Annotated in this window: 44 protein-coding genes (2 of these 44 cut by a window edge); 28 read left to right on the top strand and 16 right to left on the bottom strand. The window is 33.1% G+C overall.

Annotated elements, in window-relative coordinates; genetic code table 11:
* From ACZ451_RS15500 to tnpA, 9 genes are all read left to right on the top strand, one after another.
* Positions 1-1,686: the 3' portion of a penicillin acylase family protein gene (locus ACZ451_RS15500; RefSeq protein WP_464214017.1), read on the top strand. It extends 702 nt beyond the left edge of the window; the window shows 1,686 of its 2,388 coding nt (coding positions 703-2,388); the start codon falls outside the window, past its left edge; it ends in the stop codon at positions 1,684-1,686.
* Between the two features lie 149 nt (positions 1,687-1,835).
* Positions 1,836-6,308 (top strand): FG-GAP-like repeat-containing protein, encoded by a 4,473-nt coding sequence (locus tag ACZ451_RS15495; protein WP_464214015.1) that lies wholly within the window; start codon positions 1,836-1,838, stop codon positions 6,306-6,308.
* Positions 6,309-6,742: 434 nt separating this feature from the next.
* On the top strand, positions 6,743-8,197 hold the full coding sequence (locus tag ACZ451_RS15490; RefSeq protein WP_464214013.1) for a nicotinate phosphoribosyltransferase: 1,455 nt from the start codon (positions 6,743-6,745) through the stop codon (positions 8,195-8,197).
* 8 nt (positions 8,198-8,205) lie between these two features.
* Positions 8,206-8,964, top strand: coding sequence for a phosphoribosyltransferase family protein (locus ACZ451_RS15485; RefSeq protein WP_464214011.1), 759 nt, complete (start codon positions 8,206-8,208; stop codon positions 8,962-8,964).
* A gap of 178 nt (positions 8,965-9,142) precedes the next feature.
* Complete coding sequence (locus ACZ451_RS15480; RefSeq protein ID WP_464214009.1) at positions 9,143-10,267, top strand: hypothetical protein; 1,125 nt, start codon at positions 9,143-9,145, stop codon at positions 10,265-10,267.
* Between the two features lie 38 nt (positions 10,268-10,305).
* A complete protein-coding gene (locus ACZ451_RS15475; RefSeq protein WP_464214007.1) occupies positions 10,306-11,337 on the top strand; it encodes an Ig-like domain-containing domain in 1,032 nt (343 codons plus the stop codon).
* A 372-nt stretch (positions 11,338-11,709) separates the two neighbouring features.
* Positions 11,710-18,381: an Ig-like domain-containing protein gene (locus ACZ451_RS15470; RefSeq protein ID WP_464214006.1), complete on the top strand. Its 6,672-nt coding sequence runs from the start codon at positions 11,710-11,712 to the stop codon at positions 18,379-18,381.
* 689 nt (positions 18,382-19,070) lie between these two features.
* Positions 19,071-19,832, top strand: coding sequence for a hypothetical protein (locus tag ACZ451_RS15465; protein WP_464214004.1), 762 nt, complete (start codon positions 19,071-19,073; stop codon positions 19,830-19,832).
* 156 nt (positions 19,833-19,988) lie between these two features.
* Complete coding sequence (tnpA, locus tag ACZ451_RS15460; RefSeq protein ID WP_464214002.1) at positions 19,989-20,423, top strand: IS200/IS605 family transposase; 435 nt, start codon at positions 19,989-19,991, stop codon at positions 20,421-20,423.
* Positions 20,424-20,479: 56 nt separating this feature from the next.
* Here the strand turns inward: tnpA and ACZ451_RS15455 are convergent, their stop codons facing one another.
* On the bottom strand, positions 20,480-21,349 hold the full coding sequence (locus tag ACZ451_RS15455) for a sugar phosphate isomerase/epimerase family protein (RefSeq protein WP_464214000.1): 870 nt from the start codon (positions 21,347-21,349) through the stop codon (positions 20,480-20,482).
* 618 nt (positions 21,350-21,967) lie between these two features.
* On the opposite strand from ACZ451_RS15455, the gene ACZ451_RS15450 reads away from it, so the two are divergent.
* A complete protein-coding gene (locus ACZ451_RS15450) occupies positions 21,968-23,431 on the top strand; it encodes a hypothetical protein (protein ID WP_464213998.1) in 1,464 nt (487 codons plus the stop codon).
* A gap of 123 nt (positions 23,432-23,554) precedes the next feature.
* Positions 23,555-26,839: a hypothetical protein gene (locus ACZ451_RS15445; RefSeq protein WP_464213996.1), complete on the top strand. Its 3,285-nt coding sequence runs from the start codon at positions 23,555-23,557 to the stop codon at positions 26,837-26,839.
* A gap of 355 nt (positions 26,840-27,194) precedes the next feature.
* Here ACZ451_RS15445 and ACZ451_RS15440 read toward each other — a convergent pair whose 3' ends face one another.
* Positions 27,195-28,061: a LysR family transcriptional regulator gene (locus tag ACZ451_RS15440; RefSeq protein WP_464213994.1), complete on the bottom strand. Its 867-nt coding sequence runs from the start codon at positions 28,059-28,061 to the stop codon at positions 27,195-27,197.
* 147 nt (positions 28,062-28,208) lie between these two features.
* Between ACZ451_RS15440 and ACZ451_RS15435 the strand changes: the two genes are divergently transcribed.
* The 3 genes from ACZ451_RS15435 to ACZ451_RS15425 all read left to right on the top strand — a co-directional run bounded on the left by ACZ451_RS15435 (position 28,209) and on the right by ACZ451_RS15425 (position 30,421).
* On the top strand, positions 28,209-28,904 hold the full coding sequence (locus ACZ451_RS15435) for an aspartate/glutamate racemase family protein (RefSeq protein WP_464213992.1): 696 nt from the start codon (positions 28,209-28,211) through the stop codon (positions 28,902-28,904).
* 77 nt (positions 28,905-28,981) lie between these two features.
* The gene (locus ACZ451_RS15430; protein WP_464213990.1) at positions 28,982-29,791 is read left to right on the top strand and encodes a LamG-like jellyroll fold domain-containing protein; all 810 of its coding nucleotides are present in this window, start codon (positions 28,982-28,984) and stop codon (positions 29,789-29,791) included.
* A gap of 303 nt (positions 29,792-30,094) precedes the next feature.
* Positions 30,095-30,421 (top strand): hypothetical protein, encoded by a 327-nt coding sequence (locus ACZ451_RS15425; protein WP_464213988.1) that lies wholly within the window; start codon positions 30,095-30,097, stop codon positions 30,419-30,421.
* A 933-nt stretch (positions 30,422-31,354) separates the two neighbouring features.
* On the opposite strand, the gene ACZ451_RS15420 is transcribed toward ACZ451_RS15425, so the two are convergent.
* Positions 31,355-31,897: a DUF4251 domain-containing protein gene (locus ACZ451_RS15420; protein ID WP_464213986.1), complete on the bottom strand. Its 543-nt coding sequence runs from the start codon at positions 31,895-31,897 to the stop codon at positions 31,355-31,357.
* A gap of 119 nt (positions 31,898-32,016) precedes the next feature.
* Here ACZ451_RS15420 and ACZ451_RS15415 point away from each other — a divergent pair, with 119 nt between their 5' ends.
* Entirely contained in the window at positions 32,017-33,234 is a 1,218-nt protein-coding gene (locus ACZ451_RS15415; protein ID WP_464213984.1) for a multidrug effflux MFS transporter, read from the top strand.
* Here the strand turns inward: ACZ451_RS15415 and ACZ451_RS15410 are convergent.
* Positions 33,221-33,547 (bottom strand): hypothetical protein, encoded by a 327-nt coding sequence (locus tag ACZ451_RS15410; protein WP_464213982.1) that lies wholly within the window; start codon positions 33,545-33,547, stop codon positions 33,221-33,223. The two genes, ACZ451_RS15415 and ACZ451_RS15410, sit on opposite strands and share 14 nt — an antisense overlap.
* A 159-nt stretch (positions 33,548-33,706) precedes the next feature.
* Here ACZ451_RS15410 and hpf point away from each other — a divergent pair, with 159 nt between their 5' ends.
* Positions 33,707-34,012 (top strand): ribosome hibernation-promoting factor, HPF/YfiA family, encoded by a 306-nt coding sequence (gene hpf, locus ACZ451_RS15405; RefSeq protein WP_464213980.1) that lies wholly within the window; start codon positions 33,707-33,709, stop codon positions 34,010-34,012.
* 119 nt (positions 34,013-34,131) lie between these two features.
* Positions 34,132-34,647: a YceI family protein gene (locus ACZ451_RS15400; RefSeq protein ID WP_464213978.1), complete on the top strand. Its 516-nt coding sequence runs from the start codon at positions 34,132-34,134 to the stop codon at positions 34,645-34,647.
* 276 nt (positions 34,648-34,923) lie between these two features.
* Here the strand turns inward: ACZ451_RS15400 and ACZ451_RS15395 are convergent, their stop codons facing one another.
* The 9 genes from ACZ451_RS15395 to ACZ451_RS15355 all read right to left on the bottom strand — a co-directional run bounded on the left by ACZ451_RS15395 (position 34,924) and on the right by ACZ451_RS15355 (position 43,037).
* Positions 34,924-35,358: a hypothetical protein gene (locus ACZ451_RS15395; RefSeq protein ID WP_464213976.1), complete on the bottom strand. Its 435-nt coding sequence runs from the start codon at positions 35,356-35,358 to the stop codon at positions 34,924-34,926.
* Between the two features lie 3 nt (positions 35,359-35,361).
* Positions 35,362-35,607, bottom strand: coding sequence for a phosphopantetheine-binding protein (locus ACZ451_RS15390; RefSeq protein ID WP_464213974.1), 246 nt, complete (start codon positions 35,605-35,607; stop codon positions 35,362-35,364).
* Between the two features lie 28 nt (positions 35,608-35,635).
* The gene (locus tag ACZ451_RS15385) at positions 35,636-36,913 is read right to left on the bottom strand and encodes a beta-ketoacyl-[acyl-carrier-protein] synthase family protein (RefSeq protein ID WP_464213972.1); all 1,278 of its coding nucleotides are present in this window, start codon (positions 36,911-36,913) and stop codon (positions 35,636-35,638) included.
* Positions 36,906-37,358 (bottom strand): 3-hydroxyacyl-ACP dehydratase FabZ family protein, encoded by a 453-nt coding sequence (locus tag ACZ451_RS15380; protein ID WP_464213970.1) that lies wholly within the window; start codon positions 37,356-37,358, stop codon positions 36,906-36,908. The genes ACZ451_RS15385 and ACZ451_RS15380 overlap by 8 nt, the downstream gene beginning before the upstream one ends.
* Positions 37,359-37,367: 9 nt before the next feature.
* Positions 37,368-38,159, bottom strand: coding sequence for an SDR family oxidoreductase (locus ACZ451_RS15375; RefSeq protein WP_464213968.1), 792 nt, complete (start codon positions 38,157-38,159; stop codon positions 37,368-37,370).
* A 26-nt stretch (positions 38,160-38,185) separates the two neighbouring features.
* Entirely contained in the window at positions 38,186-39,241 is a 1,056-nt protein-coding gene (locus tag ACZ451_RS15370) for a type III polyketide synthase (protein ID WP_464213966.1), read from the bottom strand.
* A gap of 6 nt (positions 39,242-39,247) precedes the next feature.
* Positions 39,248-39,961 (bottom strand): methyltransferase domain-containing protein, encoded by a 714-nt coding sequence (locus ACZ451_RS15365; protein ID WP_464213964.1) that lies wholly within the window; start codon positions 39,959-39,961, stop codon positions 39,248-39,250.
* Positions 39,955-41,070: an NAD(P)/FAD-dependent oxidoreductase gene (locus ACZ451_RS15360; RefSeq protein WP_464213962.1), complete on the bottom strand. Its 1,116-nt coding sequence runs from the start codon at positions 41,068-41,070 to the stop codon at positions 39,955-39,957. Before ACZ451_RS15360 ends, ACZ451_RS15365 begins: the two co-directional genes overlap by 7 nt.
* Positions 41,071-41,132: 62 nt before the next feature.
* Positions 41,133-43,037: an alpha-ketoacid dehydrogenase subunit alpha/beta gene (locus tag ACZ451_RS15355; protein WP_464216933.1), complete on the bottom strand. Its 1,905-nt coding sequence runs from the start codon at positions 43,035-43,037 to the stop codon at positions 41,133-41,135.
* Between the two features lie 192 nt (positions 43,038-43,229).
* On the opposite strand from ACZ451_RS15355, the gene ACZ451_RS15350 reads away from it, so the two are divergent.
* From ACZ451_RS15350 to ACZ451_RS15330, 5 genes are all read left to right on the top strand, one after another.
* Positions 43,230-44,180 carry an isopenicillin N synthase family dioxygenase gene (locus ACZ451_RS15350; protein WP_464213960.1) on the top strand — a complete coding sequence of 317 codons (951 nt, stop codon included), beginning with the start codon at positions 43,230-43,232 and terminating at the stop codon, positions 44,178-44,180.
* Position 44,181: 1 nt separating this feature from the next.
* Positions 44,182-44,511, top strand: coding sequence for a translation initiation factor (locus ACZ451_RS15345; RefSeq protein WP_464213958.1), 330 nt, complete (start codon positions 44,182-44,184; stop codon positions 44,509-44,511).
* Between the two features lie 76 nt (positions 44,512-44,587).
* Positions 44,588-45,520 carry a DUF1835 domain-containing protein gene (locus tag ACZ451_RS15340; protein ID WP_464213956.1) on the top strand — a complete coding sequence of 311 codons (933 nt, stop codon included), beginning with the start codon at positions 44,588-44,590 and terminating at the stop codon, positions 45,518-45,520.
* Between the two features lies 1 nt (position 45,521).
* Positions 45,522-46,391 carry a nucleoside phosphorylase gene (locus tag ACZ451_RS15335; RefSeq protein ID WP_464213954.1) on the top strand — a complete coding sequence of 290 codons (870 nt, stop codon included), beginning with the start codon at positions 45,522-45,524 and terminating at the stop codon, positions 46,389-46,391.
* Between the two features lie 25 nt (positions 46,392-46,416).
* Entirely contained in the window at positions 46,417-47,274 is an 858-nt protein-coding gene (locus ACZ451_RS15330) for a substrate-binding domain-containing protein (RefSeq protein ID WP_464213952.1), read from the top strand.
* On the opposite strand, the gene ACZ451_RS15325 is transcribed toward ACZ451_RS15330, so the two are convergent.
* Positions 47,236-47,652 (bottom strand): response regulator, encoded by a 417-nt coding sequence (locus ACZ451_RS15325; RefSeq protein ID WP_464213950.1) that lies wholly within the window; start codon positions 47,650-47,652, stop codon positions 47,236-47,238. The genes ACZ451_RS15330 and ACZ451_RS15325 overlap by 39 nt on opposite strands.
* A gap of 269 nt (positions 47,653-47,921) precedes the next feature.
* Complete coding sequence (locus ACZ451_RS15320) at positions 47,922-48,590, bottom strand: uracil-DNA glycosylase (RefSeq protein WP_464213948.1); 669 nt, start codon at positions 48,588-48,590, stop codon at positions 47,922-47,924.
* Positions 48,591-48,688: 98 nt separating this feature from the next.
* On the opposite strand from ACZ451_RS15320, the gene ACZ451_RS15315 reads away from it, so the two are divergent.
* Positions 48,689-49,402, top strand: coding sequence for a Dph6-related ATP pyrophosphatase (locus tag ACZ451_RS15315; RefSeq protein WP_464213946.1), 714 nt, complete (start codon positions 48,689-48,691; stop codon positions 49,400-49,402).
* Between the two features lie 59 nt (positions 49,403-49,461).
* Positions 49,462-51,633, top strand: coding sequence for an endonuclease MutS2 (locus ACZ451_RS15310; protein ID WP_464213944.1), 2,172 nt, complete (start codon positions 49,462-49,464; stop codon positions 51,631-51,633).
* A gap of 68 nt (positions 51,634-51,701) precedes the next feature.
* On the opposite strand, the gene ACZ451_RS15305 is transcribed toward ACZ451_RS15310, so the two are convergent.
* Positions 51,702-53,270, bottom strand: coding sequence for a thiol-activated cytolysin family protein (locus tag ACZ451_RS15305; RefSeq protein ID WP_464213942.1), 1,569 nt, complete (start codon positions 53,268-53,270; stop codon positions 51,702-51,704).
* 310 nt (positions 53,271-53,580) lie between these two features.
* On the opposite strand from ACZ451_RS15305, the gene ACZ451_RS15300 reads away from it, so the two are divergent.
* From ACZ451_RS15300 to ACZ451_RS15285, 4 genes are all read left to right on the top strand, one after another.
* Positions 53,581-55,482 (top strand): tetratricopeptide repeat protein, encoded by a 1,902-nt coding sequence (locus ACZ451_RS15300; protein WP_464213940.1) that lies wholly within the window; start codon positions 53,581-53,583, stop codon positions 55,480-55,482.
* 35 nt (positions 55,483-55,517) lie between these two features.
* Entirely contained in the window at positions 55,518-55,931 is a 414-nt protein-coding gene (locus ACZ451_RS15295) for a thiol-disulfide oxidoreductase DCC family protein (RefSeq protein ID WP_464213938.1), read from the top strand.
* Between the two features lie 5 nt (positions 55,932-55,936).
* Positions 55,937-57,184 (top strand): mechanosensitive ion channel family protein, encoded by a 1,248-nt coding sequence (locus ACZ451_RS15290; protein ID WP_464213936.1) that lies wholly within the window; start codon positions 55,937-55,939, stop codon positions 57,182-57,184.
* A 124-nt stretch (positions 57,185-57,308) separates the two neighbouring features.
* On the top strand, positions 57,309-57,671 hold the 5' end (the start) of the coding sequence (locus tag ACZ451_RS15285; RefSeq protein WP_464213934.1) for a mucoidy inhibitor MuiA family protein. It continues 1,701 nt past the right edge of the window; the window shows 363 of its 2,064 coding nt (coding positions 1-363); it begins with the start codon at positions 57,309-57,311; the stop codon falls past the right edge of the window.

Genomic DNA, 57,671 nt, shown 5'->3' with positions numbered 1-57,671 from the left:
AAAGCATTACATAAACTCCCAGTGCCGCAATTTGAAGGCAGTAATAGTTGGGTGGTTGCTCCAAATAAAACCAAAAACGGAAAAGTGCTGTTTGCCAATGATCCACATATTGGTTTTTCGCAGCCTGCAATTTGGTATGAAGCGCATATAGAAACACCAACCTATACCAATTATGGGTATTACTTAGCTGGAGTTCCTTTTCCATTATTAGGCCATAATCGTAAATTGGCTTATGGTTTAACCATGTTTGAAAATGATGATATTGATTTTTATTACGAAGAAAATCACCCCACGGATCAAACCAAATATAAATTTAAAGAAGAATGGAAAACCTACGAAACGGTTTCAAAAACGATAAAAGTTAAAGATGGAGATGCTATTACATTTACATATCAAAAAACACATCATGGTCCTGTTTTAAATGGAATTTTAAATCAAATCAATACAGAAAAGCCTATAGCCATGTCTTGGGTGTATACTAAGTTAAAAAACCAAACTATGGATGCCTTGTATGGAATGCCCCATGCTACTAACTTAACCGAATTTAAGAGTGTACTCCCTAAAATACATGCTCCTGGACTAAATATTATGTATGGAGATGCTGTAGGTAACATCGCTTGGTTTGCTACGGCGCAATTGTATACAATGCCAGATCATAGTAATACAAAAATGATATTAGAGGGTAGTTTAGGAAAAGATGAACTTTTGCAATATTTAGATTTTTCTATAAATCCACAAGCTATAAACCCGCCTTGGAATTATGTGTATTCTGCTAATAATCAAAGTGTAACCAATGATAGTGTTCTAATACCAGGTTATTATTTACCAGAAAATAGAGCAAAACGCATCGTAAATTTATTAACGGAAAAAAATGATTGGGATATTACCTCGTTTCGCGAAATGATTACAGATGATATTTCTGCTGTAAACCCTGATATTGTTTCTAATTTTATAAAAAGTATACAAGGTATAGACCTTTCAGTTGAGCAAAAAAATATCATAACCAATTTAAAATCATGGCAAGGAGATTCGGGTCTTAAAAGTGTAAATGCTGTGTTTTACCATAAATGGATCTATTATATATTAAAAAACACATTTAAAGATGAATTAGGAGAGGAACTATTTACACAATTTTTAACCACTCATTTTCAAAAAAGATTAGTAGCCCCTTTATCAGCAAATGAAACTTCCATTTGGTGGGATAATAGTAAAACTGATGCAGTAAAAGAGACTAAGGAAGACATTGTTTCTACCTCATTTTTAGCTGCCTATAAAACGCTGAAGAAAGATTTAGGGGATGATATTTCTAATTGGTCATGGGATAGGGTACACACTTTAGAACACGAACATCCTATTGGTAAAGTTGAAGCACTACGTTCTTATTTTAATGTAGGCCCTTTTCCGGTATCTGGTACAAGAGAAGTAATTAATAATATGTCTTTTTTATATTCAGAAGAGCCTACATACAAAGTAACAGCAGGACCATCTACACGAAGAATTATAGATTTTTCGGATGTCGAAAATAGCTTAAGTATCTTACCAACAGGGCAATCAGGGAATCTATTCAGCTCTCATTATAAAGATCAATCTGAAATGTTTATTAAAGGAGAGTTCAGAAAAATGTTACTAAATAAGGAAGAGATTGTGAATACTTCTGAATCTGTACTAAGATTTTATAGAAATTAAGAATTTTAATTATATACTATGCTTATTAAAGATAAATACCAATATTATATCGAAAAAAATACAAATTTGAAAAATTTATAGACAAAGAGAATTAATTTTTTGAATAGAAAAGAATATCTTCGTTTACTTGAACCAAACCACCACTTTTTATGATTTTAATTTTTAAGGGTTTATTTAGAACATTTCTTATAATTTATTTCTTCATTTATAATTACTCTTACGCTCAAATAGGTTTTTCAGAAAATATTGTTATTTCAAATTCAATGTCACCTATCGATGTTACAGATATTGTACATGCTGATATTGACGGAGATGGTTTTAAAGATATCGTTACTGCATCCCAAACAGATGATAAGATAGCTTGGTATAAACATCTAGATGGGTTAGGTAAATTTGAATACCAAGGCGCAATTTCCAATTCAGTACGCGAAGCTATTTCTGTTTATGTTATTGATATGGATGGTGATGGTGATAATGATATAATAGCGGCATCGGAAGGAGATGGTAGAATAGTTTGGTTTGAAAATGCAGATGGAAAAGGAAACTTTAATTTACCAATTACAATCGCAACCAATGTTGAAGAAGTTCAAACAATTTTAGCAAAAGACATAGATAATGATGGTGATATTGACATCCTATCAGCATCTAAAGGAGAAGGGAAAATTGCATTACATAAAAATACAGATGGTTTAGGAATCGTATGGGATGAAGTTATTATGGCTACAGATATTAATGGCACAAAGTCTCTCAGTATTGTGGATACAGATAATGATGGAGATTTAGATATTATTGCATTAGCTGGCGGTGTTTCTAGATTAATTAATGGTGAAGTTGTAGGAGGAGATTTGCTTTATTGGTTTGAAAATATAGATGGTAATGGAGGGTTTAGTGAACTGAAAGTTATCAATAGAACGCGCAGCGAAAGATATAAATCTGTAAAGTCTTCAGATTTAGATAATGATGGTTATACAGATATTATCATAACAAAAGACTTTGGTGTTTCTTGGTTTAGGAATATTAATGGTACTGGAGCTTATGAGTCAAAAGGTAATATATCATTAATTAGCAGAGTTTCAATAGCTATAAAAGATATAGATAATGATGGAGATAATGACGTTGTCGCATTCTCTAGACAAAATACAAGAAATGCAGATTTAGAATGGTATCAGAATAACGGCTTAGGGGTTTTTACTGCTCAAGGAAAGATACAACATACACATTATGAAGGTCGTTCTGTATTGATTGAAGATGTAGATGGAGACACATATATGGACATCATTACGGCATCCGCAGGTGATACACAGATTAGTTGGTATAAAAATATAGACGGTTTTGGAACATATGGTAGGCAACAAAATATCAATCACAATAGTAGAATACTCAATATGGCAAGACCACTAGATGTTGATGGTGATGGCGATATGGATATTATTTCTGCTTCTAGCAATAAAATTGCTTGGTATGACAATAGTGATGGGAACGGACTTTTTACAGCACAACAAATATTACCTAATACAATTAATGGTACTATTGTTGATTTCAGTAATACATGGGTATACGGGGCTGATATAGATGGTGATGGTGATCAAGATATTTTAGCTGCTGCCTTTCCTACATCGAATAACCCTATTATAGGCTGGTTTGAAAATATAGATGGTCAGGGAATGTTTGATAATTTTAAGTTCTTCACATCATTAGATCGATCAAGTGATATTGTTATTGCTGCTGATCTGGATGGGGACAACGACTTAGATTTTATTTCTTCTGGTTCTTTATTTAGAGATACTCTTTTTTGGTATAAAAATATAGACGGCCAAGGTAATGTGGGTGGCAGCATTCCAATAGATGGAGTATCGGGAGTTACCTCCTTACATACAGATGATCTTGATGGCGATGGTGATTTGGATATACTGTTAAGTTCATTTTTAGATGACAAAATAACTTGGTATGAAAACTTAGATGGTTTGGGCAATTTTAGTACAGAAAAAATTATCAATGGAAATGCCGATGGCGCTACCTCTGCTATGGCTGCAGATATTGACGGTGATGGTGATTTAGACATTATTTCTACTACCGCAGGCTTTAGTAGTAATAACATTATTTGGTATGAAAACACAGATGGTCAAGGCACATTTAATGAAGGAACTATCATTAGCACATTAGTCACTAGCCCTTATTGGGTTCATGCAGCTGATGTTGATGCAGATGGGGATTTAGATTTACTTTCTGCTTCAAACGGAGATAATAAAATTACTCTTTTTGAAAACGCAGATGGTACTGGCACATTTATAAGAAATACCCTTTCAGATAATGCTGATGGAGCTAGGACTGTATTTACGGCAGATTTTAATGGTGATGGAAAATTAGATCTTTTATCGGCATCTCGTCGTGATGGTAAAATATCATGGTATCAAAACAATGGAAATTTTAATGTCTCTGTAGTTGTTGATAGTATAACCTGTTACAATACTAAGGCAAGCTTTACAGCACAAGTTAGAGGGGGGGTACCCGCTTACACCTACGAACTATTAAATATTAATGGTGATGTGCTAAGGTCGCAATTTTCTCCTGAATTCAATGATATTGGCGTAGGTGAATATGCTATACGTGTCACAGATTCAGATTCTAATCAAACTACTAGTAATCCTATAACTATTAATACCCCATTTGAATTATTTTTTACGCTACAAGTACTAAATAATCCATGTCCTAACGAAAATAACGGAGTTATAGTCGCTACAGAAGTATCTGGAGGTGTTGAGCCTTATCAATATAGTTTAGATAACATAAATTACACTAGTGATTCACGGTTTGAAAACCTTATTGTAGGGAATTATACAGTTTTTGTAAAAGATGCAAATGACTGTATTAAAGAAAATATGATTACAATTGAACCCAACTTAAATTGTATAGCCTTTGAAATAATATCGTCTACAATTTCTAATGTAACCTGTAATGGTGGTACGGACGGATCTATTGAAGTTAGTGTTTCTGGTGGTACTGCTCCTTACAAATATACCCTACTAAATGAAGCAGATCAAGAGATACTAATTAATGATCAAGAAACATCTACATTTGATAATATAAGATCTGGTAGTTATGTAGTACGTATAAAAGATGCAACCACTGCTACTGTAGAAACAGAGGTATTTATCATTACAGAACCAGAACCTTTAAATGTCTCTGTTTCTACAGTAGCAGTTAACTGTTCTGGTGGAACAACAGGTAGTGTAACCATTAATGGTTCAGGTGGAACAACAAATTATGAATACTCTCTGGATGGTACAACATATCAAACTTCAAATACGTTTGTTAATCTTGCAACAGGGAATTATACAGCATACCTTAGAGACATAAATGGATGTGGTGAAATGCTTTTTGATTTTATTATTGATGGACCACCACCATTAAAAATATCCGTTTCTACTGTAGCTGTTAACTGTTCAGGTGAAACAACAGGTAGAGCAACGATTAATGCTTCTAGTGGAACAGTGAATTACGAATACTCTTTAGATAGGGTAACATATCAAATATCAAACACGTTTAACAATTTAGCATCAGGCAATTATACCGTTTATCTTAGAGACGTGAATGGATGTGATGAAGTTTTTTCTGATTTTATTATTGAAGAACCACTGTCTCTTGAAATTGTTGATGTTTCAATTGCAAATAATACATGCAACACATTAGATAATATAGAGGTAACAATTAATGCTATTGGTGGTAATGGAGAATACTTGTATTCTATAAATAATGGTGCGGATTTTTATGAGTCCAATACTTTTACAGGTCTTTCAGCAGGCACATATATGTTACTAGTAACTGATAGTTATGGTTGTTTTATCCAAGAAGAAATTTTAATAGACGTACCTGAAAACTGCTCAGATTTTTCGCTTCCTGTCACTAATTTTAGAGTTAAAACTGTGAGTGAAAGTTGTGCTTCAAGCAACAACGGTATGATTATTATTGATGCTATAGAAAATCTTAATTATATAGTTACTTTGTACAGAACTAGTGATAATACTCCTGTAAGCACACAAAATTTTATTGATACAACAAGCTTTTTAGATTTAGAAGCAGGTATATACAACGCCTGTATAACAGTTGTAGAACATGCTGAGTATGAGCAATGTTTTACATTGCAAATTATCCAACCAGATCTCCTAGACGTTAGTTCAAGTATAAATGCAACAAATAATACTGTAACTTTAAAAATGAAAGGAGCTACAGAATATACTATTAATATTAATAATGTAGAATACAAAACTACTAGTAACGAAATAACCTTACCAATTTCAAAGACAAGAAATGAAATATCTGTAAAAACAGATAAAGAGTGTCAAGGTATTTACACAAAATCACTCCTCATAAAAGATGTTTCTCTGTACCCAAACCCCATTGAAAATGAAGAAATAACAATTCAGTTACCAGACTCATATATATCTAACAACATTGTAGAAGTGTTTGTTTTTAATAGTAATGGGGTTCTGATTAAACAAACAAAATCAAACATAAAAAATGGTTTGGTAAATCTTAATTTTGAAACAATGTCTTCTGGTGTTTATATGATTCATATAGTTACAGAACAGGAACAATACTTTAAAAAAATTATTAAAAAATAATAGTATAACTGATAGCAGAATTATTATCAGTATTTCTTTATGATGCAATTCCTGTTATAAGATCAATCTTGTATATACGCAATTTTATAAAATGTTTTGAGTTTAAATATTCCAGATGAGTAAGGTGAATATTTGAAGGCTTCTAGAAGATCAGGAAATCGATATTAAATTTAACAACAAGCTATAGTTTAAATTGTAAAAAGGGAGTTTCATTTTTTTTAAAAAAAGTAGCTCATTTTGTATTTGTGTAAAAAACACACAAATAAAACTTGTTTGATGTAATATGTTATTATATATTTGCGTTATAATTACGCAAATTAATATCACATGGTTTATACTTCAAAAGATAAATTACCAAAAAAGTAAAAAACTAAAATGTATATTTTAACAATCTTGAAGAAGCACTAAATACTATTAACATAAATTAAAAAAATATGAATGGATTATTATTAACAGACGGTTATAAAACGGGACATCACCAACAATATCCAAAGGGAACGGAAGAAGTATATTCTAATTGGACCCCAAGAAGTAATAAATATGCGCCTAAAGGTTGCGATCAAGTAGTTTCTTTTGGTCAACAATACGTATTTAAATGGTTACACGATTATTTCAATGACAACTTTTTTTCTAAACCAAAAGAAGTAGTTTGTAATGAAATTAAAGAGGAATTGTCTATGTATTTAGGTACAGACTATGATATAACTCATTATGAAAAATTACACGATTTACAATACTTGCCTATTAAAGTAAAATCACTACCAGAAGGAGTAGAAGTACCTATTCGTGTTCCTATGGTAACTGTCGTGAATACGAATAAAGAATTTTATTGGATTACCAATTTCTTAGAAACTATTCTATCAACTATGTTATGGCAACCTATGACATCTGCTTCAATTGCACTTAAATACAAAAGGATATTTAAAAGTTGGGCTTTATTAACGGATAAAGAAAATGTAGCTTTTATTGATTTTCAAGGGCACGATTTTTCTATGAGAGGAATGGGTGGTTTACAAAGTGCTGTTTCTTCTGGAATGGGACATGGAGCTGTATTTTTAGGGTCTGATACATTGCCTGTAATTAGTAGCTTGCGTAAATACTATAATGCAGAAGGTTTTGTAGTTGGTTCTGTAAATGCTACTGAGCATTCGGTAATGTGTGCAGGTACAAAAGATGATGAAATAGGTACATTTAGACATTTAATGGACACTTATCCAACTGGGATATTATCTGTAGTAAGTGACACGTGGGATTTATGGAAGGTATTAACAAAATATTTGCCAGAATTAAAAGAAGCGGTATTAGCCAGAGAAGGGAAATTAGTGATAAGACCAGATAGTGGAGATCCTGTAGCTATTATTTGTGGGGAGGAAAGAAGACTAGGAGGGAAGCTTCCTAAAGATAAAGGCGTTGTTGAGTTACTATGGGATATTTTTGGAGGTACCGTTAATACACAAGGTTTTAAAGTTCTTGATACACATATTGGAGCTATTTATGGAGATAGTATTACCACAGAAAGAGCTGAAAATATTTGTCAACGTTTACATGACAAGGGTTTTGCTAGTACAAATGTTGTGTTAGGAATAGGTTCATTTACATATCAGTTTAATACTAGAGATACTTTTGGTTTTGCTATGAAGGCTACTTCTGTTGTTGTAAATGGAGAACGAAGAGAAATTTTTAAAGACCCCATTACAGATGATGGTGTTAAAAAATCTGCTAAAGGATTAGTAAAAGTAGATCTTGTTAATGGAGAGTATGTGTTAGTAGATCAAGTAACGCCAGCTCAAGAAAATGAAGGAGAATTACAGGTTATTTACGAAGACGGAAAATTTGTGAATCAAATTAGTTTACAAGAAATAAGAAATAGAATCAATGAAACTCTTTAATTTTTAGCATGAAATATCAAATAAAAAAATTTAATGATGGACAAGTAACAGCCAAAATTATTGAAGGTGGAGATTTAGAGATTAAAATTCGAGGCAACAGTTATGAGGATTTATTTAGAGCTGCAATAATAAAAGAAGCTTGGGATGCAGAGAATTCAACCAAAAAGGATGTTGTTGCTACATTAACTATATACTGTTTAATTGGTCAACGTTCAGATAGAAGATTTAATAAGGCTGAGTCTTTTGATTTAAAAGTTATTGCTAATTTTATTAATACAATGAAATTTGATAAAGTCTCTATATTGCACCCGCACAGTCCCATATCATTAGCTCTTATAGATAATTCTGAAAAAATAACGCATTTAGATTTTGTAGCAAAAGCGTTTAAATCCGTTGGAAAACCAGTATTGGTAAGCCCGGATGCTGGTGCTTATAAAACAACTCATGAGATTGCAGAAGAGTTAAATGCAGATTTAGTGCCATCTAATAAAGTTAGAGTAAATGGTGTTCCTGAAATAAGCATACAAGGTAAGGTTAAAGGAAAAGAATGTTTAATTGTTGATGATCTTGCTGATGGAGGCAGAACATTTAAATTCTTAGCTAAAGCTTTAAAATCTCAAGGCGCTACAAAAGTATTTTTATATGTGACCCATGGGCAATTTAATTATGGCTTTGAGGAATTAAAAGAAAGTATAGACCATATTTATTGTACAAACAGTTTTAAAGATATTAATGATGAATATGTTACACAATTTAAAGTAATTTAAAATGCTAACAATGAATAACAATCATGAAAAGTAGCATTACAACTTGTAAAATAGTTGAAATAGAACATGGTAGCGCTACTCTAAGATAGCTGTTAAAAAAGCGTTAATTGAGTTAGAACCCATTTTAACGAGATGAATAAAGATTATTTTTATAATCGTTAAACAAAATGAATTTAAGATGAAAAAATTAATTTTAAGGGTTCTAATTTGTACAATGTTATTAATGACACTCCTTGCGGCCAGTAAAAAAGACACAACGGAGGTTAATTCCTTAACAACCAATTTTACGATTGGTAATCCAGCTATTGCATCAATCAATGCATTAAGTTTTGGACCTAAAGGAATTCTATTTATCGGAGATTCTAAAAATGCAACTATTTTTGCAATAGATACTAAGGATGCCATTGTAAAAGAAAAGGCCGAAAGCATTAGAATTAAAGATATAGATAAGAAAATTGCAGCATCTTTAGGTACAACTCCAGATAAAATTAAAGTTACAGATATGGCGGTTAATCCAGTATCTAAAACCGTATATTTTGCTGTTACTATAGTTGATGGAACTCCAATTATATTAAAACTTGATGGCGATGACATAAAAAATGTGTCTTTAAAAGGCGTAAGCTATTCTAAAATTGATTTGACAAATGCAATTTCTGAAGAGAAAAAAGACAGACGTGGGCGTTCACAACGTCCCTTAGCAATATCAGATTTAAAATACCATAAAGGTCATGTAATGGTAACGGGGTTATCTAACAAAGAATTTAGTTCTACCTTTAGAAGTATCGCTTTTCCTTTTAATGAGATGCAAGACCATGCCTCTTTAGAAATTTATCATGCTGCGCATGGTCGTTTTGAGACCTATGCACCAATTAAAACATTTAGTATTGTAAATGTAGATCAAAAAGATTATTTAATGGCAAGTTATACCTGTACTCCTTTGGTGTTATTTCCATTAGATCAATTAAAAGATGGTACTCATGTAAAAGGGAGAACAGTTGCTGAATTAGGAGCAGGTAATGCGCCTTTAGATATGATTACTTTTGAAAGAGATGGGAAACCATACTTTTTAATGTCCAATTCAAATCGCCCAGTAATGCGTATTGATTATGATGCAATTACAAATTATAAATCAGAATTAACAACACCTGTAAAAGGTTACGCTACAGATGGTGTGCCTTATACTTCTTTACCAATGGTGAATGTATTACAATTAGATAATTTAGATGCCAATAATATTGTGTATGTACAACGTACTTCTGGTGGTCAGCTTGTTTTAGTGAGTCGTCCAACAAATAGAGTATAATGATATGTAATAGCTTTTTAAAAACGATCAAAGGTAGCTTGGTCGTTTTTTACATTTTAATAATTGTATGTTGTGCTGATCAAAAAGCTTCTTCATTAGAAATCATCTACGATGCTGAAAAAGCAATAGCGATTACATTTCCATCCGCACTGGTTACAAATGATGCTAAAGTATATTTAGAAGGTAATTTAGATACGCCTGTGCTAGGTATTTTTTCATTAGATGGAAACAAGTATAACTTTGCGCCTGTGATCCCATTTTCTGAAGGGAATACGTATCTATTATATCAAAATAACAAAGAAGTCTCTAGTTTTACCATTAAGAATAATAGTAATTCTGAAGCTCCAGAAGTTATTGCTATTTACCCTTCAACAAATAGTGTCCCCGAAAATTTATTAAAAATGTATTTCTTGTTTTCTAATCCGATGCAAGAAGTAGATGCAGCCCTAGATTATATTACAATAACAGATAATGAAACGGGAAAAGTTATTGATGTATTTTTAGAACTGAATACAGAACTATGGAATAAGGAACACACCCAATTAACGTTATGGCTAGATCCAGGACGTATTAAAACAGATTTAATTCCGAATAAGGAAAAAGGCTTGCCTATACTAAAAGGAAAGCGTTATACCGTAACAATTGATAAAAACTTTAAAGATGCTAATGGTACTGTATTACAGCAAGCGTATCAAAAAGAATTTACTGTATTAGGTCGCGATTCAGAAAAACCTGTACCACAGCGTTGGGAATTATTAGTTAACCCAGATGTCTTAACACTTCATTTTAAAGAACCAATGGATGCTATTTTAGCCATAGAAACATTTCGCATTGAAAATAGTAAAAACGAAAATGTACTTGGAGATTTTGAATTAATTAATGAAGAAAAAACACTTAAATTTAATCCAAAGCATCCATTTGCATTAGGAGAATATACACTTATTATTGATTCTCGGTTAGAAGATTTAGCAGGTAATAATCTAAACCATCTATTTGATAATGATTTAAGAAAACTTGAAAACCAAGAAAATACAGAAACAAAAAAGCTTCAATTTATAATAGCTAAGTAAAACTGTATAACTAATTATTTATCAATTTCTGAATTCTCTTTTACCTAAGGGCTAAACATCGTGTACAATTATATTAAAAACTTGACTGTTAGTCCTTTAATGCTGTTTTTTGAGCTCTTAAGTTTTGCTAAGAACTTAATCTAAATCCAAAATGTATCATACTATGGTACATCCCATTAATTCAAAGCTTTTACCAAAAATGCTTTTTTGTCACAAACTTTAGTAAAGAAATTTCCACTATAATAATGTCAGAATTATAACCATTTGTTGCAGATTTTAAGTGTTTAGTTGTGTGTAAGGTTCTTCCACATTACTATTTTCGGCTTTTTAAACCACTTTGAGAAAATCATATAAATAAAAACACCATCTGTAATGAAAAAACTAAGCACACTATTATTACTTTTTACCGTCCAGATTCTCTTAGCGCAAAGCTTTGATGATCTTGTGATAAACGGCAGATTAGATTCTGGAAACGATGTTTCCTGGTCTCAATTTGGACCGGGGAATGCCGGTTTTGCAAACTTCCTACGGTACCATCCTACAAAACCTGACGTCTGTATGACCTCTCCCGATCTTTTTGATGTCTACCAGACAGAAAATAACGGTACCAGTTGGGCTACTGTTAAAGATGTAGACGGAGATGGAAGATTTCAACGCCTTTACGATATGTATTATTCAAGTAGGCCTGGATCTAACTTCGCTGTGGCTATTGAAAATTCCAGAATCTATACCAGTCAGGATATGGGAAGAAACTGGCAAACAGTTTTTAATTGCCCGTGGTATGATGGTGCAGGCCCTGATGATTCGCGTTCCTTTATCCGTAAAATATCTGCGCTTGGTTTAGATCCTGCAAACGATAATACCATATATGTAGGAGCTGGGAACTTTGCAAGGGGGCAACAAGTATTTTCATCTTTTCAAAATGTAACGGCGGCTGACCCTAGGGGTCCCGATTCTGAGATTACCGGAGTCATTTATAAAACCACAAATGGGGGTGCATCATGGACAACCTTATCAACGGGTTTAAATCCTAGAGCACAGTTCAACAGAATTATTATTCATCCTACAAATAGCAATATCGTATTCGCTTCCTCAAATTATGGACTGTTTAGATCTGATAATGGTGGAGCAAGTTGGACTAACATTGGAGAAGGCAAATTAGACAATAATACCATTTTGGACATGGATTTTTATTATAATGCTACTACCAATCAATTTATACTTTATGTTGCTGATCAAGTACGTTATTATGCTAACGGGCAATCTACCCGAAATGATGGCGGTATTTTTAGATCTTTTGACAATGGGGAAACATGGACAAATATTAATGGAAATTTAGGACTAGATATTAATAGATTAACTGGTGGTGTTCCTACCAGTTATTACCGTTATATAGCAGAATGGTTTGGTATTTCAGAGGCCGCAGCGCGTGCTACTTATCCAGTATTGCCAACAGATGCAAGACAATATTTTAATTCAATTAATGTTGATCCAAGTCAAGAAAACACAGTTTATGTAGGTCACTACAGACCTGAGTTAGCAGAATCATTTACGCCAGGTCGCTTATGGAAAACAGCAGATGGTGGTCAAAGTTGGATTAGTGTTGCCCGAGATTTTGGTCCGGGTTGGGCTGCTGATGCAGACTATTGGAATGAGCGAGGGAATCCAGTTAATGACAACATGGCGACAGGGCATCAGCCTAGTACGCAACAATTTGGTTCTAATTTTCCAGTACGATCGCTGCGTTACTGTGCTGTGAATTCTCGTGGTGATATCATGATCATCTATGCGCACAATACGATGTTGAGTACGGATGGGGGGATCACTTGGAACCAAGTAGATGAGGATAGAACCCCTTCAGGAAATATAATGGGCAGAGGTAATAGCAACTTGCCTGGAGATGCACTTTTCCTTGATAAACGTCTAGGCGAAGGTGTAGGATATTTTGCCTCTGGAGAACATCACCTATGGAAGACCACTAATGACGGTATAAATGGACGTCAAGCTGCTGCATATCTTAGTGGTTCTCAAGAAACAGTCAGTGCACTTGCTACCCACCCATGGGATGTCAACACCGTATACACACTTTCATTCCGTCAGCAGTTTTTGAATAGAATTTTTAGATCAATTAATGGTGGAGCAAATTTTGAAAATTTTGGGAAAGCTACTGAAGCTACCGTATGGATGAGAACTAATGCTTTACTGATTGATCCAGTTAATCCTGATAACATGTATTTTGGAGTAACCGATGTAGGTGGTTCTAATGGAGGTACAGGTAGTGATGGACCTGATCGAGACAGAGAAGGTGGATTCAATATTTCTACTGATGCAGGACGAAGTTTTACAACAAGTAACAACGGAATGCCAGAACGGGTATGGGTGCAAGATCTTGCCTTTGATCCTCGTGACGAAACAAAAGCTTCCATTTTTGCGGCTTGTCCGTGGAACCAAGAACGTAACATAAACGGCGGATTGTATTTTTCTAGTGACCGTGGAGAAAACTGGAGGGAGATTTTTGTAGCGCCACAACTTGAGGGGATCAACGCTATAGAATTTGATCATACAGGACGTTTATATGCAACTGCAGGACGAAGAGAATTTCCTGGTCCGGCAGATGGAGGGCTCTTTATTAGTGATGATTATGGCCAAACTTGGACACAAATTTTTAATGGCCCTTATGTAGATAATCTATCTATTTCTCCTTTTGATCATAATGTAATAGCGATAACGCAGAGTGTTTTGACCAGAAACCCAGGCGTATTCATTAGTTTAGATAGAGGGTTAACTTGGACTAAGAATAATATGGGTATTGGAAACCCTAACCTTATTACTGATATCGCTTTTGATTTCAATGATCCAACAACCTTATGGGTCTCCGCTTTTGGTGGAGGGTTTTATCGTGGTAGTTTCCCAGGTGGAGCAGATACTCGTAAAATAACGCTAACTCCAGGTATTGCAGCCATTCTTCGTGATGAAACATTGCAAATTACTCCCGCAGTAAGCCAAGATATTGATGTAAACAATTTATTATATAAGTCATCTAACCCTTCTGTAGCTACTGTAAATGAGCAAGGTTTGGTTACAGGTATTAAACGAGGCGCCGTTAAGATTTATGGGACGACTCCAGATGGTCGTTTCTCCGATTTTGTGCAACTTACAGTAGATGTAGCCAATGCGCCACTGGAAGGTATAACAATTGGTTCTGAACGTATAGAATTAGCTGAAGGCGAAACGGATACATTAGCGGTTACTCCAGTACCTCAATTTGCAGAGTTGTCTGGAAATGTTGTTTGGACTTCTAGTGAACCTACTGTTGCTACAATAGATGAAAATGGTGTAGTTACAGGTGTTGCAAGCGGAATCGCTATCATAACAGCTACTTCAGGAGACGTTTCAGGAAGTACCACTGTATTTGTTAGTGGTCAAAATAGAACAAGATTCCTTACGTGGGAAAATAGTAGTGCATTTATACCTGAGGGTAGCACAGTTCCTGATTTCAATCCAGGGCAAGAGGTAAGCCTTAGATTTACCTACGGAACTGAAATTGTAGACGGAGCTGTTGAAGATTTTAGATTCCTTACAGTACGTGTGCTTCAAGTAGATGAAATTGGTGAACAAGTTGGCATCAGTGATTTTAATCAATTAGTCAATACAGCTGCCCCTAATACAGATGACGTAACCTTATCCTATACCATACCCGCAACATTCCAAGATGGTACTCCCATACCGTTAACAAAAGATTTGCCCGCAGGTCATAGGCTGCAATTACGTCCTTTAATGTTAGTAAATGATGGAGTTGCAAATAGCTTTACAGTGGCCACGTCTGATATTGTGTTAAGTGGCGTAAATAGAACAAGGTTCCTGACATTTGAGAATCTAGCTGATTTTATACCTGCGGGAGCAACTGTACCGCAAGTTGAAGTAGGACAAGAATTATCTCTTACTGTTAATTACGGTACTGAGATTGTAGATGGGGTGGAAGAAGATTTCCGTTTTATAAGTGTAAGGGTGCTTCAGAGAGATGCTGCTGGTGCTCAGGTTAATATTAGTGATTTTAATCAATTGGTTCCAAACAGTGCACCGAATGAAGATAATGTAACTATTGCTTATCCGCTTCCTTCTCTATTTCAGGATGGTGCTACTATTCCGCTCTCTCGAGATTTGCCTGTAGGCAATAGCTTAGAGTTACAGATACTTATGGTCGCTAATGATGGCACTACTCAAAGCTTTACAGCCTATCAAGATGAACTTATTATTGCTCCGGTACAGAATCGTACCCGCTTCCTTGATTGGGTCAATGAGGCAGATTTTATTCCACGTGGACAAACAGAACCCGCTTTTGAATTGGGGCAAACGGTAGCTTTAAATGTAAGATATGCTACTGAAGTTGTTAATGAGGCTGAAGAAGATTTTAGATTTATTACGGTACGTGTGAGACAATTGGATGCGAATGGTGCTCAGGTAAATATCACCGATTTCAATCAATTGGTTGTAAACGACGCACCTAATGCTGATAATGTTACTATTGATTTTACCGTTCCAACTGCATTTATGGATGGTATGGCAATTCCGTTAACTAGAGATCTTCCTGCTGGGCACCGCTTAAACCTTCGGATCTTAATGTTAGCTAATGATGGTACAGGACCGAGCTTTACGGCCTATGATGACGAGATAACCCTCAATCCACCATCTCGTTTACGATTCCTTACTTTTTCAAATATTGCTGACTTTACACCAGAAGGTGGAACAGTAGCAGAGTTTGAATTAGGTCAGGTTGCTACGATTGGTATCGATTATGCCACAGATATTACGAATGAAATAGAAGAGGACTTTAGGTTTATTACAGTGCGTGTAAGACAGTTAGATGCAGCAGGGAATCAGGTAAATATTAGTGCATTTAATCAGGTAATAACAGATGATGCACCAAATGCGGATAGTACAACAGTGAACTATACCATTCCAACAACATTCCAAGATGGCACTCCAATACCGCTCACAAGTGAATTACCAGTTGGGAATCGTTTAAATTTAAGAATCCTTATGATCGCTGATGCACCAGACGGAGCAAGAAGTTTCACCGGATTCGAGGAAGAAATAGTGATTTTGCCTCCAGGCAGAATGCGTTTCGTTACTTGGACAAACGAAGCGGATTTTATTCCTGAAGGAGCTATTGAGCCAGAAGTACAGCTAGAACAAGAGCTATCAATTAATATTGATTATGCCACTCAAATAACAAGAGGTGTAGAGGAAGATTTTAGATTTATTACGGTGCGTGTTAGAGAATTAGATGCTGATGGTAATGAGGTGAATATAAGTGATTTTAATCAATTGGTATTCGATACAGCGCCTAATGCAGACAATGTCACGATCAACTTTACAATACCTACAAGTTTCCAAGATGGTACACCAATAGTACTCACTAGAGACTTGCCTCAAGGACATCGTTATAGCTTACGTCTTTTAATGGTAACTGATGATCCAGACGGACTAAGAAGCTTTACAGCAGCAGAGCGTACCATAATAATCAATCCAATACCAGTAAGCGCTATTTCTGTTGCTCCTGAAGCTGTAGTATTGCAAATACAAGATACACAAACCCTTACAGCAACTATAGCACCAGCAAATGCTACAGATCAAAGTGTAGTATGGTCAAGTACTGATGAAAACGTAGTTACGGTTGATAGTTTAGGTCTAATCACCGCTGTAGGTGGTGGAGAAGCTGCCATTACCGTAACAACTACCGATGGTGCATTTACAGCGACAACTCAAGTTCAGGTTCAGGCGCCATTTGTTCTGGTTACCTTACCAGGTATATTAGAAGCTGAAAACTATGATTTAGGAGGAAGTAATGTTGGTCATATAGACAACACGCCAGGAAATAGTGGCCTTACTTTTCGTGATGATGATGTAGATATCATCACAACTACCGATCTTAATGGCGGTTTTAATGTTACCGATACGCAAGCAGGGGAATCATTAACTTACTCTGTAGAGGCAGCCGAAGCAGGAGATTATTATGTGTCTTTTAGAGTGTCTTCTACCTCAGATACTGGCGCACTATCTTTAAGTATTAATGGTGTTGATATTACTGGAGTAGTTACGATAGCGAACACCAATGGTGCATGGCAAACACTCCCTATTTTAACTCCTGTACCCATTGCTTTAGGTGCTCAAGAGCTTCAAGTTACTATTGTAGGTGGTGGTTTTGATTTAAATTATTTTGAGTTTGTGGCAGTTCCTACAGCTTGTATGGGTGTAGATGCCTATACTAGTGGTACGGTTTACCAAAGTGGTGATCGGGTATTATTTAATGGATTACGTTACAGTGCCAGACATTATACAACAAGTAGCCCAGAAAGCAATGATTGGATTTTAGAAGGCTTTTGTGGAGCGGCACAACCAGATTGCTATGATGTTCCAGTATGGAACCCCAATACTACATATAACCAAACAGGTTTTACAGTAACTTTTGAGGGAGATTTGTATATCAGTAAGTCGTTTGCTAGTCCTGGATTAGTTCCTGGTACAGCAGCCGTTTGGGAATTTATTGGCCCTTGTAGCTCGGCATCCATAGCTGCAAATCCAACAATAGATTGTTCTAGTGCCTCTGGATGGGATAGTACGCTAGTGTATGCAACCGCAGGTACTATTGTTAACTATAATGGGCATTTGTACCAAAATCAATGGTATGCAAGTCCTGGACTAGAGCCTGGCATAGCACCAGTATGGCAGTTAGAAGGACCTTGTAATATTAGCACATCATTAAGCACCAAAATTACTGTTGAAGATGAACTGATTCCGATACAGGTATATCCTAACCCTTTCACGGATAAGCTTAATGTAACCATGGGTGATAATAATCAGTTTGATACGGTTGAAGTATATGATATTCAAGGACGACTTTTAGTGCGTAAGCCTATTTCTGATAATACGTATACCATACAACTTTCCCAAGATGTTAACTCACTTCCTCAAGGACTTTATATTGTTCGCGTACGAGGTGAGAAATCTATCAAAACCTTTAAAGTATTAAAGACCAAATAATACTTTAACATAAAGAGAAACTGTGCTGCATTAAATGTAATTTACGATGCACAGTTTCTCTTCTTATTTTTAAAAGAGTTTAATAAGCTCAACATTATGTTTTTTTAGTAGTTCTCTTCACCATATCCTTTAATATTTTATATCATTTATAATTAGAGCTTACAAATACTTTTGTATTATAGTTTTCTGTCTTATGCAACTTTTGCTTGAGTAGAAAAGTATTCCTGTGCTAGCATATTTATTAGCACTATAATTATTATAATTATAGAGCGTTTTATAGTTAACTTATATTAGATATTCTTTGTAATCTAAATCCGATCGGATTCCGATCAGAAAATACTAGAAGATTTAGACCTTTAAAAATGCTGATCATATCATAATTTTATTGAATGTAAAAATAGCTGTTTATCTATTGCCTGCTATGTATCATTTTTTATACTTAATTCACTTACCTAATTATGGATGAGTTATCGTTCTACATTCACATTTACCTTATTATATAGTTTAAATGAAAAGTTTTTGATGATTTGTATATGTATTTATATAATATATGCTATACTATGCTACTTTGTATACTTAATGTATACTTTTTGTATACCCCCTTTAATAGTATTTACTTTTTTTATTAGCCTAGATTTGCTGCTAGTTGATCAACTTAAACAATATATTAACACTAAAATTATTTATTTATGAAAACATTAAATTTATTTATGACATTATTTCTGATAGGTGTTCTGATTTCTTGTGAAAAAGAGGATAACCTGATAGAAAATCAAGAAGTAACAGAATCTGAAGTTACAGAATCTGATGAAACAGAATTTGAAATAGTAGAATCTCTTGTAGAAGAAGAAAACGCAGATTTAAACCTAGACAGCAATACTAGTAAGATTAACACAAATAACCGAAGAATAGTTGGGCAAATTTTTCAAGGTAATGGGTATACAGGAAGAATTTACACCATACAACAACCAGTAAACGTTCGTAGAGATAAAGCATATCGATCATACCATACACTTGATTTCTCTACGGGGGGTATCGGTAGTATTGTATTGACTCCTGGTTGTGATTTGCATTGGGCTTATAAACCCGCAGGAAAAGTTAACGGAAATACTAGTAATTCAAGAATAAGAATCCCTGGAGCTAAATTTAGCGTGATTTGTTATCCGTGGCGACGTGGGCGTACAGGGGTTGATATGACTTATGCTGGACAATTCTCATTTAAATGGCGCTCTGGTAAAAGAGGAGCACTGCCTATTTTTAGAAACACAAATTTAGGAGACATTAAAAGCCGTGGAGCTCACAGTTTTAAATTCCAACCAGCAACAAGATCTAAAAGTAGAGGTGGTACAATTTTTCGTGATCGAGGCAGTGTAAGGTTTAGTACTGGATCTAATGCCAGAACGACCTATTTTGGAAGTAACAGCCCTCAAACGATTTATGTTGGTTACTAGATAGAAATAACACACTTAGGTAGTAAAATAAATTATATTTTTAGCGGTAAGTAGCATTAGTTACTTACCGCTTTCTTTATTGGTCTCAAAATGGGTTTAAAACCCTGCACTTGAGTGCAGCTACTTTAGTTTTATAAAAATCTATATTTTAGATCAATGGAATCAAAATATAGAAAAGGCTCACATACAGTAAGTAGATTAACATGTCATATGGTTTGGATTACCAAATATCGCTACCAAGTTCTAAAAGGGGATATAAAGTCAAGATGTAGAGATTTAATAATTCAAATATGTGAATCAGAAAATGTAATTATCCTAAAAGGTGTAGTTAGCGTTGATCATATTCATATGCACATTGAATACCCTCCAAAAGTTAGTTTGAGTTCATTAGTAAAAAGATTAAAGGGTATTACCTCTAGGAAATTACAAGAAGAATATCCAATGCTAAAAGAGCGTTATTGGGGGAATCATTTTTGGGCAGTAGGTTATGGGGTTTGGAGCACAGGTAATATAACAGAGGAAATGGTAAATCAGTATTTAGAGCATCATCGTAGAGAAGATAATGATAATTCTAATTTTATATTAGAATAGGCTTAGGAACTTCAGTCCCTAGTGTACCAAACCTCTGCACTTGAGTGCAGAGTGGTTTAGTTAAACCCAATTTTTTCTATCGCCTTGCGGCTAATGCTAATGGCTTCAAGAGGTAACATTCCATCAAAAGTCATATCCTGCTCTACCATATAATATTCCATTCCTGACAGTTCTTTATAGCTTAAAATTTCAGCAAAGTTGATGGAACCAGTCCCAACAGGAGCAAAACGTCCTTGTGCATCCATATCTTTTACATGCCACATTTTAAAACGATTCGGGTATTTTTTAAAGTACGCAATAGGATCTGCTCCCGCTTTGGTTACCCAGTATATATCCATTTGAAAGTTTACGTATTTAGCATTGCAATTTTGCAATAGATAATCGATAGGAACAATCCCTTCTTCATTTTTCTTAAATTCAAAATCGTGATTATGATATAATAATTGTAATCCGGCTTTATGAGCTTTTTTTCCCAATTCGTCTAAAATTTCTGCCAATCGCTTAACCGTACCAGTCATTCCTAATGTTTGAGTTTCTGCATCGTAAGTAAACATCCCCATAGGAGGGATGGGAACAACAAAATAGATGAAACCAGCAGCCTTAGCATCTCTAAACATCTGATCTGCATTTTCTAAAGTAACTGCAGATTGGTGGGTACTAATTCCGTTTAGGTTTAATCCTTCTAAAAAAGCTTTAAATTCAGTTGGGGTCATATTGTAGTACTTCCCGTTTTCATAACCCGCTGCTTCTATGTTTTTGTAGCCAGTTTTAGCTACTTTTTGCAATGTAGCTTTGGCATCTTTTCCCATATCATCACGCACCGTGTATAATGCTAAACCACCTAGTTGTTGTGCAAAACTAGCGCTAGTAATGAAACAAAAAGTAATTATTAAGGTTGTTTTTAAGGATGTAATAAGGTTTTTCATGGATTCAAATAATTTAAAAAGTTATTGTACTAGAGCTGTGAAGGTACTCACTTTCTAAAAAAGAGGAAAGCGATACGTAATTTTGCATATTATTTAAATATACAGCTATTGATATTTTTATTATTAGTGTTTTAAACTAAACTAAGCATTATGAAAAGAATTTATTGTCATCTATTTTTCTCTACATCATTACAATAAAACTCACATTTTCAGTGTTGTAAAGAGATTTTACATAACGGCTGATTACAATTCTTTTTTATGAATTATAATGTGCTGTGTGCCGCCTGTCTCGAACTTGATTCGGGATAACTTTTCTTGTGTAAAGCAACGCATTTGGCACTTAACTTTCTTTAAATTTTTCTTTTAAAAACTTTCTTTTGAAAAGGCAATGGAACACTTATTAATTGGCCGACAATAGGAGGGAAGGCAATATGTATGTAATAGTTTTACTATAAATTTCAATTGGTTACATAATATGTAATTGAATTCTTGTTAATTTTTTATATATTTAATACCCTCCAATGATTTATTTCCCCCAACAAAATACCCAATTATAGGTATTGATTTTTTTTATAAAAAATCGAAACTTGACTTGTAATTAAAAAAATAAGAGAACTTATGAAAACTAAATTTATTGATTTTCACTGTCATTCTATTCTTAAGCCTTACTCCAAAAGTTTTGCACACCAAAATGAGTCAGGCCAGAATACTTTAAAAAATGAAAAAAGAAGTATTTGGTTCAAAACTAAATTAAATATTATTAAAAAGGTATTTAACGCGTTAGCAACTATAACAAAATTTACACAAGCAGATTTTAAATCTGCATACAAAGGGGGCGCAAAGGTGTTGATGGTATCAATAGACCCTATGGAGCGTGAACTTATTCTTTCTAGGAATCGAAAAAAGAAAAGGAAAGGAGGTAAGTTACTTTTGGATTTGATTCAAGGAATAGGTAAACCTCGAATGAATCAGCTTTATAAACTTACAAACTATTATGAAGATCTTGAAAAAAGTTATGATTATCTAAAAATGCTTCAACAGATCGCTAAAAAAATTAATGGTAAAGATGTTACTTATAAATTGGTGGGAAGCTTTGAGGAACTCAATTTTTCATCCGATGAAGTAATCAACATCATTCCTACTATGGAAGGTGGGCATGTTTTTAGATCTGACCTTAGTAAGTCCTTAACTGCCAGTGACATCGAAAATCAGTTTTTAACAAATATTAATACACTAAAATCGGAATGGGAAGTAACTCCATTTTTTGTTTCATTAGCACATCATTTTAAAAATGGATTATGTGGACAAGCTAAAAGTTTAACTGGTGCTGCTAATTTAGCTTATAAACAATTTTTGAATCCAAAGGAAGGTATTTCCGATTTAGGTTTTAAGGTGATTGATGCATTATTAAGTCAATCTAATGGGAAACGTATACTTATAGATGTTAAGCACATGAATCTCAAATCTAGAAAAGCTTTTTACACCTATTTAGAATCTGATAAGTACAAACATGCAAAAATTCCAATAATAGCCAGTCATGGCGCTACCAATAACCGTTCAATACCTAGAAAAGAAGATGTGGAAATTAACTTTTACAAGGAAGAAATACTGACAATTGCTAAATCAGGAGGAATTTTTGGAGTTCAATTGGATGCCCGTAGGCTTCGTAAAACAAAATATGGATCTAAAAGGAGAGGACTTAATGCCAGTATTGAACGTAGAGGTCTATATAAGAGAGCATTTTTTGTATGGAGACAAATTGAAATGACGGCGTTATGGATTTATACAGAACAAAAAACGGATATTAACTTTGAAGGAATTGATCCATGGGGTTTTCAAGTTATAGGGTCAGATTTTGATGGTGTTGTGGACCCCTTAGATGGATATTGGACTCACGCAGAAATACCATTGTTACAGGAGTATTTAATTTTACAAGCAAAAACATTTCTGAAAACAACGCAAGCAAAAAAACTGCCTGACCATTCCAATCTTGATGCCGACACATTAGTTAAAAAATTTATGTTTCAAAATGCAAAAAAATTCTTGAAAGAAAATTTTTCAGCTGTAAAACGAGGTGCTTGATGAATCGTAATTTCATTTTGGGCAATCTCATATACGATTTTATCTGTGGTGCTTCTGCTCAAACCAATCATACCAGCAATATGCGCTATTTTAAAACTTATTAAAATAATTAAACTAACTGTAATGAAACACATTAGAAATCTTTGGAGTTACATTTCAAACTACGAAAAACCTTCACGAAAACATATAATCGCTTTGATTATTACCAGTTTAACCTTATTGCTTTTGTCAAATACTGGGCATGTTCCGGGTATTATTGATACCATGCAATTTCGGGTGAAATTGAGTGAGCGCTTCATTACCGGTGATTTATTTCATGATAACACTGTATTAATGATTTCGTATAAGGCCTATTTTATTCTAGACTGTATTTGGCCCATCTTTTTGTTTTTAGCCATTTGGAAGTTTGTACGTAATCATATCGGTAGAGATGTCAAAGTATGGGTGCAGGTTATTTATTGGATATTTTCTATTTTGGTTGTGGCATCCTATATTTCTGATGTTATCGAAAACTACAATTATTTTTTCCATTATAGTTATGTTTCTGAAATCTATTACACAAAAATGACATTATATGGGCTTAGTATATTATGTTTTGTAGGAGTTTTGATTGTGAAATATATCCAAGAATTTATACCAATTTTTCTTAGGTTTTTGCAATCCGCAGGCATTAGTCTTTTTATTTTATTGGTCATCGGTCTTGCGCTTCCCAAAGCACCACAGGTAAATTCTATAATCGTGAACTTATATGGCAATCCAGTTAACTTTATACTGTTGTTAATGGCAGCTCCTATGTATGCTATAGTTTTGGCACATTACCCAACTTATTTCTGCATTGATGAAACTCATCGAAAATGGTACCGTTCTACATTGGCATTCGGTCTTTTTGGCACCATTTTTTTCAAGTACAAAAAGAAGTACTCACAAAGTACAGATGGTAATATTGAAAGTAGTTTAAACTTTTTCTTTCGAGTATTGGGTATTATGTTCTATGGAGCACTTTTTTACATCGTTGGCTACACCTCTGAAATTAACTTTGATTGGCCTGTTTCCATTGCCACACTGACCATTTGTATATTGACCTTGGGTATATGGTTGCTGTATAGGTTGCGAATGACTAAAAACAAATGGCTTATAGAAAATTACACTTTCCTTAGTGCCAATCTACCCAATTTTTATGATGGTGATTTTTCCCCACCGGAAGAGGATAAAGAAAAAATAAAAATAGCTTTAAAAGCTGTAGAAAGTGATTCAACTATTTCGCGACCCGAAACCTATTATAATATTGTCAAACCTGTTCGTGAATACCTGTTCTTTTTGGTATTGACAATTGTTTTTAATGTTCTATTTGTCATTTGGATCTGTGTTTGCAGCGATTGTAGTTATACCAATTGGACAGCAATATTTAGCCTGCTTTGTTTCATTCTACAAATGATCACTTTCATTTATTTTAGATCTTTCCGATCCATTTTTAGGTTTGTTTTTTTTAATGATAGGATAGATACTGTACTCAATGCTTTTTATTTACTTCGAGTATTTGATGTCACAGATCGAGAGAAAAAAAAGGTCAATGCAAAAGCTATTGCCAAAAAAAGAAAGCAAATTCTTGAATTCTTTAAACTCAATAGTTTTACCAAAAATAATAAGCTGTTCAGTGCTTTTTCTTCCATAGGGTTTGGAGCACATAGTAATAACATCTCCTTTTTACAAATCGCAGGATTCTTCGGAATAGCCAATGCCGTATTTTTTTTACTTCTAAATATTTTCAGTATGTGGTCATTAGCAATCAATCCGATGATCATAATTCTTTCCGCCATGTTCCTGTACTATGGAATCATTGTGGTAATTACCAAAAATTTTATTTATTATAAAAACTCATTTGAGGTATTTGCCAGTAAAAATAGGAAACGGTATTACATGACTTTGGCTTTTAGCTTTTTAGTCTTGTTTGTTTTCAACCGTTTAGGAAGGATTAAAAGCAATGAATTGTTCAATCTAAACTTGATGAAGAAGGAGGTACAAACAGATACGGTTTATTTAAATGATTATGTAGATAAGCTTCAAAAGAGCCATACTACTCGGTATTACATTGGGGCATATGGTGGTGGTATGAAATCAAATGCTTGGACTATGACTGTACTACATGAGCTACTACAAAATGATGCTGACTTTTTCAAAAAAACTGTTGGTATTTCAGGAGCATCGGGCGGCACAATAGGATTAATTAACATGGCTGCAATAATGAGTGCTAACCCAAAAGAGGAATGGTCTGAAAAAATACGAGATATATCCACAGAAAATATTCTTTCACTAGATCTCACTCATATTTTGGGTAGAGATACGTTTAATCATATGTTTATACCAGGTTTTTTCAGAGATTTAAAAGGAAAAGACCGCTCCAGTAAGGCCATGCTGCGTTATGCGCAATTGGCTAACAAGGACTATAAGTGCAAACAGTTACTTAGCTATAGAAACCAATGGAATCAAATGTATTTCAAGTTTCAAGAAAAATTTCCTATCCTTATCTCCAATACCACCAATGTGTTGGGTAATCAAGGAATGGCGGTTAGTGTTAACCTAAAAGAGCAAACCAAGGAATATGTGCTTTTGTATCGTGGCGCTGATAATATTTTGGATATTGAAATGCAGGATTATGATGAGGGAACGCCCAAGGAGCAGTATACACTCGGTTACTATGATGCAGCATCTACCTCAAACCGTTTCCCAGTAATAAGTCCCGCAGCCAAAATTGAGACCTTAGGTCATTACAATGATGGGGGCATATATGAAAATTCAGGGTTATTGTCCGTTTACAAACTTTACCAAGCAGTAACACATTTAGAGAATAAACAAGAACATCTTAAAAACGACAGCATAACCAATGTTTTCATCAATATTGTCAACGATAAAAATCTATATATCAAACATTACATTGAAAAGCAGTGTGAGTTGTTAGTTGAAACCAACAAGGTAAACACGAACACCGAAATTAATGCCATTTTAAATGCAGTTGCTTCAACAGAAATGATGCCCCGTTTTATCAAAGAAGAATTAAAACGATTGGAAAAAGAACATAAGCCTTTCTTCCAATTTAAAACAGTGTACCTACCACATCGATTTACTGTTGCAGAGGTCAAAGCTGTTTTAGGATTGGAGTTAAATAATGGTAGCGGTTTGGAGAATACCCATAAATTATTATATGATTGTATGGTAAAAAATGATAGCACAATAAGAAGTTTGATTGATAAGCGCTGTGGGACTGAGGAGGCTACTATTATTGAACCTCCAATGAGCAGAGTTTTGGCCGATGATGCTTACCAGTTTATGCGCGATATGCTAAAACATGAGTTGACCAAAGAAAGTATGCAGCAAATTAGAAACCCAGAGATTCTGCATGACAAAAAATAATGAAACATAAAAAAATTAATTAAAATTCTACATTTAACAAGTGTATAGAAATTTTTAAGCAAGGATTAGAGCAAGGGAAAATTTTATGCTTTTGTGGCAAGCTCACGAGAATCGTCTAAAATTTTTCATGACATAATTTTATCGAATACCCGATTTTTAATAAGCGCAAAAAGCTTAGCTTTTATTTTGGCGTTGACTGTGCTGCGTGCCGCTTGTTCCGAACTTGATTCAGGATAACTTGAGCTTTGGATAAAAGCTTTTACCATCTAATAATATTCTTTATTTTTTTCTAAAAGCTAATACTTATGATACAAACCGACGATAGGAGGGGAGTGTAATGTGTGTGGAATGGTATTTACACTAAAAACTCTTCTTCAAAACTAGATATGAAATCATGTATATACTTTTTATTACGCTGTTGCTTTTTTACAACCAAGTAATGTTTTCGTTTTAAACCATTTTTTCCAATACGCTTAAATATCAATTCTTTTGACAATTTAAAAGGACTTAATTGCCATTTTGGAGCGCACATAATACCCATGTTAGCATTTATCATTGATAAGGTGATTTCAGTAAACGGAATTGCAGAAATTTTAATTGGGTTTATTTTACTAGGCTTTAGAAACTGTTCATATACGGCAACTCCTTCCAATGGGAAAGAATTAATCAACAAATGCACATTTTCAAAATAACTTGCATCTAGATAGTCCAATTTATTTAATTGATGTTCTTGATGCATTATAGCAAAAACTTCATCTTCAAAAACTAGTATACTTGAAAGGTCTTTAGATTCGGGTCTTGATGTCACAATTGCTATGTCTATATCGCCAGATAATACTTGTGATATGCTTTGATGTGTTGCCCCAAGCGTTACATCGATGTCCATTTCAGGGTAGAGAACACCCATTTTTTGAATAAACGATGGAATAGAATGAAAAAAAGATTGACATTCAGCACTTAATTTTATTGAGCCTTTTGAACCATCTTTGATATGTTTGATAGCACTAAAACCTTCATCAATAGAGGTGAATAGCTTATTAGCCAATTTATAAAGTTCTGAACCTTCTTGGGTCAGTTCCCATTTATTTCTTGTTCTATGAAAAACCTTAAAACCTAATCGCCCTTCTAATTCACGTAATTGATGACTTAAAGCTGACTGCGTTAAAAAAAGGCGTTCAGTAGCGTTAGCAATACTGCCTTCCTCTGTAATGGTTTTTATCAATCTGAAATATTTTAATTCCATATGTCAAAGATACAAGACTCTATAAATCTATATGGTTGAAAAAATATCAATTACGACTTCAAAGTAATTCAATCTACTTTCCGCTAAAGTGTTTATGATATCAATAATTTTGACCAAAAGACACGTATGAAAACAATAGGATTGATCGGTGGCATGAGTTGGGAATCCTCAAAACTGTACTATGAGTTTTTAAATACTAATGTAAAAGATTTGTTAGGAGGTTCACATTCGGCAAAATGTGTTATGGTATCCGTAGATTTTTCAGAAATTGAAAAGTTAACTTTTCAAGGTGATTGGAACGCCATCGGAGAGCTTATAAAACAAGCGGCTCAACATCTAGAAAGGGCAGGGGCAGACATTATCCTACTTTGTACGAACACCATACATTTAGTAAGTAATTATATCTCTGAAAACGTACATATTCCTTTTTTGCATATTGCAAAAACTACAGGTGAGGCTATATGCGACTTAGGTTTGAAAAAAGTAGGTTTGTTAGGTACAAAGTTTACTATGGAAAAAGATTTTTATACCAAAACCTTGATCAATGATTTCGGACTTGAAGTTGTGATTCCTGAAACAAATGATAGGCAAGTAGTTCATGATATTATTTATAAAGAATTAGTAAAAGGACAATTCACAAAAGCTTCAAAACAAAAAATTCTTGAGATTATCAATAAATTGCAAGTTCAGGGCGCGGAAGGTGTTATTCTTGGCTGTACAGAATTGCCTATTCTAATTTCAGAATTAGATACGTCTATTCCCATATTTGATACTGGAAAAATTCATGCTTATAAAGCTAGTAAATGGAGTGTAAAAAATTAATTATGAACTTTAATACTTATTAAAAAAGCATGAAAATAAATAGGTTTTTGTCCACCACAGTGTTATTCTTTTTTCTAATGACCAGCATCACTTTTTCGCAAAATAGCCCTTTAAAAGATCATGTCCTTTTTTACAGTTCTTTTGACGGGAAAGTAGCTGCAGATATTGCCGTTGGCGATGCAAATATTTATACAGCTGAAAATTATAAAGAAGCAGCTAAGGCTACAATAGGTTTAAACGACTCTAATGTTGTTTTAGCCAAGGGAAAAGGGCTTAGTGGAGATGCAATTCACTTTAAAGAGGCGAAAACTTCGGCTGTTTTTTATAAGGCTTATAAAAATGTAGGCTACAATAATACATCATGGAGCGGCACTATATCTTTTTGGTTACGATTAGACCCCAACAAAGAACTAGCACCCCATTATTGCGATCCTATTTGCATTACAGATTCTAAATGGAGTGATGCTGGTTTGTGGGTAGATTTCACAGATCATAATCCAAGACAGTTTAGATACGGAGCCATGGGTGATTTGGCGGTGTGGGACCCTAATAATGATAGCGATGAGACAGAATGGAACAACCGCACGGTAACGGTTAACCCGTCTCCATTTCAGACTAAAACATGGACACATGTTGCCATGGTTTTTTCCAAGGTAAATACAAAAACAAAATCTGAATTTAAATTATATATAAACGGTAAGCTTCAAGGTAAAATAAAAGATATTAATGATCCTTTTACTTGGGATGCCGAAAAAGGAAAAATCATGTTAGGTCTTGGTTATATTGGCTTTATGGATGAGCTTGTCTTTTTTGATAAGCCACTAGAACTTAATGAGGTGAACGCTGTTTTCCAACTTAAAGATGGTATAAAAACTTTATTTAAATAAGAGCATAGATAATATACTTAAAACCACTAAATTTAGATATTGTAAAACAAAGTATCAAAATAACAAAACAAGATTTAGTAGAATTAAAAGATAACTTGTTTATTGCTTTGGTTTTAATCATAGAGCAACAACCAGGAGTTATTTATTTAATTCCATCAACTCAATTACAAAATTCCAATAACATTTTTTTGTGAATAACGAAGTAAGTTTAATGCCCCGTTTATCTAATTGGGAGATTAAAATATATAGCAAATCTATTAAAGAATTTGAAGAGTATGCTTTAAATAATATGATTTATAACTTATGAATTGGTTTAAGAACTTAGAAATACACAAGAGATATTCAATTATAATTATATGTATTTGCTTAATAGGAATTTCTCTTAGTATTTTAGTAAGACCGTATAGAGGAACTTGGATCTATCAATATGGGAATCTACTAGGTATAGTATTATTTTATGGAGGAGTATTATGGTGTTTATTTAATACAGTCTTTTTAATTTCAAAATATAGAAAAGCTGTTAAGCAAAATATCATATGGTTTATAGTAAGTGCTTTGCCATTTCTTTATATTTCTACCTTGATTGCGATAGCATTTTTAAATGATTATGAATTAGAACGTAATTTCTAATTCTATAATATTATATAAAATAGAATAATGAATCTAAAATTGGCCTCAGAAAACTTTGGTATAAACACGAGATATAATGATTGCTCCAGTGGAGGAATTATTACAGCTGCGAGATGATGTGGCTGGAAAATGATAGCACTATTGATTAAGCAAAACGTTATAAATCGCCAACACGCCAGCTCGCTCACAAAATCAAAAGTCTACTAGACTTTCAATTTTATGCGGTCTAAAATATAGCGTCCCGATAGCTATCGGGAGAGCCGTACATTGTTTTTTCAACGTGCCGACTTGCTGCTTCACTAAAAAGCTCTACTAGACCTTTTCTTAATGTTTGCCCGTATGCAGTTTTGAATTTTTGTTTCTTTTGTTTCAAGACAAAAGATAATGAAACACGAAAAAAAAGATTAATTGAAATTCTACATATAACAAGTGCATAGAATTTTATTTTTCTTAAAATTTATACTCTTGCGGAAACCTAATGAGAATCCCGTAGAAAAAAATCTTGTAGGATTATTATTAAATACGAGAATTATGAAGCTATCTAAAAGTTAGCTTTTTTATGCGGCTGGAAAGCGTTGGCAAATTGTGTTTAAAAAAATTACTGCGTAGCATAATTATTTTTAAAAAGCAATAGAGCATTTGCGAGCGGCAATTTTACATAACGGCTAATTATAGCTACAAATGTCTAACTAAATGTTTCTGAATAACATAAAAGCCTAAAGCCAAATGTTTAATGACCCCCAGACAAATGTTTCTTTAAAAGACCGAATATTGTGGGATATTTTACATAATATGGAATTATAGCTTACAATAACCAGCCGCATTAGCTCGCCGCTAAAATTAATCATCCACTGGATAATTAATTTTACCACGTGTACTATAATTTATATTATGTAAAATAGAAAAATATAATCTTATGTTAACCAAAGTATATTATTGCGTGGCAGTATTTAAATAACCTGAGTATTGAATTCTATTTCTGTGTGAGCTAGCAATAGTAAAGAACCCTTTTTTATTATAATACACCATTCCGTTTACAATAAAATTTTCAGTCTTTCTATTTATGGTAAATTTTATTTGATATCCTTTTTTCTTAGGATTCTCTAGAATCTTAAAATCCTTAGCAATTCCTTCAAATTTAATACCTGTACCTGTATTATAGCCTCCACCAATTCGCCGTTCCCCATAGTATGCTAAATCTGCATAAACAGAATCTCCTTTTACTTTTAAAATATTTGTACCAGGACTAAGATTAATCCTCCCTAAATTATCTCCTGGAGCTAATAAACCACTATTTAATACCTGACTTAATGCATTCGTAAGAAAGGGTTGGGCTTCTGTAGCAATAATTTCAAATTCTTTTGTATCTAGTATATCACTGACTATAGCATTATTTTCAATTGTTTTGCTAGTAGCAGAACATCCTAATATTAGAAATAAGATAGCTCCTATTGCTCCTAAAACTAATTTTTTCATAACATCAATTTAATTTTACTTTTAAAATACTGAATAGTTGCGACCTAAGCCTACTATTTGCCTAAAATTTAGCGTAACATTAACTTCAAGTAAGCTTTGTTATAGCGTACTTTTGCTAAATGCTAAAAAAGAAATTTCTACAAATAGAATTTATACTTCTTATGGCTTCTTTAATGTCATCTGTAGCTATAGCAATTGATGCTTTACTACCTGCATTAGACATCATAGGTTTATCTATAGGCACTGTAGATCCATCAAATAATCAGTTAATCATTATTATGATTTTTCTTGGTTTAGGGATTGGTCCTTTATTTTTTGGTCCTATCTCGGATAGTATTGGCAGAAAACCAGTAGTATATATGGGCTTTTTCGGTTTTATTATCTCAAGTTTTATATGTGTGTATGCTAAAAACATTGAAACAATGATTTTTGGTAGAATCCTTCAAGGGATTGCTCTTTCCGCTCCTAGAACTATTAGTATTGCTATGATAAGAGACTCGTATAGTGGCGATTATATGGCAAGAATTATGTCCTTTGTTACGGTTGTTTTTCTTTTAGTACCCGTTATAGCCCCAGCAATAGGAAAAGCCATTTTAGACAGTTACAATTGGCAAGCTATTTTTTACATTCAAATTATATTTACAATTCTTGTTGGTATTTGGTTTTGGAAAAGACAGCCAGAAACGCTCAAGAAAGAAAATAAAATGAAACTTCAATTTTCTATTTTTACAAATGGTTTTAAAGAAATACTTAAATACCCTAAAACGATTGGATATACGCTTATTTCGGGTTTTATAGTGGGCTCTTTTTTAGTGTATTTAAGTACGGCACAACAAATTTTTCAAGAGCAATATGGGCTTAAAAATGAATTCCCTTATATTTTTGCTGCTTTAGCAATTGCAATCGGTATGGCTACTTTTTTAAATGGAACTTTTGTACTTAAATTTGGAATGGAAAAATTAATTAGAACTTCTTTATTTGGGTATTTTGGCACTTCCCTACTCTACATTATTTTATTTTATGGAAATGTAAACCCTTCAGTAATTGTGTTATTGTTATTTTTTGGAGTACAGTTCTTTATGGTAGGTTTTTTATTTGGTAACTTAAGGGCTATGGCTATGGAGCCTATAGGGCATATTGCAGGAATTGGAGCAGCCATAACCGGCTTTGTGTCTACCATAATGTCTGTTCCTATTAGTACATTTATTGGTAAATATGTGGAAAATACTGCTTTGCCACTATTTATTGGATTCTTAATCTGCGCTATTTTTTCTTTACTGATATTTGGATACCTTAAAATGACTCAAAAAACAAAGAAAACAATCAAGAGTTTTTAACGGTTGCCATATATTCTTTGTATTGTAAGTATACACTATTAAACTCCTCTACTTGGGTTTTTGCTATTTCTAAAGGATTAGTAATAATGTGTTTTCGGATTGCATTTACAGTTTCATGATTCTTATTTCTAAGTTGTTCCATTTTAAGCTTTAAAAACATGCGCTTTTCGTATAAACTGGCAGTTTTAGGCTCGCAAGTGTAGGAGGCTAATTTGGCATTAAAACGAGTTAAATTTCTATTATTTCGCTCTAATTTTACAATAAACCGGTCTTCAGTATTAGGAATTGCATGGAGATTATTAGTGTTTTTCATAATAATTAGATTTTATATTTTCTTCAAAAGTAAGAAAAATACTATAATCTATGTCGCGATAAAAAAAATACCTTGCAATTTGCATAAAGTTTTTAAACAAAAAATGGTATCTTTAGAATGACCTAATAAAACAAAATTTCTTACCCTAAAAACTAAAGCATGAATATAAATTTTGAATACGATGATGTTAAAGCAAGTCAAAGGCTTGAAGTTTTTGCTGGAAAAAAACTAGAAAAACTTTCTGATAAATTTGACTATATTATCCGAGCAGACGTATTTTTTAAAATAGAAAACACTTCAACTCCAGATACAGGAATGATATGTAGCATTCGCTTAAGTATTCCAGGCCCGCGTTTGTTTGCTGAGTCCAGTAACGGAAATTTTGAAGCATCTATTTCAAAGTCAGTTGATGAATTAGCACGTCAGCTTAAAAAAAGAAGAGATAAATTAAGTAGAATTAAATAATTTAATTTAAACCGCTAAAAAAGACTTAAATAATAGTACTATTATTTAAGTCTTTTTTTTGTAATGATACATTTCTGTAATTGTCTCCCATAATAACGACTAAAATTAAAACATCAATTATGAAAAAAGCTATCTTAATTCTTTTACTTTGTTTTGGTCATAGCCAATTATTTTCACAGGAGAAAAGTAAAATTACAGCTGCAGAAATAAGTTTTGTCTTTAATCATAAAAATACAAAAGGAACTGTAGCTGGTTTCAGTTCTTCTTCTACTATAGATTTTGATCATCTAGATACCAGTACTTTTAAAGGAACCGTTAAAGTAGAAACTTTAAAAACGGGTAATTTTGTTAGAGACTGGTCAATTAAGGGAAGTAAATACTTTAATGAGGATAAATACCCTACAATGTCTTTTGAAAGTACTAGTGTTTCTATGAACAATTCAGATATTGTTGTAGAAGGGAAACTCACCATAAAAGATGTTACTAAAACAGTTCGTATCAATTTTAAAAAAGAATCAAATCAATTAGTAGGTACTGCAGTTATTTATAGTTCGGACTATGGGATCCATATTTATAAAAACGATAAAGCAAAAAATAAAGTTACTGTAAAAATTATACTTCAGTTAGCATCTTAAACACTACTAAATTTTAATTTAACCCGTTGTGCACTTAGAACAAAATTCTGTCAATTCGAGTAATTTTCAGGAATAAAATGAGTAAAAATTGTATCGAGAATAAGAGTTTTAGTTCCAAAATAGTTTTCGATACACTTTTTCGTACCTTAAAAGCACTCGAACCCATATTTTAGGGCTATTAAAAATCCTAAGCACAACGAGTTAATTTACTCGATAATAGGAGATTTAAATGCTCTACAAATACTTCTTAGGCTTACCCCAATTTTGTTTATTAGCCTACAATGCTTTAGTGCCAAAAATCATTTTGTAAATTTTTCCAACGCCCCAATTTCCTATGGGGAAATACAAAGCAAAAAATAATGCCATACCCAAAGCAAAATTACGTTCGTTAAAAAACTGATCCATTAAATTATTTGGATATGCATAAGAACTTTCTAAGGCATAGCCACCAAATTCTAGCAAGCACATTGCAATAAGCCCATACGCATATTGCGCATGAAAAGGAAGGTTTCTCAATAAAAGTGATATGGGTACCATATACACAATATAGCAGGTTATTACTTGCCACCAATAGGTAAATCTGGCAATTTCTACTTGAGTCCCAAACCAGTCCATTAACATGCCCCATGAAAAATAAACCAAGCAGTATAGTAAAATTAAACGTTTGTCTACATTTAATTTTTGTTTTACATAACTAAAAAACTCATTCATTTTTTAAGCTAATTTCTTTTCTATAATATTAAGGGCATCTTGCACCGTTTTCATATCTTCCATATCACTATTTTCTAGCATAATATCAAAGGCATCTTCCACATCTAAGACAATATCCACCAAATTAGCAGAATTAATATTTAACTCTGTAGTAAGATTGCTTTCTGGTGTAATTGCATCTACAGAGACATCTTCTGGAAGGTATATTGCAACAATGGCTTTTAATTTTTCGTAACGTTCTTGATCCATTTAAAATTCTGGTATAAAAATTTACAATTTATGATTTGTTGTATGCACCAAAAATAGCACATGCATTTACATCTCCAAAGCCAAAACTTGCTTTTGCCAAAATTTTAGGAGAATGGGGGATGGTTTCTTGCGGAACTTTGCTTGAACTTATGGTTTGAGCAATCTCTTCATGGAGCTCTTCACAATTTTTATTTCCAAAGAATTGCTGTTCTTTAAATTGTAGTATACTGGCGACACACTCAATACTTCCCGCTGCCGCCAAGCAATGTCCAATAGTACTTTTAAAAGAGTTAATTAATGGAAAATCCATTCCAGAACGGTTCAGGGCTTTGCTCCAATTCTGTATTTCTAAACTATCTTTAGCAGTAGCAGTTAAATGCCCGTTTATACAATCGATATCCTTACTAGCAATATTTGCATCAATAACAGCCTGTTGTATACAACGTTGTACAGCAATGCTATTAGGAGCTGTCATGGTTCCTTCTCCTCGTTGTCCGCCACTATTAATAGCGCCACCTAAAACTTCCGCATAAATTTTTGCACCACGTGCTAAAGCACTCTCTAAAGATTCTAAGACTAAAGCACCTGCTCCACTCCCAGGAATAAAGCCAGCTGCAGTAGCACTCATTGGTCTACTAGCTTGAGTAGGGTTGTCATTGTATTTTCTGGGTAGAATACGCATAGCATCAAAACCTGCCCATATATAGGGGCCACTATCACTACAACTTCCAGTTAATATCCTTGTTGCTTTTCCAGCTTTAATCCGTTCATAGGCCATTAAAAGCCCTTCTGTACCTGTAGTACAAGCAGAAGAATTGGTAGTAACTTGATTCCCACAACCTAACATACCACCTAAATAGGCACTAATTCCACTAGCCATAATTTGCATTACTGTAGTACTGCCTAAACGCCTTGTTTTTTTAGCGTCTATTAAATGGATCGCTTCTCTAAATTTATCAGCTCCTAAAATACCTGTTCCAAAAATAATTCCACTTTCCCAATCGGGCTCTTCATTATTTTCCACAGCTAGTCCTGCGTCTTTCCAAGCATCTGTTCCTGCAATAACACCATATAAAATACCACTAGCTTTTAAACCTCTTAATTGTAAAGGGGTAAAATAGTTATTTATGATTTCTTCTGATAGTTGTGGCGCTCCTGCAATTTGACAGCCAAATTCTAAATCGGCCAATTCTTGTTGAAAACGAATACCACTAATGCCATTTTGCAGAGCGTGTGTAAACTCCTCTAGCCCTACTCCGTTTGGAGCACAAATTCCCAGCCCAGTAATTACTACTCGCTTATTCATCCTTATCTGCTTTTAACATTCCTGCAATTATTCCTTTGCAGGCAATTTCTCCTTTTGCATTTAAAAGTTTTACTTCACATTTTAATTTATGAAATCTAAAATAGATTTTTTTAGAAATTACCGTTACCGTTTCATCTGGAAATACAGGTAAATAGAATTCCATTTCTGAACTGCTTAAAGCAATTTGTATATTTTTATCTATTAAAGTATTACTTTTAGTTAAAATATGTAATCCCATGCATACCAGTCCTATTTGTGCGCAACATTCGGTTAAAATTACACCTGGTGTAATAGGGTTGTTTTTAAAATGACCTTTATAAAAATCAGAGTTTTTGGAAAAAGTGTATACCCCTTTTACGGTAGTATCATCTACATGCAATAACTCGTCTACAAACAAAAAAGGTTTGGTGTATGGTAGCTTGGAAATGATACTTTGATATTTCATTATGCAAATTTATTGTAAACTTTCTCCTCCATCAACTTTAATAATAGTACCGGTGATCCATTTTGCTTCATCTTGGCACAACAAGTAAACTGCATTAGCAATATCTTCAGGTTGTGTTAACCTTCCTGAAGGATTGCGTTTTAAGGCATTTTCTTTTAGTATTTCACTACCAGGAATCATTTTAAAAGACTCCGTTTCTGTTATTCCCGCTTGGATGCAATTTGCTTTGATGCCAAATGATGCAAATTCTAAGGCTATATTTCTAGTAATAGCTTCTAAAGCTACTTTAGCGGCAGATACTGCAGCATAATTTGAGATTACTCTAGTGTTTCCTTCGCTTGTAAAAGATATAATTCTAGTGTCCTGAGCAAATAAATTAGCTTTGGCTAATGCTTTTGTCCAATCGTATAAACTAATCGCCATAGCTTCTAAAGTAATATGAAAGTCTTGATTGTCTAATGTTTTTTCGTTTGTAGAAGACATCGGTTTTAGATTCCCTTTTGCAATACTATGTACTAAAACTTTTATGTTATCTTGAGGAAATTGTTCTTTAAAATCTGAAATAACGGCATTTCTTTTTTCAGAATTTGTTGCGTCAATATTATAGGATAGCACTTTAACATCACTTGAAGTAATACTTTTTATTTTTTTATTAAGTATTTCTAAATCAGACCTTCTACTTCTATGTATGAGCAAAATATTAAATTTGTCTGAAGCTAGTTTTTGAGCAGTTGCTAATCCTAAACCACTGCTTCCTCCCAGTATTAAAGCCCATTTGGTTTCTCTATTTTCTAATACCATTTAACTAAAGCTTTTAAGTTATACTATTACCATTCCAATAATACGCGCTGTGCTGAAAACCCAGGACCAAAACTTAATATGATGCCTTGTTCTCCAGGAGCTATTTCTTTTTCTAAAAAGCGTTCTAAAACATACAAAACTGTGGCACTACTCATATTTCCATAAAGCCGTAATACTTCTCTGGTGTCATCTATATTTTTACCAAGCTTTCCAAATAATTCATCTACAGTTTGTACAATTTTTCGTCCTCCGGGGTGAAAAATTAAATGGGCTACATTATCAATATGACTCCCATGCTTTTCTAAGAAAGGATGTATGATGTTTGGAAAGTGATCGGCTATTATTTCTGGAACAGTTGGGTCTAAAATCATTTTTAAACCATGGTTGGTTAAATCAAAACCCATCATATGTGATGCATCTTTAAAATGATACATCTCCTCTCCTACTATTTTCGGCCCTTTGGCATCATTTTCTGAGGATAATAATACACATGCTGCACCATCTCCAAAAATTGCGGCACTCACCATATTCGCCATAGAATAATCGTTAAGCTGAAAGGTTGCAGTTGGGCTTTCTACAGCAATAATAGCAGCTCTTTTACCGGGATTGGCTTTTAAGAAATTGCTCGCATAAATTAAACCAGAAACACCAGCTGCACAGCCCATTTCTGTTACGGGCAAACGTACAATATCTTGTTTTAAACCTAAATCATTGATAATATAAGCGTCAAGAGAAGGAATCATAATTCCAGTACAACTCACCGTAATAATAAAATCTAATGAATCTGGATTCCAGTTTGTTTTTTGTAAAGCGTTTTGCAAAACAGAAGTTCCTAGTTTCTTCACCTCCCTTACATAAATTGCATTTTTCTCTTCAAATGAACTTGCTGTAAATACTTCTTCGGGAGCCATAATACTATAGCGTTTGTCTACAGCAGCACCTTCAAATATTTTTGTAACCTTACGCTTAAAACGTTCGTCATGGTCAGCTAACCATAGTTCTACCATGGGTATGATATCTGCAGTTTCTCTGCTATATTTTGGCAGTTGCTTAGCTACTGCACATATTTTTATGTCGTTCATTTGTTTTTATTGGTTAGCCCTCATAATCCATACATACCTAAAAGCCCATTTCCATTTTATAAAATGCTTTACCTGTGAAAATTTTTCAGCATAGCGCTTCAAATCTTTTGCTATAAAACCCTTGCTGATTGAGATTAAACCGTCAATTTTAGCGGTATCCGTTTTAATAAATGCTAAACTAAATAATTTAAACAAATAATAGGCTAATCTGCTTCTGTGCAAATCATTTATAACAACACCTATTTTTGCTAGTTTTATAAATTGCGACAAGAAAATCTTTAATTGTTCATCGGTAAAATGATGCATAGTAAGCGTGTTTACTAAAATATCACAATCAAAATTATCGGTATCTAAGGTTAAAATATCTTGATGTAGATAAGTAATCTCGGGGAAATCTACAGAAAATTCTTGTGCAATTTTTAATGCATCAGCATTTAAATCAATACCAATTAAAGTTATGTTTATTCCTTTTTTTTGACATGACTTATGAATTTCTCGTAGCATCTTACCATCGCCACAGCCCATGTCTACTATGGTATAGTGTTCTTTGGGGTTTTCTTTTATAAGTTGATGCACTGCATTAATAGTAATATGGTTACCACCAAGAATGCTGTTTACTCTGTTAATGTCTTCAAAAACAACTTTAAGGTCGCTAAAAGATCCTTTAAAGTCATCCATTAATTCTTCTTGAGTACTTCTCTTAGATAAGTTTTTTAGCATAGTACGGGCTTTCCGTGTGTTTGTTTTATTAATGTTTTTAATAATTTGGGTGATCTTGCTACTGTTTGCATTGCTATGGTTGATAAATTTTCTTTAAGCAATAAGGTTTGTAATTGCCTTCCCATCCAAAGTCGTTTTTTAAAAGCTTTGTCCCATTGTTTTTTATAATTAATTTCTAAACTCAAACGACTTTTAGTTGTATCGGACAAATAGTCGGAAATTAACTCGGAAGCTAACTTGGCACTATGGATCGCCATTGCCATTCCGTTTCCGCATAATGGGTGTATTAAACCTGCAGTATCGCCACACATAAGCATATGGTTTTCTACTGCTAATTTTTGACTGAATGAAATTTGTGCAATCGTTAAAGGTTTTTCAAATAATGGCGTTGCTGTATTTAAAAAAGTATTTAAATGTGGATTTTTAGAAACAACCTTATTGTTAAAGTCGTTAATATCTTTATAGCTCTTAAAACTCTTATAATTAGCTAAGTAACAAAAATTAATGTTTCCATTTTCTGTTTTGGATAAACCTCCATATCCACCTCTAAAATTATGAAGCCCTACGAGGTGATCCGGAAAATTTGCTAAGGCATAATGCGCTTTTACGCCTAGCCAAGATGACTTCTCATTTATAAAATCTCGCTGTAAAACCTTATCTAAAGTTGCTCGTTTACCATAAGCTCCAATAACAATTTTAGCATTGTATTTTTTTTGTATTGCATCTTCTACAGTAAAAGTATTTTCTGTAAATGTTACTTTAGTAACGGAATTAAAAACAAAAACCACACCTAATGCTATTGCTCTGTTATACAGTATTTCATCAAAAGCATATCGGCTAATACCAATACCGCCCAATGGCAGTTTTGTGGTAATTGTTTTTCCAGTTTGTGTGGAAAATTGGAGTGTGTTAATACGAACTGCTTTTTCGGTATGCACACCAAGATGATTCAGATAAGGTATAATTTCATTAGAAACATATTCTCCACATACTTTATGATGTGGGTACTGTTGTTTTTCAAACAATAACACTTTATGTTTTTCTTTGGCTAAGTGAATGGCTGCCGTTAGGCCTGCCAATCCTCCTCCTACTATTATAATATCTTGCATAGTTGTATTACAACGAAAGTACTCATAAGTCGGTAATTATTACAAGACCTGTCAAATTAAAATTAATAGGCCAATAACATTAGTAACTCTTCTTCAAAACGTGCTACGGGTAAGTAGTTGTTTTCTAGTACCTTTGAAAAGGGTATAGGTGTTTCTAAACTAGCAACACGTTTTACGGGGGCGTCTAAATATTCAAAGCAATTTTCCACTACCAAAGCAGTAATATCACTTGCAATACCTCCAAAAAGACTGTCTTCTTGGAGAATAATAAGTTTCCCTGTTTTTTTTACGGAATTATATATCGCATCAATATCTAGAGGTTGCAAGGTTCTTAAATCAATAAGATCTGCTTTTATATCTGGGTTGTTTTCTAGTGTTTCTATAGCCCAGTGCACACCTGCACCATAAGAAACAATAGTAATTGCATCTCCTTCTTGTACTATAGCAGCTTTCCCTAAAGGCAAGGTGTAATAATTAGTGGGTACTTCTTGGTATTTACTTCTATATAAGGCTTTGTGCTCAAAAAATAATACTGGGTTTGGGTCTTCTATTGCAGTATTTAATAAGCCTTTTGCATCATATGGAAAAGCGGGGTAGACAACTTTTAAGCCTGGAGTTTTTGTAAACCATGCTTCATTGGTTTGCGAGTGGAAAGGCCCTGCTCCTACGCCACCACCACATGGCATCCTAATCACAACATCAGCATTTTCACCCCAACGGTAGTGAGACTTTGCTAAATAATTTACAATAGGATTAAAACCAGAGCTTACAAAATCAGCAAACTGCATTTCAACTACAGCTTTCATTCCGTTAATAGATAAGCCCATAGCAGTAGAAACTATCGCAGATTCGCAAATTGGGGTATTTCTCACTCTTTCTTTTCCAAAAGAGGCTACAAAACCTTCTGTGATTTTAAATACTCCTCCATAGTCTGCGATATCTTGCCCCATAATAATTAAATTATGATGTTTTTGCATAGCTTGGTTCAAGCCTTCAGAAATTGCATCTACAAAACGAATATTTTTAGTGTTATTTTCCGATTTAACTTCTTGATATACAAATTTTTGAAATACCTCATTTAATTCTTTACTATTATTAAGTGTTATGTCGCTTTCATCAAAAGAAATTTGTAAATTTTCATTAATTTCTTTTTCAATTTTTGCTTTGATCTCCCTTATTGAAGCTATGGTAAGCACCTCAGTTTTTAACAAATATTCTTGGAAGTTTGCAATGGGATCTTTTTCTTCCCAGGTTTTCATTAACGCTTCAGGTACATATTTTGTACCACTAGCCTCTTCATGCCCACGCATTCTGAACGTTTTAAACTCAATGAGAATTGGTCTCGGGTTTTCTCTAATACTATTACAGAGCTCACTCACTTTTTCATAAACAGCTAATATATTATTCCCATCAATAATATGAGATTCTATACCATAACCGATCCCTCTATCTGCAAGATTCTCACAATTGTATTGCTCTTTAACGGGTGTAGAGAGTCCATAACCGTTGTTTTCTATGCAAAATAGAACTGGTAACTTCCATACAGAGGCTACATTAAGGGCTTCATGAAAATCTCCTTCACTTGTTGCTCCTTCTCCAGTAAATACTGCGGTAACTTGTTTGTTATTCTTTAAAAGATTGCCTAGTGCTATACCATCTGCAACACCTAATTGCGGTCCTAAATGAGAGATCATTCCAATGATTTTGTATTCTTGCGTACCAAAATGAAAACTACGATCTCTTCCTTGTGTAAAACCGTTTGCTTTTCCTTGCCACTGCGAAAACAGACGGTATAAAGGAATACCTCTAGTGGTAAAAACACCCAGATTTCTATGCATTGGCAAAATATACTCTTCTTTATCTAGCGCTGAAGTGACGCCTACAGCAATCGCCTCCTGACCAATTCCACTAAACCATTTTGAAATTTTCCCTTGCCGAAGAAGAATTAGCATTTTTTCTTCTATCATTCTGGGTTTTAGTAATTTTTTGTACAACGCTAACTGTAGCGCTTTTGATGTTGTATACTCATCATATAGTAAAGTAGTGATCACAGTAAACTATTTTTAAACTCTTATAAATGTAATTAAAAGTTCTTATTCAGACACATCTGTACTAATTATGTTAGCATATTTATTTAAATTTGATATAAATACGTTAGCATGGGCAATATACCTAGTGTAAATCTCCAAGATTTTGTCTCTGGAGATGCAACTCAAAAACAGAAATTTATAAAAGAAATAGGTGCAGCTTTCGAAAACATTGGTTTCGTAGCACTTAGTGGTCATTTTTTATCAGAAGAATTAATCGAAAATTTATATGATGAAATAAAGCTATTTTTTAACCTTCCTCAAGAAACTAAAGATTCTTATGAAATCGAAGGTATTGGTGGGCAAAGAGGATACACTTCTTTTGGAAAAGAGCATGCCAAAGGAAAAAAAGAAGGTGATTTAAAAGAATTTTGGCATTTTGGGCAGTATGTTGAGGATAACGATGCCCTTGCTGCAGAATATCCAGATAACATTACCGTAAATGAGTCTCCAAATTTTAATGTTGTTGGTAAAGAAACTTATAAAATGCTCGAAAAAACGGCTAAATATGTGTTAAGAGCGTTGGCAATACACTTAGATTTAGAAGAAACCTATTTTGATCATTATATTAAAAATGGAAATTCTATTTTACGCCCTATACATTACCCACCGATTACTTCGGAACCTAAAAATGCAGTTAGAGCGGCTGCACATGGTGATATTAATTTAATTACTTTATTAATGGGTGCTTATGGTAAAGGCTTGCAAGTAAAAAACCATAAAGACGAATGGGTAGATGCGATAGCACAACCAGATCAACTTATGATTAATGTGGGTGATATGTTATCTCGCTTAACGAATAATAAGCTAAAATCTACCATACATCAAGTAGTAAACCCGCCTCGCGAACTATGGGGAACCTCTCGCTATTCTATTCCTTTTTTTATGCACCCAATTAGTGAAATGCCTTTAAATTGTTTAGAACATTGCATTACTGAAAATAACCCTAAACAATTTGAAGATATTACAGCCGGTGCGTTTCTTCATGAGCGTTTAATAGAATTAGGACTTATTAAAAAATAAAATGGATTTACAAGACCAATTAAAAAACCTATTCCCAGACCATAAAATAGAAGAACAAGCAGCAGAAACATCAAATACGGATCGTATTTGGATGCAAAAAGAGCCTATTATATGTAAATATGAAAAAAGAAAAGGAAAACCAATTACAATATTAGAAGGCTATACTGGTGCTGATGAAGATTTTAAAAAATTAGCAAAAGAATTAAAGACTAAACTCAGTGTTGGTGGTAGTTTTAAGGACGATAAAATTATTATACAAGGCGATTATAGAGATAAAATTATGGCCATACTTAAAGAAAAAGGGTTCAAAGTAAAACGTGTTGGAGGCTAATTTTTGTTAATTTTTTTTTATTTCGGAAGATTAAATATTACATTTATTACACCAACAATATAAAAACATCCACAAAATGAGCACTCTACTTCATATTACGAATGGTGATAGCTTTACCTCTAGACTAAAAAAATTAAACTTACATGGCGATATTATCACTTGGCGAGAAATGCTTTGTGAAGGTAAAACCGAAACCAATGTAGGAAGCGAATCTTTTTGGAAAACACGTTTCGATTTTTTACACAAAAATTATAAAATATCTAAATCTAAATATATAGAATACACCTTAAAAGAGTATAGATCACTATGCAGTCATAAAAAACAAGACCAGATTGTACTATGGTTTGAACACGATTTGTTTTGTCAAATAAATCTTTTAGCGGTGATTAGCTGGTTAAAAACGCACCGTAGGTATGCAGAGATTTCGCTGGTTTGTAGTGGAAAAGAAGATGAAACGGATAAGCGTTATAGCTTGTGTGAGCTTACAGATGAACAACTTCAAAAGCTGTATAAACATAAAACAATCTTATCTCAAGATGATATGGAATATGCAGATTATATCTGGCAATTATATTGCAGTGATAACCCAATGCGCTTAGAAAATCACAGACTAGATAAGCAAACTAATTTTGAATATCTTCCAGATGCTATCAATATGCATTTAAAACGTTTCCCTACCATTCATAATGGATTAAACCAGATGGAAAACGATATTTTAAAATTAGCAGTTCAGGAAAAACCAACTTCTAAAAAAGATTTCTTAAGAAATATATTATCCACACAAGAAAGGCTTGGTTTTGGTGATATTCAATACAGAAGAGCCATAGCAAGATTAAAGCCTTTATTTTCATCATTCAATCCTGTTAGGCTAAATAAAGTGGGTAAAGAAATTTTAGTAGGAGCTACAAGCTACTATGCTAATTTAAAAGAAGATGAAGTTTATTTAGGGGGGTCATTAAAATATAGCTATTTGTATAATACAAAAACAGATAGGATTTTAAAATTATAATATGCAATTAAGCCCTTCTGAGTTGATTTTAAATGCAGACAAAAGCATTTATCACCTTAACCTATTACCAGAAGATATCGCAAATACAATAATTACTGTTGGTGATCCAGATCGTGTTGCTGGTATTTCTAAGTATTTTGATACCATAACCGTAAAAAAGGCAAAACGAGAATTCCATACACATACAGGTGTACTAAATGGCAAGCAAATCACTGTAATTTCTACTGGAATTGGTACAGATAATATAGATATTGTATTAAATGAGTTAGATGCTTTAGTGAATATAGATTTTGATACAAGAACTGTAAAAAAAAACCATACTGCTTTAGATATTATCCGTATTGGTACTTCTGGAGCAATACAACCTTATATTCCCATTGATTCTTTTTTACTAAGTGAATATGCTATTGGTTTTGATAGTCTACTACGTTTTTATGATAGTGAACATATTCTTATTCCTGAAATAGAAGAAGCCTTTATTGCTCAAACAAATTGGGCTAAAAATAAGTCTAGGCCTTATGCTGTAAAAAGCAATAAAATTTTAGCAGATCGTTTTCTTTCAGATGATGTTATCACGGGTTTTACCGCTACAAATGTTGGTTTTTATGGTCCTCAAGGAAGAAAACTAAGACTTAAAAATCCGGATATTGCGTTGAATTATAAAATTGGTAATTTTTCATTTAATGGAATTAATATTACAAATCTAGAAATGGAAACTGCTGGGATATATGGCTTAGCTACTCTTTTAGGGCATCGGGCTATTTCTTTAAACTGTATATTAGCAAATAGAGCTACTAAAGAATTTTCAGAAAACCCAGAAAAAGCTATTGACGATCTCATCCGATATACACTAAAACAACTTATTAAATAAGTTAGGTTTAAAAGAAGAAATTTAAATGAAAAAAGTTAGTATAGTAGGCGTGCCAGAACATTTTAATATGCCTTGGCATCTGGCTATAGAAGAAGGTGCTTTTGAAGAACGTGGCATAGCATTAGATTGGCAAGATGTTCCAGAAGGTACTGGTAAAATGAGCCAAATGCTAAAAGATAAAGAAACAGATTTAGCAATTATATTAACAGAAGGTATTGTAAAAAGTATTACTGATGGCAATTCTGCTAAAATAATACAAGAGTATATTGCTTCACCTCTACTTTGGGGTATTCATGTTGGTGCTAAAAGTAGGCATCAAAGTATTGAAGAATTAAAAAACACCAAAATAGCAATTAGTCGTTTTGGAAGTGGGAGTCATTTAATGGCATATGTGCATGCACAAAACAAAAATTGGAATACAGATGCCTTACAATTTGAAGTGATAAATAATTTAAATGGTGCAATTGCTTCTTTAACAAATGAAACGGCAGATTATTTTATGTGGGAGCATTTTACCACAAAGCCATTAGTGTATGATGGTACCTTTAGGAGATTAGGGGATTGCCCTACCCCATGGCCATGTTTTGTAATTGCTGCTACTGATACATTTGTTAGCGAAAATGAGCAAACGTTAAAGCATATTCTAGAGATCATTAACACGTATACCGAAGAGTTTAAATTAATACCCAGTATAGATAGAACAATAGCAAATAGATACCATCAAAAATTAGAAGATATACAAGAATGGCTATCCATTACAAGATGGAGCCAGACTCAATTATCAAATGAATCTTTAGCACAAATTCAAAAGCAATTACTTGCTTTAAATCTTATAGATAAAAAGCTACCCTTCGCTAGTATCCTCAAAAAATTGATTGATTAATTGTTTAAACTTTAAATCAGACAACGGTTTTCGGATATATTTGGCTACATGAATATTTTTCTTTGCTTTAATCATATCTTTCTGATCATCACTTGTAGTAATTACAACAATTACCACTTGTTTTTTAAACGAATCAGAAAATAATTTATCGTAAGCTTCTAAAAATTCCCACCCGTTCATTACCGGCATATTGATATCTAAAATTAAAAGACAAGGTCCTATAAAGTTAGACTCTAATATTTCTATAGCAGCTTTACCATTTAAAGCAATATCCACTTCAACATCTAAATCTAATTGACCAATAAAAATTTTGTTTAAGAAGTTATTGGCATGGTCATCATCAACTAATAAAATTGATTTAACAGGATTTGGAATCATAATAGTTTGTTATTTGGCTTAACAAAAGTAGTATTTTTCTTGATATAATATTAAGAAAAAGAATTGAAATGTAAGTTGTTTAAGAAAAAAGAAATATTGACTATTCAATTTTCTTTATAGATTAAACAAAAAAATAAGAATTAATTAAAAAAAAGAATAGATTGTTATATTATTGCTAAAATCGAAAATAAGCAAGTATAGATTTAATTTATTGTTATGAAAAACAAGGAAAATTTAAAACAAGGTAGGCTGTGCAAAAAATCTATTATTTAAGACCAATCTATACTTTTTAAATGATTACTTTTTAAAAGGATATTAGTTTTACTAAAATGCTTATTGTTGAACCAAAAGCCTCTATTAGCACTTAGCGGTGATGGGTGACCAGAAGTTAATATATGATGCTTTCTTGCATCAATTAATTTTGCTTTTTTCTTAGCAAATCCTCCCCATAGTAGAAATATAACATGCTCTTTTTCGTCAGAGATTTTTTTAATAACTGCATCCGTAAAAATTTCCCATCCTTTTTTTTGATGGCTCCCTGCTTCGTTAGCTCTAACGGTTAATGTTGCATTTAATAATAGAACACCCTGTTTTGCCCATCGTTCTAAATTTCCACTTTTTGGATATGGAATGTTTAGGTCTGCACTAATTTCTTTAAAAATATTGATAAGCGATGGTGGATGCGGAATTTCATCTTTTACAGAAAAACAAAGTCCATTTGCTTGGTTGGGTCCGTGGTATGGATCTTGACCTATAATAACAACCTTAGTATCATCAAAAGTACTAACATCAAAAGCAGCAAAAATATCGGCCCCTTTTGGATAACATGTTTGCTCACTGTATTCTTGTTTTACAAAATCTATTAGCGTAGAAAAGTATGGTTTTTCAAATTCTTCATTTAGATGTTTCTTCCAACTTTCATGAATATTTACAGGCATAGCGTTCTATGTTTATTTTATTTCCTTTTGTATATGACATTAAAAAACAAAAATAATTCATTTTAGATTAGCTTAACTTTGTTTAAATAGATTGAAAAGTGCCTAGAAAATTTAAAACCTACTTTAATTGGAGTTCTGGAAAAGATGCATCTCTTGCTTTATATTTTCTTTTAAAGGACAACAAATTTGAGATAGACTTATTAGTGACTTCTATCAACAGCCATCATAACAGAGTTTCTATGCATGGTTTGCGAAGAGCTTTACTTGTACAACAAATTAGATCAATTGATCTGCCGTTTACCACTATAGAATTACCGGAAGAACCTACTATGGAAGAATATGAAACTATTCTAACTAAAAAAGTAAGTCAGTTGATGGATGCTGGTTATACACACTGTGGTTTTGGAGATATCTTTTTAGAAGATTTACGAGCCTATAGAGAAAAGCAATTGGCAGCTTATGGAATTCAAGGTGTTTTTCCGCTTTGGAAAAAAGATACTAAAACCTTATTGTTAGACTTCATAAATTTAGGTTTCAGGGCTATTGTAATTTGCATAAAAGCAGAACTCTTAGATGCATCTTTTGTAGGGAGAGAAATAGATAGTGATTTTATAAAAGATTTACCAGAAAATGTAGATCCATGTGGAGAAAATGGAGAGTTTCACACTTTTTGTTTTGATGGACCAATCTTTAAAAAACCAATTTCTTTTACCATAGGTGAAAAAGTGTATAGAGCTTATAAAAACCCTGATAAAGATGCTACAGCTACAGATATGGGTTTTTGGTTTGTAGATTTAATCCCTAGTCTTTAAACTACATTCTTCATATCTGCATGCTATTCCATACCTTTGTAAGGCTATAGCATTAGAGAATGAATAAGATTACTAAAAAAACACTTAAAGATTTAGAATTCCATACGGTTTTAGACCAATTAGCAGCGCGTTGCAATACAGAATTAGGAAAAGAAAATGTATTACAAGTCTTCCCAAGTGTAGAACGCAAGGTTATACTTGATTTATTAGGGCAAACATCAGAATATGTAGCATCTTTTACCAATGAGAATAGAATTCCTAACCATGGTTTTGATGCCATAAATAACGAGTTACAACTTTTAAGCATTGAAAATGCCACAGTAGAAATTAGTGGTTTCCGCAAAATAGGAAATATTTGTACTACCGTAAATACGCATAAAAAATTCTTTAAGAAATTTAAAGAATACTACCCTTTACTTTTTAATTTATCAGAAACAGTAGTACTAAACACAGAAATCCCAGCTCATATTAATGCTGTTATAGATCGTTTTGGAGAAATAAAAGATAATGCTTCTGATAATTTACGATATATTAGAAGAGAAATCAATAATGTTAAAGGAAAAATTAATCAAAGCTTTAATAGTGCGTTATCTAGATATCATTCTTCAGACTTTTTAGATGAAATAAGAGAATCTGTTGTAGATAATAGACGGGTATTGGCTGTAAAAGCAATGCACCGTAAAAAAATAAAAGGTTCCGTAATGGGAGCTTCTAAAACAGGGAGTATTGTATATATAGAACCAGAAGCATCATTACAACATAGTAGAGCACTCAATAATTTAGAGTTTGAAGAACGCGAAGAAATACAGAAAATTTTAAGAGCACTTACTGCTCATATAAAACCTTTTATCCCTGAAATAGCAGCCTATCAAGATTTTTTAGCACATATAGATATTACTGCTGCAAAAGCAAAATATGCATCCGAAATGAATGCTGTTTTACCAGAAGTGAGTACGGAAAAAGAAATTTATCTGAGAGATGCCTATCACCCACTACTCTATTTAACCAATAAAATTTCTAAACAGAAAACATATCCGCAAACCATATCCTTACACTCTGAAAACCGGATTATTGTGATCTCTGGCCCTAATGCAGGTGGAAAAAGTATAACATTAAAAACATTAGGCTTATTACAAGTAATGTTACAAAGTGGTTTGCTTGTTCCTGTGCATGAACGTAGTAAAATGTGTTTATTTGATCGGATTTTAACGGACATTGGAGATAATCAGTCTATAGAAAACCACTTAAGCACCTATAGCTACCGCCTTAAGAACATGAATTACTTCTTAAAAAAATGTGATGATAATACCATGTTCTTAATTGATGAATTTGGTACGGGTAGTGATCCAGAATTAGGTGGTGCATTAGCAGAAATATTCTTGGAGGTATTTTATGAACGAGGGTCATATGGCGTAATTACCACACATTATGCAAATCTAAAATTATTAGCGAATGAATTGCCCCATGCCACCAATGCAAATATGTTATTTGATGGTAAAACTTTAGAGCCAACATACCAGTTGGTATTAGGACAAGCTGGTAGTTCTTTTACATTTGAAGTAGCACAAAAAAATGGAATACCGTACAGTTTAATTAATAGAGCAAAGAAAAAAATAGAGCGCGGAAAAGTCCGTTTTGATGCAACAATTGCTAAACTTCAGAAAGAGCGGAATTCTATGGCAAAAACGGGAACTAAGCTTAAAGAAGAAGAAACAAAAGCACGTGATGAGGCAAAACGATTAGAAAATTTAAATAGCAAGATAAAATCGAAATTAGAAAATTACCAAGAACTTTTTGATAATAATCAACGTATGATTTATTTGGGGAATAAAGTAAATGATGTCGCTCAAAAATATTTCCAGAATAAAAAGAAACGACCTATGGTTTCTGAGCTTATCCGTATTGTTGAAACCGAAAATAGCAAACGAAAAAAGAAATCTGCCAAACAAGTTAAAGTAGAAAAAGAGAAAAAAGCTCAGGTAGAAAAAGAGGTCATCAAAGAAGTAGTAGAAATTAGAAAAGAAAAGAAAATAGAGAAGAAAAAAGCAGTTGTAAAAGAAAAGAACAAACCAAGACCCGTTTTTAAAATTGGAGACCGAGTACGGATGTTAGATGGTAAAGCCGTAGGAAGTATAGATAAGTTGGAAAAAAACAAAGCTGTAGTAAATTATGGTATGTTTACCACTAATGTTAGTGTAGATCAATTAGAATTGGTTGAAAAGAAAAAATAGCAGCCGGCATCAAGTTGTTGAATCCAACTTGAGCGGCCAACTGCCATGCATTCATAAACTTGGATTGGTTATTTTACACGAGAAACACTAAAATTACCGCGTACATCGTGTTGTGGTTTTTCATTAAATCGTAATTGCACTGGCGTAACCGGTTCATTTAAATTCAAATCTTTTAATAAAACTCTTGTAGATCGTCTGCCTAAGAAATCATCAGAAGAGGTGTCTTCATCACTTAAACTGCCCGATATTTCAATGTAATCCACATCATAATTTGGTCGATATAATTCTATTTCAACAAATCTATTAATATTATGTAGCCCCGTAACTCTTAAATTATTTGCTTTTGAACGGCTCCAACTTACTTCTTTAGAGGAAGTATTAATTTTACCTTTTAAACTCCCATACAATTCTAAGTGAGAACCTTCAAAACCACCAGGTGTTTGTGCTACACGTAAGCTGTTTATACTTATTTTAAACACTGGATATGCTAAATCACATGTGCGTATTGGGTATTCGGAGCTTAGTACTACTCGTGCTACTGGTGTTCCTTTTTTAATGTATCGTAGTTTATATGCTAATGGAGCTCCTGGAGAATCTTTAGAATAATTGCCACCTTCAGAAATAAATTCATAAACTTTTTCTGGTCCATTAATTGCTTGCGCAGCGCCACTGCCAGAACCACCTATAATTAATGCTTTAATACTAGATTCATTAATGGTTTTAGCATATTTTGTATCAATAGTACCTCCACCAGATGAAAAAGAAGCACTAAATGCAGCTCTAATATCTGTTTCACTAGAATTTGTTTCAATAACATACAAAACCATTCTACCATAAGCTACAGAAGCTACATAAACAGGACTGGCAGAACCTAAAGAATTTAAATCTGGCAATTCAGTAAACAAATCACTAGGATCTGTAGGTGGATCCATATCTATAGTATAGTAGGTTTGTAAATACTTTAATACAAATTTGTTTTTAAAAGTTGAGTTGTCAAAATTAAAAGAGCCAGAAACACTCTGCCCTGCAGCTCTGTAGTTAGCACCTAAGGCCACATTAATATGCTGTTCAGAATATACCTGAGTAATTTCAAAATTTACTCGCGCAGCAGTGGCACCTGTAACTTTCTGATCTAGAATAGTTTTGATTTCTTCTCTAACTGTAGAGAGTTTAGGATCGGTAACTTCAACAACCGGGCTACCACTAATATTGGTTAAAGAGGCAGATAATGTAATAGGAGCTCTATTCGCAGTTATGGGAATATATTCTCCTGTGGGTATAGATTCACCTTTTAACATGGCTCCAGGGAAAATAACATCGGTAGAAGGGTCTAAGGATAGCATTTCATCATATCCTGGTGAAGCTTTAAATGTTTTTGTAAAGCATTCTAATGAGCGGTCTTCTGTATCACGTTCTGGATCAGATTCGTCAACTTCTTCTGGTTCTGGTAATTCATCTGGTTGACTAAAAAATTGAAGCTTTGCTACTTCAGAATTAAAATTCATAGCTTGGCTTTCATCAATTTTTGGAGGACCATCAATAATGGTTTCATCTTTACTACAAGATAAGTTTGTTACTAATAGAAAAGTAAAAATCAGTTTAATAATAAATTGTGTGTTTTGGATAAATGTTTTCATGATGTTTGTGTTTTTCAGATTCAACACTTCGAAAGTATCTATAAACCAAACTGTTGCCTAATTTTGTCCATGGACAAAGTATGGACAAGTTGTGTATCTAAAGGATTCATAAGCCATGGACAGGCAAAAAAAAATAATTCAAAAAAAATATTGTAAAGCCTTTAAAATAAGGAGTTTAAGAGCTTTTTACATAAGATTGTTTTTAAAGAAAAATATAGACTTTACATGGACAAGGCTTTTTTAAGCATAGATCCCCTCTTTTTTTTAAATGCTATAATGTTTACCTTCAATGTCTTAACACATAATTCTTATGAAATCTGTAACGTATTTTTTCTTATTTATTTTAGTAACTGGAACAACATCCTTTGCCCAGGATAGACAAAAAGAACTGGATAGTCTTATACAACAGGCAGCATCTTTACCAGAAAATATGCAAAAAGCAAAAGTCTTATCTAGAATTCATGAACGGATGATGTTTATGGATAATGAACGTGCTTTTGAATATGCTAAAGAAGCATTTGAGCTTTCTAAAAAAATCGATTTTAAAAAAGGAGTCGCAAATGGCTATCTTCAATTTGGTAATTATTATTACAATCAGTCTAAAAATGATTCGGCTACTTATTTTCATAATCTTGCATTAAAGGAATTTAAAAACCTTAATTCGATTAGAGGTCAGATTTTTGCTTTACATTCTTTAGCGACACTTGAAAGAGAGAAAGGGAATTTTAAAGAAGCAATAGCACTTACCAATTCTATTTTAGGGATGTATACTGATGAAAATAGAAAGCATTCAGATTTAGGAACTTTTGATTTAAGAGGTTCAGAATATGAAGTTTTAGGAGGCATTTATTTTGAAAAAGGAAATTATAGGTTAGCATTAGAAAACACCTTAAAATCTTTGCGCTTTTTTGAAAAAGTTAAGGATGAAGTTAGAGCAGCAGATGCTTTAAAACAACTTGCTGATATAGAATTAAATCAAGAAAACTTTAAAGAATCTTTGGTATATGTTGAAAAAGCAATAGCTATTTATAAAAAAAATGAGGACAAAGTGTATCAAAGTTATGCATACAATTCTGCTGGTATAGCTGCGGAAGGCTTAAAAAATTCAGAATTGGCAACACATTATTTTAGTGCTTCTATTGCTCTTGCAAAAGAGATGAACGTACAGTCAATGATAGTACAGTCATCTAACAGCCTTGCAAGACTATCATATCAAAAAGGCGATTTGTCTACAGCAAGAAAATTATTAGAAGAATCACTAGCAATTGCAAGCAAAGAAGATATTAAACTAGACCAAACAGAGACCTTAAAAGAAATGGCTCATCTAGATTTAATAGAAGGTAAAACCATACAAGCATTAGAACATATAAATCAGGTAATTTTAATATCAAAAGAAATTGGAACCTTGCCAACTTTAAGAGATGCAATGAAAGTAAGAGCAGAAATTAGAAACAAAATGAATCTCCCAAATTTAGCTTTAGAAGATTATAAAACCTATAAAACTCTAAATGATAGTTTGTATACTATTAAAAAATCGCAGCAGATAGAAGAATTAAAAACGATTTATGAAACAGAGAAAAAAGAAGCTGAGATAGCACTTAAGAATGAGGAAATTAATACTTTAAATGAAAAAGCTAAAGTAGATCAATTAACAAAAGGATTATATGCTGGAGGGATGTTCTCTTTTGTAGCGGTTTCTGGTTTGTTGTTCTTTGGTTTTAGACAACGAATAAAAAAGAACAAAATTGCTAGAGAAAAGCAAGAAGAAATCTACAAACAAGAAATAGCACATAAACAAAAGGAGTTGGCTAGCCAAACCCTACACTTGGTACAGAAAAATACATTTATACAAGAATTGATGGAGAATTTACAGCATATTAAAAACTCTCCAGAAAAATTTAAAATGGAATTTAGGCGTATCGTAATGTTATTAAAGAAAGAGAATGCTTCAGACAAAGATTGGGAAGTGTTTAAAACCTATTTCGCTGATGTACACAACGACTTTGATCAGAAACTAAAAACCCTTTACGCTGATATATCTGAAAAAGAGATACGATTGGCGGCCTTTTTACGAATGAATCTTACCACTAAAGAAATAGCAGCTACATTAAATGTGTTACCCGATAGTATTTTAAAGTCCAAATACCGGCTTAAAAAGAAGCTTAATATTGACAAAGAAACTGATTTGACAACGTTCTTAAACACCTTATAAATTTAGGCTTTCTATCTCCCCTGTAGTATCTTTGCATGGTGGAAGAAACTAAAAAAATAATATTGTTTGATGGAGTTTGCAACTTATGCAACTCTTCTGTTCAGTATATTATTAAACGAGATAAAAAAGATGCGTTTCGTTTTGCTGCTTTACAAAGTGAAATAGGACAACAATTATTAGCAGAGCGAAATATTGATACAAAGGAAACAGATTCTATTATTTTAATAGAACCAGGTATTGCCTATTATACAAAATCTACTGCAGCACTCGAAATTTTAACTTCATTTGGCGGTCTATACACCATCTTAGGCGTTTTTAAATGGCTTCCGGAAAGTTTCCGAAATGTTATTTACGATTATATTGCTAAAAATCGTTATAAATGGTATGGCAAAAAAGACCAATGTATGATCCCTACTCCAGCATTGAAAGCTAAATTTTTAGATTCTTAATGGTTATGGAAAACATATCTCACAAAATATATGATTATTTAATTGCTTCAGGGTTCTCAGAAACATGGGCAGTTTATATTAATCTTATTGCTTTAATTATAGGCCTTCTAGTAATCTTATTTGCTATTGACTTTCTTTTTAGAAAAATATTAGTAGGAGTATTTACAAAACTTGCGTTAAACTCAAAAACCAATTTTGATAATTTATTGGTTAAGAATAGTGCTCCGCGGAATATGGCACATATTGTTCCTTTGGTAATTCTCTTTAAAGCTGTTCCTTTTGTTTTTCAAGATTTTCCCACAATAATTCCCACATTATTAAAAACCTTAGAAGTTTTTGGTATTTTTCTTTTTTTATGGATCGTTAGAAGTATTCTGCACACTTTTAAAGATTTCTTTAAAACTTTATCTAGTCTTAAAGATAAACCGATAGACAGCTATATTCAGGTTTTTATGATTTTTGCCTGGGCATTTGGCTTGTTTTTTGCATTTTCTGTTATCACAGGAATAGAATTGTGGAAATTCTTTACTGCTCTTGGAACTGCCTCAGCAGTTATTATACTTGTATTTAGAGACACTATTTTAGGTTTTGTGGCCAGTATTCAAGTTTCTATAAATGATATGGTGCGCATTGGTGATTGGATTACTTTTGATAAATATGGTGCTGATGGTGATGTTATTGAAATTAATTTAGCCACAGTTAAAGTACAGAATTTTGATATGACGATTACTACCATACCCACTTATGCCCTTATTTCTGATTCTTTTAAAAATTGGAGAGGTATGAGTAATTCTGGAGGAAGGCGAATTAAGAGAGCCTTACTCATCAAACAAGAAAGTATTCGTTTTCTGGAAAAAAGTGATATAAAATCCTTTGAAAAAATTGAGTTAATAACAGGGTATGTAGAAGATCGTAATACTGATATTGAAAAGTATAATACAAAGCATTCCATTGATAAATCATTACTTATTAATGGAAGAAACCTCACTAATATTGGTGTTTTTAGAAAGTATATTGATGCTTATCTTAATAATCATTCTGGCATCAATAAAGAAATGACCATAATGGTACGGCAATTAAAGCCTACTTCGCAAGGAATTCCTATAGAAATTTATGCCTTTAGTTCAGATAAACGTTGGGCTAACTATGAATACATTATGGCAGATATATTTGATCATCTTTTAGCCGCTATTTCTTATTTTGATCTTCAAGGCTTTGAACTGCCCAGTAGTACTAACTTTTTATCAAAATAATATTTAAGATTCATTTATTAAATAAATAATCGTACTTACTAAGTCAAAACAGTATTTCCCTCATTTAAGATTGTAACATTTTATGGTAGTTACTAAGTTTACCCAAACTAAAAAGCGAACCATCATGAAAAAATTAGCCTTTCTTTTAATTTTATTTCCATTGTTAAACTTTGGAAATAACATCAAAAAACCTTCAAAAATAAATAAAGTAACTGTTTATTTAAATAGCGCATCTATTTTACGTACAGCTACTTGCGATATAAAATCTGGCATATCGGAAGTTATCTTTACGGGCTTGTCAACAAAAATAGATGAAAGTAGTATTCAAGTTTCAGGCTTGCAATCGGTTTCTATTTTATCGCTTTCATATGATATTAATTATTTAGAAAAAACAACTGAATCACCAGTATCTAAAAAGCTTTTATTAGAAATGGAAAACCTGAATTTAGAAATTACCATGCTTAGAAATCATGTTTTTGGCTTACAA

Source organism: Allocellulophaga tsushimaensis (genome assembly GCF_055383085.1).
This window is presented reverse-complemented; position numbering and strand designations above follow the sequence as displayed.

Bases quoted from the DNA above. Each gene is read 5' to 3' on its own strand.
- ACZ451_RS15445 (WP_464213996.1), top strand. From the start codon at position 23,555: ATGAAACACATTAGAAATCTTTGGAGTTACATTTCAAACTACGAAAAA.
- ACZ451_RS15365 (WP_464213964.1), bottom strand. From the start codon at position 39,961: ATGCTAAAAAACTTATCTAAGAGAAGTACTCAAGAAGAATTAATGGAT.
- ACZ451_RS15375 (WP_464213968.1), bottom strand. From the start codon at position 38,159: ATGGTATTAGAAAATAGAGAAACCAAATGGGCTTTAATACTGGGAGGA.
- ACZ451_RS15400 (WP_464213978.1), top strand. From the start codon at position 34,132: ATGAAAAAAGCTATCTTAATTCTTTTACTTTGTTTTGGTCATAGCCAA.
- ACZ451_RS15300 (WP_464213940.1), top strand. From the start codon at position 53,581: ATGAAATCTGTAACGTATTTTTTCTTATTTATTTTAGTAACTGGAACA.
- ACZ451_RS15355 (WP_464216933.1), bottom strand. From the start codon at position 43,037: ATGATAGAAGAAAAAATGCTAATTCTTCTTCGGCAAGGGAAAATTTCA.
- ACZ451_RS15435 (WP_464213992.1), top strand. From the start codon at position 28,209: ATGAAAACAATAGGATTGATCGGTGGCATGAGTTGGGAATCCTCAAAA.
- ACZ451_RS15350 (WP_464213960.1), top strand. From the start codon at position 43,230: ATGGGCAATATACCTAGTGTAAATCTCCAAGATTTTGTCTCTGGAGAT.
- ACZ451_RS15360 (WP_464213962.1), bottom strand. From the start codon at position 41,070: ATGCAAGATATTATAATAGTAGGAGGAGGATTGGCAGGCCTAACGGCA.
- ACZ451_RS15340 (WP_464213956.1), top strand. From the start codon at position 44,588: ATGAGCACTCTACTTCATATTACGAATGGTGATAGCTTTACCTCTAGA.
- ACZ451_RS15330 (WP_464213952.1), top strand. From the start codon at position 46,417: ATGAAAAAAGTTAGTATAGTAGGCGTGCCAGAACATTTTAATATGCCT.
- ACZ451_RS15390 (WP_464213974.1), bottom strand. From the start codon at position 35,607: ATGGATCAAGAACGTTACGAAAAATTAAAAGCCATTGTTGCAATATAC.
- ACZ451_RS15335 (WP_464213954.1), top strand. From the start codon at position 45,522: ATGCAATTAAGCCCTTCTGAGTTGATTTTAAATGCAGACAAAAGCATT.
- ACZ451_RS15310 (WP_464213944.1), top strand. From the start codon at position 49,462: ATGAATAAGATTACTAAAAAAACACTTAAAGATTTAGAATTCCATACG.
- ACZ451_RS15410 (WP_464213982.1), bottom strand. From the start codon at position 33,547: ATGAAAAACACTAATAATCTCCATGCAATTCCTAATACTGAAGACCGG.
- ACZ451_RS15470 (WP_464214006.1), top strand. From the start codon at position 11,710: ATGAAAAAACTAAGCACACTATTATTACTTTTTACCGTCCAGATTCTC.
- ACZ451_RS15465 (WP_464214004.1), top strand. From the start codon at position 19,071: ATGAAAACATTAAATTTATTTATGACATTATTTCTGATAGGTGTTCTG.
- ACZ451_RS15425 (WP_464213988.1), top strand. From the start codon at position 30,095: ATGAATTGGTTTAAGAACTTAGAAATACACAAGAGATATTCAATTATA.
- ACZ451_RS15385 (WP_464213972.1), bottom strand. From the start codon at position 36,913: ATGAATAAGCGAGTAGTAATTACTGGGCTGGGAATTTGTGCTCCAAAC.
- ACZ451_RS15395 (WP_464213976.1), bottom strand. From the start codon at position 35,358: ATGAATGAGTTTTTTAGTTATGTAAAACAAAAATTAAATGTAGACAAA.
- ACZ451_RS15320 (WP_464213948.1), bottom strand. From the start codon at position 48,590: ATGCCTGTAAATATTCATGAAAGTTGGAAGAAACATCTAAATGAAGAA.
- ACZ451_RS15450 (WP_464213998.1), top strand. From the start codon at position 21,968: ATGAAAACTAAATTTATTGATTTTCACTGTCATTCTATTCTTAAGCCT.
- tnpA (WP_464214002.1), top strand. From the start codon at position 19,989: ATGGAATCAAAATATAGAAAAGGCTCACATACAGTAAGTAGATTAACA.
- ACZ451_RS15455 (WP_464214000.1), bottom strand. From the start codon at position 21,349: ATGAAAAACCTTATTACATCCTTAAAAACAACCTTAATAATTACTTTT.
- ACZ451_RS15420 (WP_464213986.1), bottom strand. From the start codon at position 31,897: ATGAAAAAATTAGTTTTAGGAGCAATAGGAGCTATCTTATTTCTAATA.
- ACZ451_RS15480 (WP_464214009.1), top strand. From the start codon at position 9,143: ATGAAAAAATTAATTTTAAGGGTTCTAATTTGTACAATGTTATTAATG.
- ACZ451_RS15415 (WP_464213984.1), top strand. From the start codon at position 32,017: ATGCTAAAAAAGAAATTTCTACAAATAGAATTTATACTTCTTATGGCT.
- ACZ451_RS15295 (WP_464213938.1), top strand. From the start codon at position 55,518: ATGGTGGAAGAAACTAAAAAAATAATATTGTTTGATGGAGTTTGCAAC.
- ACZ451_RS15345 (WP_464213958.1), top strand. From the start codon at position 44,182: ATGGATTTACAAGACCAATTAAAAAACCTATTCCCAGACCATAAAATA.
- ACZ451_RS15380 (WP_464213970.1), bottom strand. From the start codon at position 37,358: ATGAAATATCAAAGTATCATTTCCAAGCTACCATACACCAAACCTTTT.
- ACZ451_RS15485 (WP_464214011.1), top strand. From the start codon at position 8,206: ATGAAATATCAAATAAAAAAATTTAATGATGGACAAGTAACAGCCAAA.
- ACZ451_RS15490 (WP_464214013.1), top strand. From the start codon at position 6,743: ATGAATGGATTATTATTAACAGACGGTTATAAAACGGGACATCACCAA.
- hpf (WP_464213980.1), top strand. From the start codon at position 33,707: ATGAATATAAATTTTGAATACGATGATGTTAAAGCAAGTCAAAGGCTT.
- ACZ451_RS15290 (WP_464213936.1), top strand. From the start codon at position 55,937: ATGGAAAACATATCTCACAAAATATATGATTATTTAATTGCTTCAGGG.
- ACZ451_RS15430 (WP_464213990.1), top strand. From the start codon at position 28,982: ATGACCAGCATCACTTTTTCGCAAAATAGCCCTTTAAAAGATCATGTC.
- ACZ451_RS15370 (WP_464213966.1), bottom strand. From the start codon at position 39,241: ATGAACGACATAAAAATATGTGCAGTAGCTAAGCAACTGCCAAAATAT.
- ACZ451_RS15305 (WP_464213942.1), bottom strand. From the start codon at position 53,270: ATGAAAACATTTATCCAAAACACACAATTTATTATTAAACTGATTTTT.
- ACZ451_RS15325 (WP_464213950.1), bottom strand. From the start codon at position 47,652: ATGATTCCAAATCCTGTTAAATCAATTTTATTAGTTGATGATGACCAT.
- ACZ451_RS15495 (WP_464214015.1), top strand. From the start codon at position 1,836: ATGATTTTAATTTTTAAGGGTTTATTTAGAACATTTCTTATAATTTAT.